The sequence below is a fragment of the Marisediminitalea oceani genome (assembly GCF_003731635.1).
Taxonomy (GTDB): domain Bacteria; phylum Pseudomonadota; class Gammaproteobacteria; order Enterobacterales; family Alteromonadaceae; genus Alteromonas; species Alteromonas oceani.
On sequence record NZ_RCUA01000071.1, the window covers coordinates 1 to 44,782 of the forward strand.

Sequence of the window (44,782 nt, forward strand, 5' to 3'; positions counted from 1 at the left end):
TCTTACTCAAAGTCTGAAGCACTGTCTCCCGATGAACCTTCTCTAAATCTGCACCGCTCATACCAGCCGTTAGTGATACGATTAAATCAACATCTATAGCCTCTTCGTAAACGTCGTACTGCAAGAACTTTTCGATAAACCAGCGCCGGGCATTTTTATCCAGGAAAGGAACATGGACATGAAGATCAAGCCTTCCTGAACGTAATAATGCTTCATCAAGTTTATCCAGCCGATTGGTAGCCGCGACAATAAAAACCGCGCCTTTATTTGGCTATTTGCATTCTAAGGTTGGAAATCAGCTTTTCTGCCAAGGCAATGAAAAGGCTCAGTTGGTTGGAAGCTAAAGTATGAGGGGCTGCATTGTACGTAAACCGGACCCTGGCGTCATTGCCTGCATTAGTGAACCAGTAGTTGAGCGACTTAGTGAAGATCCTGACTAAAGTAGCAATCCAGAATCTCTTACATGATGGCACCATGTGCCGGATATCCATGGGGCTTTAGACAGTCGTGTACGAATTAAGTATTTTCATTCATTAATCTGCATACTCATTATCATCTACCAGAAGATTTTTATTAACAAGTTAGGTTAAATTTTGCACAGTATGTTAGGGTGATCTATAGTTTAAGGACCAACGATAATACTCATGGAAGAAGCCAACATGTCTTATTTTTCCCCATCAGCCGTCAGGCGCCGCCGCCGTGCTACTTCTAATAATGTCATTCAACCTGTTTCAGGAATTCCGCGTGAAGTAGATGGTGCATTGGACAGCTTTATCGCCGCAGATCCGACTTTGGTCACCAACGACGGTAATGGAGAAGGTATTGATACCTTTTTAACTGAAGTGCCGGTTACAAAAGGTGAAGGGACGGCGATTCTCAAAGGTAATATGCAGGGCGAGCTGCAAATGGACAGCGAGTTACATCTTGAGTTTGAGGAGACGCAGATTATATCCTTTATGTTGAGCCCTGAGTCATCTGAAGATCTGACACTAACGGGTATTGAATTGGTGGCTAGGCCAGGACACAATTTTATGCAGGTGCAGCTTAGAGAGCGAACCGGATTGTTCAACGCTCAGTTTTCTTCGGCCGCTGCTGTGTTGTTAATCAGCCCTAAATTTTTAACTATACCCGATACCAGTTGGCAGGATATGGGCTCGTCGGGCGATTTTCCAACAACGCCAGATCTACTGAAGATTCGTCTATATGGCAGAGATGCTGACGGGTTTTCTTACAAAGGGAGCACAGCAATATTTAAAGGCTGACGTTCAGCCTTTTTGTATTACGTGATGGGATTTAGTTTATGCAAACAATCCCAGCACCTGATTGTTGAATATAGAACCAAACAGTCTATTTATCGTTAAAAAAATTGCACTATGAGGCTGGTGATGTACGTCTGCTATTTGTCTTTTGCGGACGTAAATAATGTGGTCATTTGATTTTCGCTCAAAGCAGAAGTTGTTATTTACTTGTGTTGATGGATTAGCGAAAACTAGTGGTTGAGCAACAGGCTGAAGAGCAGGGCATCCTGATTAAGAATGCGGCGTTTGCAGAGGGCTTCTTTTTTGGCGCCAATGGCGTTAGCCAGTTTAATACTGGGCTGATTATCCGGCAGAGTGAAGTACTCTATACGGTTAAGGCCCAGAGGCTGTCTGGCAATTTCTATCAGGCGTTCACACAGCTTTATCGCCAGGCCCCGGCCTCTGGCCTCAGGAACCAGCCATAAACCCAGATTGGCGTTGAGATGCACCGGATGGATATAGTTTAGCAGGCCCATTCCCAGGCATTGCTCGTTCCACATCAGCAGGTAGGTAATGCCATAGCCAATTTTACGTTGTTGCTCGAAGGTCTCGATGAGTGATTCGGCATGACGCAGGGTTGTGGGAGTTAAACCTGAGCCCATCCAGGGTTTAACGGAGGCGCAAGCAAGCTTGCCTGCTTCAGATAAGGCCAGTGCGTATTTGTGGTGAGCGCGAATGATTTTGACTGGCCCGGCATCAGTAAAAATGGGGGCCAGCCTGACTGGCAGGGTTGTCAGATCGATCAAAAGAGTTTCTTATCGATAACTCTGGCTAGCAGTACAACTACCAATACTACGAAGTAAGCGCCAAATATGATTTGCATCCATTCAGCCATACCCATAGAAAGGAATTGCCAGCTGTTTTCGAGACAGTCGCCACGGGCTGCAAATATGGCAGGTAGCCATTCATGTAGCGGTGCCCACTCGGGGAAATTAGGGAAGATTTCACAGGTGCCGAAGAATGGATCGTCCGACTCGATAATTTCAATGTGCTCAGAAGCTATCATAAAGCCTCTTACTGTACTGTATCCCCACAATCCATAACCAACCAGGCGGGTGAGCGGGTGATTGAACAGCAACACCAGCAGACCTGCCAGCACAATGCCCCACATTGCCGTACGTTGGTAAATACACATTATGCAGGGTTCAAGGCCCATGCCGTGTTGAAAATACAGCGCCGTGAACTCCAGTGCCAGCGAGGTGGCGAAGAGTACCAGCCAGGCAGACTTTTGTTCTGCCCAGCTACTTAGTCCATTCAACAAACCCATTCTTTATACTGCTCCTAGTGGCCGCTGTTATCGGCACCGGGAACACCGGTGTGGTGTTCTATCAGGTGCATGTCGTAAAGCCACTGGGTGGCATCTGACAAGCCCCAATAAGTAGCCAGTAAGCCTACAACTGCCAGTACAATGGTGTATGGCAGTGCCATAAGCACCATACGGCCGTAGGAGAGTCTCAGTAGCGGTGCAATGGCCGATGTCAGCAGGAACAGGAAGGCGGCCTGACCATTCGGAGTTGCTACACTAGGCAGGTTAGTACCAGTGTTGATAGCAACCGCCAGTAAGTCAAACTGGTCGCGGGTGATTTCGCCATTGGCCAGTGCGGTGCTTACCTCGGTAATGTATACCGAGCCTACAAACACGTTATCGCTCACCATAGAAAGCACACCATTGGCCAGGTAGAACATGACCAACTGAGTAGTACCTTCAAAACCCAGCACCCAGTGGATAACCGGGGCGAACAAACCCTGTTCGATAATGACCGCGACCACCCCGAAGAATACGCACAGCAGAGCGGTAAAGGGCAGCGCTTCTTCAAAGGCTTTACCCAGCGCGTGTTCTTCAATAACACCGCTCATAGAAGTTGCCAGCACGATAACTGAGAGACCGATTAAGCCAACCGCCGCCATGTGTGTTGCAAGACCAACAACCAGCCAGACGCCAATCAGGGCCTGTACACCAAGACGCGCTTTATCACGAACGGAGCGGGCCTGGTCCATCGATTTATCATAATCTACCAGAATTTGACGTACTGCATCTGGCAGCTTGGCGCCATAGCCAAATAATTTGGTTTTTTCCAGCATGACGGTAGTCAGGATACCCATCAGGAATACCGGAATAGTGATGGGGGACATACGAATGAAGAACTCTACAAAGTTCCAGCCGGCTTTATCTGCAATGATCAGGTTTTGTGGTTCGCCCACCATGGTCATTACACCACCCAGTGCGGTACCAACTGCCGAATGCATCATCAGGTTACGCAGGAAAGCACGGAAGTTGTCGAGGTCGTTTGAGCCTAAATCCGCCACGCTATCGTCGGAGGTATGGTCGTGGTCGTGATGAAATTCTTTGCCCGATGCGACTTTGTGGTAAATGGTGTAGAACCCAAGGCCAACGGCAATGATTACCGCGACAACGGTTAATGCGTCGAGGAAAGCAGATAGAAATGCCGAAGCAATAATAAACGCCAGCGACAGTACGGTTTTATTTCGCACCCGAATAACCAGCTTGGTAAACAGAAACAGCAGCAGGTCTTTCATAAAGTAGATACCGGCTACCATAAACACCAACAGCAACAGCACTTCGAGGTTGACCTCTATCTCATGCATCATGTGCTGGGGGGTTGTCATGCCTATGAAGAGTGCTTCAATCAGTAACAGCCCGCCGGGCTGGAGGGGATAACACTTTAACGCCATAGCAAGGGTAAAGATAAACTCGATAATCAGTAACCAGCCGGCCAGAAAGGGATCGAGCATGAAAATCAGAGGGTTAGCAATTAAACAGCCGATAATGGTCTTTTTATACCAGTCTGGCGCATGCCCCAGAAAATTCTTATAGATCGCCATGGTCATAGAGGTTTGCATGGAGTAATTTCCTTTTTTATCACAGGCTTAATTTGTTGTTCTCAGCTAATAATAGACGAGTTTTATAATTTTATGTCACTACAGGGGTGACAGTTTTAATGTGAATGTCTGTTTTTAGGACACTTTTCGTCTAAGCTTGCAAAGACTAACCGAAATCTATCCCGACAGGAAGTAGAAAGCGACGTATCTCAGACCATATGCGCACAGCTGTTTAAAAAATGCGCGAAGTGAAAATTATTGCTGCTTTTACGCATATTTCATCGTTGGACTGAGAAAAACTGTCACTTATCAACCAGTTTGTTATGCTGTTTTAACACGTAAAACTGTTACAATTGGTCGTATCTGTTTAAGTTAGGTGATACAAGCTGCCTAACGGCGATTTATTCATTGTGCTTATGAAAATTCATCTGGTACAATCAGTTTGAAAATAACAAGAACGTTCAGTGGCGAGCAAATATGATATACAAGGCACAAAGTCCGGCTGGTTTTGCCGAGGAATACATCGTAGAGTCGATTTGGAGTGGACGCTTTCCTCCAGGAACAATTCTTCCCGCTGAACGGGAATTATCCGAACTCATTGGTGTAACACGCACCACATTACGTGAAGTGTTACAGCGTCTGGCCCGGGATGGCTGGTTAACCATTCAGCATGGTAAGCCAACCAAAGTGAACAACTTCTGGGAAACCTGCGGCCTTAATATCCTCGAAACGCTGGCTCGTCTCGATCAGGACGGTATACCAGAACTCGTTGATAACCTGTTGGCAGCCCGCACCAATCTGAGCGCAGTATTTATTCGTGGTGCTATCCGCAAAAATCCTCAGGCGTCGGCAGAAATCATTGCCCGGTATAAAGACGTTGAGGAAGACGGTAAGGCTTTTGCACACTTTGATTATCAGCTGAACCACGATTTAGCCCTGGCGTCTGGTAATAATGTCTTTGTGCTGATGATGAACGGCTTCCGCGGTTTATATTCGCGCATTGGTGGGTTCTTCTTCTCAGACCCCCGCGCTCGTGAGGTAGCCAAAGAGTTCTACGCCAAATTACAGCAGGTGGCTGAGCAAGGCGACTACAAGTCGGTACCTGCAGTGGTGCGCGAGTATGGCTATGCTTCAGGCCAGGTGTGGAATGAAGTTCGCGAAACCATGCCTCAGGATTTAGTTGATTAAGCGCCGCACCCGCGGCTCTTTTCTTATCTGCGTTACAACAAAACCTCACACTAATGCGTTTTTAGTATGTGATTTCTAAATTCTCCTTTTACACTGATTAACAGATAGCAAAAGGAGACCAAATCATGGCAGCTAAAGACGATATCAAAAGCAAAATCAGCGAAGCTGAAGAATTCGCCCGTAAAATCTGGTTGGCAGGTTTAGGCGCCTACGGTAAAAGCGTTGATGAAGCACAGGGCCAGTACGAAAAACTGACCAAAGATGCTAACAAGATGTTTGACGATCTGGTGTCTAAGGGTGAAACCCTGGAGTCAGATGCCAAAGACAAATTTAAAGAAACCACCAGTGAAGTGGAAAGTCGCGTAGCCGACGTGCGCAAAAAGCTGGGTCTGGATACAGACGACACTGATCAAAAAATCGAAGAGCTTTCTGCAAAAGTGGATGCACTGACTGAAGCGGTCGCTAAACTGGCAGCGAATAAGTAACAACTGGTCGGGCAGCCATAGCTGCCCAATCAGCTAAGGAGTTATTATGTCAGATAAAAAACCGACATCTCCCATTATGGGCTGGTTTGAAGCCGGGTTAGGCTTGTTTACAGAGCAACTCAATGCGGCCAATCAGCAGGTTCAGCACAAGGTGGATGAGTCGCAAAAAACACTGGATGAGTTAGCCGCACGTGGCGCTGAAGTTGAAGCGCAGATCCGTAAAACGGTAGACCCATCGCAGTGGCTTGAGCTGTGGCGTCAATCGCCATTGCATCACTGGATGCCAACATTTACCACGCCAAAACAAAAGCGGGCGATGCAGATTGAAGCACTGTCAGCGAAAGTGGATTTACTGGTAGAGCAGGTGGCCCTGTTGGCGGCAAAACAGGCAGCAGCAAAAGCGGAAGAGAAACCGCAAACAGCTGCTAAGCCTAAAGCTACGCGAGCGAAAAAGACCACCACGACCAAACGGACTACGTCGACCCGTGCTGCTAAGCCGGCAACAGCCCGTAAAACGGCAAGTAAGGACGCTCCCGCAAAAGGCGAGTAATGCTGTATTCTTGCCAGAAGCAAGGCCGGTTAGCTAACCGGCCTTGCTTGTTAAATAGTATACAGCTAATCGCTAAATAGTCTTCGAAGTGCAAACAGGCGTTAACATACAACCTATAGTTTGCCGGGTTAATCTGCTGCTCGTTGTTTTTTCAGTTCCTCACTATATGCTTTGGACATCTGCATAATTTTAGGGTAAACGTCTTTCATCAACTGCTGCGTGACCTGCATGGAAGCGGCCATGACCTCTGGCATTTTCTTTACCACGGACTGACCGGTTTCAGATTGGTAAAATGCCAGCATATCCTGGAGTTCCTGCTCAGTATAATGGGCCAGGTAGAGGTCAATCATGGGTTCTTTTAATGTGTCCCAGTTCATTTCTTCTTGCAGCATCAGGTTGACCTTTTGCATATGCTTGTTAAAGCTGGCTCGCTCTGATTCTTCAATTTTGAATTGCTCAGCCATATTGGCAAACATGCCATCAAACTGAGCGTAAACCGCATCCAGTGCACTATCCGCCCCGGAGGCAATCAGTAACGCTTCCACGGTATCGCGTTGAGCCGTGTTGGCAACGGCAGGGCCACTTAAACTCAGGGCGGCGATAATGATCATTAATACTTTACGCATTATAAATTCCTTTTTCCTTAGTTAATTCCCAAATCAGTTTACCCCAATAGCAATTGCTGATCGATAGGGATAAATTTGCTGGCAGACTGCATAAGTGAAGCAGCGGTAAGCGCCGGTACGCCATACACTTCAACCTTTTTGCCACCTTGCCCGGTAAGCCGGTTACAGAGAATACTGAAATCGCCATCACCGGAAACGAGAATGAGCGTATCAGCTTCACTGGCGGCATCCATCATATCAATGGTGATCCCCACATCCCAATCACCTTTAGCAGAACCGTCTGCACGCTGGATAAAAGGCTTTAGTTTTACCTCAAAGCCAATGGCACGGAGGATATTCTGAAACTCACGCTGTTTGGTATCACCGCGTTCAACAGCATAGGCAACCGCTTTTACCACCTGGCGGTTAGCGGTAGCCTTGCGCCAAAAGGCGTTGTAGTCAAAGTTCTTGCGGTAGGTTTGACGGCTGGTGTAATACACATTCTGCACATCAACAAATATTGCCACGCGTTCCATAAACGAGCGCTGCCTTTTGATAAACAAGAAAGGGCAACATAGTAACAGATGCCTTACTGAAATATATCTTTACAGTTAACCAACACATTACCAGCGAATGCTGGTTGTGGTTATTAATCGCTCCCTTTAGGATGGCCTGTACAAATTATAAACAACTGGTTGAGAGGGACATTGGCCATGAAAAGCATTACCTACAGTACATTTCACGTTATCTTATTTTGCTCGTTAGCACTGATTAGTTTTAAGGAAGCTGGCGCTGCAGACAACGCTCATATCCACCAACAAATTCAGCAGAAAACGGCTGCCATTTATAGTGAGCTGGTAGCGGTCCGTAACGACTTACATCAGCATCCTGAGCTAAGTGGCGAAGAGCAACGTACAGCCAATAAAATCGCAGCTTCGCTGACTGCACTGGGGCTCAATGTTACTCGCGATATTGGCGGGCACAGCGTTATAGGCGTGCTCGATACCGGTAAACCGGGCAAGTCGCTTGCGTGGCGGGCCGACATCGACGCTATCCCAACAGTTGAGGGCGTTGGGCACAACTGTGGGCATGATGTCCACACAACGATAGCGCTGGGCATGGCAGAGGTATTGTACTCGCTGAAATCCCAGTTAACCGGCAAGCTCATATTTGTCTTTCAGCCAGCGGAAGAAACCTACACAGGGGCAAGAGCCATGCTTGATGAAGGGTTTTTAACCGCCGTTCAGCCTGATGAGTTTTACGCCGCCCACATCTCGCCCATGCCGGTAGGGTTGGTAGCGTCTAAGGCTGGTTATTTGTATGCTGATTATCGTCAGGTCAACCTGGTGTTTAATAAAGTGGTAAAGCCGGAAGCGACCATAGCACTGGCTAAACAAAGCATTGCCTCATTGCAAAGTGTGGCTAAGGAAAGCCCGTTCTGGAATACCGCAAATCTGATGGATCCCACTATAGGGCTTGGTCACCCCAATACCATTTACCAGAACTACGTTGTGGTAGAGAACCGCTTTGATGTTGAACACGCCGGTGATGCGCTTACCGTTAGCGGTTATGTCAGCGCCAGCAATGACGAGTTAATGCAGTTGATAAATAAACGCTTGCGGCAAAAAATAGCAAACAGTGGATTTGCCGCTTCTTTTGTGGAAGTGAATAACCAGGCGTCTTAGCTAACCTATTCGCTGCAGCGCGGCAACATTAAAAACGCCGCGCAGTTAACGGAACAAAGCCTGCAATCAATGGCGAAAGTATACGGTGGTGGAGTACTTAAATTATACGGCGTAATCCCAGATGGCCGGGGCGACGATTTTGCGTATTTTCAGCAACAGATTCCTGGCACCTATTTCCTGCTCGGCGGCTCAGACTTTAGTAAAGGTATCGTAGCTATGCCCCATGCGCCCAATTTTGCCGTCGACGAACGGGTGATAGAATACGGAGTTAACTATTTTTCTTCGTTGCTGGTTGAGCGTCTTGGGCTCTAGCTGGCCTGTTGTTGTTCATCGAGGGTTAGCTGGCGCAGATATAAAAATAACGGCAGTCCTAAGGACACCCCGACACAAAGCGTTGCGACAATGGCCAGCCAGCCCTTTTTTATGGCCAGCCGCTTACTTTCAACCACAATCAAAGTAATAAGCACCAGAGCAGAAATCACCACATCAAACACAAAGAACCGGCTGATAGGGTTAACCAGTAACTGGTCAAAAAAGAGCGGCAGGTCAGCTCCGTTTGCTATCAGCCAGGGCACAAATTGAGAAAGCGGCAGGGCGGCGCCCAGCACGCAGAAAATCAGATACACATGTTTGAGTGACAAACCTTCATCCTTAGGGGTGAGCAACTAACGGTTGGCTGATTACTCCATAATACCCTCAGGCGTATGATCGAACAATCGCGCTTCCCGGGCTTTTAGCGCCCTGAGTTTACTGCGCAGCGTTTCGCTTATCCGGGTGTTACGGTCAATCACATCCAGTTGCGACCAGGTGGCACGCTCGCCGCTGGAAATAAGCTCCTGAATACTGCTTAGCGTTGGATTAGCAGCCACCTGCATTAAATTGCGTAACTGCTTTTGCGGCAGGATATTAATATTGCCCACATACTGCTGATCAATTACCGAGCGCACCTTGTGCAACGCCAGCTTACTGCTGCGATTAGGCACCAGGTACTCCATGATGTCGAATGCATAAATACTATTGGCTTTGGCAAGCTGTCGCAGATGGCGAAATGTCATGCTGGAAAGTGTTTTCGCCTGAGTCCGTGAGGAAGATAAAAACGGCACCGCCAGTGGATTAGTCTGACTCACAATGCTGTGGTTTACGCCATAAAGTCGCGACAGACGCTCAAACGGCAGGTCAGCCATAATTGAACCATCAGCAAAGCGGCGATTGGGTATGTACGGCACAATTTCGCCGCTGGCGGTTTTGGCTTTCAGCTGCACCGAAGTGAACAGCAGCGGCACCGCACAGGAAGCGCGAATTGATTGCATGATTAACGCGTTTGGCGAGGTCTTGGCATTCAACAATCTTGAGTACTGATGTAAATCCGCCGGTGACACGGTTACCGTAATATGCCGGCCGGTTTTCTTATAGGCCTCTTCAAAGGTGGTCAGATCAAACAGCGAAATCAGCGTGTTTTCCAGCGCGCGGCTGTCGAGTATGCTTTTACGGCCCAGGCCGCCCCATAACCGCCAGTTCTGAAAATGTTCAAAAATAAACTCTGCACTGAGCGCTTCGAGTAATTCGTTATGGGTGCGGGTGCCCAGCATACCGGCAATAATGGAGCCCGCGCTGGCGCCAGAAATCACAGAAGGCAGCAGGTTTTGTTCATTCAGCGATTTCACTACGCCACAATGGAAAAAGCCCAGCCCGGCGCCGCCGGATAACATTAAACAGCTGCGGCCAAAGGCATGCGCCGTTTCCTCAAAAAACGACAGCTTGTCGTAAAAGTCGATATGGTCTTCATCGGCGTGATAAATCTGCTCTAAGGCACTGACAACCTGCGTTATAAACTCTTCAATCAGGTGTTTGGTACCAATCTTACAGTGGCCGAGTAATTCGGGGTTGGCAATGTTACCTAAATTGCCGTGGATCCCTTCGTGGAGAATGGACATCAGGCCGCTTATATCGTTCTGACTTTGGGCAAACTTAATACGCTGCACCCGTTTACGGATTAACCGGTAGTCATATAAACGGCAGGGATCTTTCGCCTTCCAGTCATCCGCCCCGGACAGCGCGTCATGGGCCTCGCAGGCTTCTTTGTATTCCTGGTAACTGCCAGCATGTTCAATGGCTTGTTCCAGTTCGCCTAATTTTGATTGAAATACGGTCATACATCCCCCGGCACTGATTTGGTTAATTTCCGGTATTTGCGCCTATACTGGCAGTGTAGAGTGCACAATTAGAATCGGCTAACTAATTTGTTGGACCACAGGAATGATGAAATTACGTCAGTGACGGTTAAGCGACGTGGATTTTGCTTTTAGTTGATCTAAGCCGATGTATAAACAAAGTTAATTTGACCAATACTGCACCACAAAGTAGCCTGAGCACTGACAATGATAACAATAGCCTTGTAGCACCAACATGGAATGGAATGTACAAACCTTAAGTTTGCTGTCGATCCCACTGATTAGCGCGTTAGTAGGATGGATCACCAACTATCTGGCGGTAAAAATGATGTTTTACCCGCTTAAGTTTGTAGGGATCCCGCCAATTTTTGGCTGGCAGGGCTTAATACCGGCCAAACGCCGGCAAATGGCCGAGATTGAGGTAGAACTGGTGCTCGGTAAGTTACTCAGTGTTGAAGAGTTGGCCAGTCGGCTCGATCCTGAGGAACTCACCAAAGCCATTGAACACCGCCTGCAGCAGGTGGTGCGTAAAATCGTTAACGAAGTGATGGAAGAGTCGGCACCGCAACTATGGGCCGCGTTACCGGTGCAGGGTAAAAATCTGGTGTACCGCCGAATAGAAGACGACATCCCTTATGTGGTCAGCAAAATGGTGGAGGATTTTCAGCACAACGTAAATGAAATCCTCGACATCAAAGAGCTGGTGGTAGAACAGCTGGTTAACTCCCCTGAGCTGATTAATGAGATATTCCTGCGTTCAGGCGAGCGGGAGTTCCCTTTTATCGTGCGTTCCGGCTTTTACTTTGGCTTCTTATTTGGTCTGCCTACCATGGCTTTATGGTATCTGTATCAGGCCTGGTGGATCCTGCCGTTGGGCGGTTTGCTGGTGGGCTATGCCACTAACTGGATCGCCATCAAAATTATTTTTGAACCCAAACGCCCGGTGCGCTTTATGGGCTGTACCATTCAGGGCATGTTTCTTAAACGCCAGAAAGAAGTGTCGCGGGTCTATGCCGATATTATCGAAACCAAACTGATTAACTCAAAAAATATTACCCACATGATTCTGCATGGCTCCGGTTCAGCACAGTTGCTGGAACTGATTGAGCTGCACGTAAACGACGCCATAGAACGTTATGTTGCCATCGCCCAGCCTTACTTTGCCCTGGGCGTCGGTTCTGAAAACTACTTCAAAATGAAATCTATGGCGGTTCGGCGGCTATTTGAAGACAGCGATAAATACCTGCTCTATGCCTTTGATTATGCCAATCAGGCCCTGCGGGTAGGAGACGATTTATGTGAGCGTTTGCAAGCCCTGCGCTCAGAAGAGTTTGAAGGGGTACTGCGCCCCGCCTATCAACAGGATGAGTGGAAACTGATTGTTACCGGGGCGTTACTTGGCATGGCCGCGGGTGTTGCACAACTTTACCTGCTGATGATGGGTTAGGGCAGAGCGTTATGGCCAGTAAAACCGCAGAACGTATCCTTGCCGCCGCACTCACCTTGTTTAACGAACAGGGCGAAAATGCTGTTACCTCGGTGGATATTGCCATGGAGCTGGACATTAGCCCCGGTAATCTGTACTACCACTTTAAAGGCAAAGAGCAAATTATTGATGGCCTGGTGCACTGGTACAGCGAAGCCATGCAAAACTTGTTGCGCCCGGCCACTCTGGAAAAAGTGCAGGCCGAAGATTTCTTTTATTTCATTGCTATTGTGCTGGATAAACAACAGTTGTTTCGCTTTATGTATCGCAGTCCGGCCGATCTGGCCGAGAAATACCCCAAAGTAAAACACTGGCATAAACAGCAAATCAGGCAACTGGAATCGAGTTTAACCAAGCTGTTACTGCGCTTCGCGGCGCAGGAAGCATTGCTTGCCAGTCCTGCTGAGCAGCGCCTGATGGTGGATTTAATTATAATGATCCTGACTCAGGCAAATCAGTACGACGATCTGCGTAATAATGATGATCCCCAGGCGCAAAAGTTTCATGCGCTCAGCCTGATGATGACAGCCCTGCTGCCGCGCTTTCGTTTGCAGGAAACAACCGTGGCTCAGCTACGTAAAGCCATTGAGCATCACTCCATGGCGAATCTCACGTTACCGGCCGCCAGGGGGGATACATGAGCCAGAAACTGTCTTTTCTGGACCGTTCGTTCTGGATCACCGAGTCTAAAGCGAATCCCAAGCATGTAGGTTGCCTGCAACTGCTTGAAATGCCAGAGGGCAGCGATCCCAAAGCTTATGTGAGCGCGCTACATGAGGAAATGCAGGGCTTTGCCCGGGCCTGTCCGCCGTTTAACTGCCGGGTCAGAGCCGTGGCTATCTGGCCGCTGGGGTTACAGCCGGTTAAGCACATGCAAATGGACTATCACGTACAACTTCATCAGGTAGAGGATGTGCACGACCGCGAGGCACTGGACGAGTTTATTGCCCGCATGCATGAAACCCGACTAGACCACGACAAGCCGCTCTGGCAGTACCATTTTTTATATTCTCCATCACAGCAGGTATTTGCTATTTATGCGCGGGTCCATCATCTGTATGGCGATGGCGCTACCCTGGTACGCTGGTTTCAGGCCGGTTATCTGGATGAGCCGCAAAATACCGGCTTTGTGCCGGTATGGGCTTTAAAGCGGCTCAGGCATCAAAAACGTGCGCAGTACAAGCGCATGAAACGTTTCTGGATAAACCTATGGGAAACGCTGCTTACCGGTAAGGATTTGCTGGTGATTTTCACCCGTTTATTGTTACGCCTGATTCGGATTAACCGTCATTACATGCCCGTGCCTTTTACCGGCACCCGTACCGTACTTACCGGTCAGGTTAAAGCAGGGCGGGCAGTGGCGACCTTTGATTTAGATTTTGCCCGCGTGCGGGCCCTGGCCCGGCGCACCAGAGCATCAGCTAACGAAGTGCTACTTACCGCTTTTGATATTGGCGTTCATCGCTTGTTGCAGGATCACGGTCATGTATTTACCCGTGCACTGTATACCAATATGCCTATCAATTTGAGAAAGCCCGGCGAAAAAACTACCGGCAATCGCATTGCCATTGTACCGGTGCAGTTAGCCCATGATGAGAGCGATCCTTACCTGCGCCTGCGGCAGATTATTTATCATCATCGCATTGTAAAGCAGGCTGCCCAGCGGGCCCGGCCTTCTGCTTTCAGCGGTTATACCATTGTTATCCAGGCCATCGCGCTGGTATTTGAGTGGCTGCATATTTCAGACTGGGTAAAACCCATTGCTAATGTGCTGGTGTCGAATATCCCCGGTCCTAAGCAACAAAAGTACTTTAAAGACAGTAAATTGCTCGCCTGTTATCCCATTTCTACGCAAACCCCGGGCGGCGGCGTTAACATCACCCTGATGACTTACAACGGTACGGCCAATATTGGCATGGTGTGTTGCAACCAGCAGATTAAATCGTTGCAGCCGCTGGCGGAGTACTGCCGCGAAGCTTTCGACATGCTGGAAGCCAGTATTGACGATCCGAGCCTGAGTATCGATGATATTGGTGAGCACAGTGACGAGGTGCCACTTTCCATTGTCAGCGATCACTAGTAGCATTGCTGCTCCTGTTTTACTGAGGTATTCCCATGTGGCGTTGTCCGCTTTGTCAGCAACCATTACAGCAATCGATGCGCACCTGGCGGTGTGAAAATCGTCATGCCTTTGATGAGGCCAAATCCGGCTATTTAAACTTACTGCCGGTGCAGAATAAAAAATCCAAACAGCCCGGTGATGACAAAACCATGGTCAATGCCCGCCGCCAGTTTCATGATGCCAAAGGCTATGAGCCGCTCATGGCAGCGCTGGTAGAAACTATTCAGAAGCATTATGCAGGGCAATCGGATGTGCGCTTATTTGATGCCGGTTGTGGCGAGGGCAGTTATCTTGGCTACATCGTACAGTCGCTACAGGACGCAGAGCGTAGAGTAAACGCATCTGGCTGTGATATTGCTAAACATGCTGTCGATCTGGCGGCTAAACGCTATAAAAACTGTCATTTTGCGGTAGCCAGCAGTGCCCATCTACCGCTTGATGATAATTCGCAGGATGTGGTGCTGCAGGTATTTGCCCCGGGCAGTAATACCGAATACCAAAGAGTAATTGCACCAGGCGGTCTGCTGATAGCAGTCGACCCGGCGGAGGATCATTTATGGTCTATCAAACAGGCCATTTACTATAATCCGCGTCAGCATAAGGTTGAATTTGCCGAACGTGCCGGATTTAGTCAGCTCAGTGAGCAGCGGGTGAGTTTTACGGTGGATTTATCCGATCCGCAAACCCGCCAGGGATTGCTCGAAATGACCCCTTATTACTGGCGTCTACCGCAGGATGAAGCCCAGGCCCGCTTCGCCGATTTACAGCAGGTGGAAGCGGACTTTGTTATTCACGTTTGGCAACGGGAACACAGTTAAACTGAAATTTTGTGTGCACTGTATATTGTGTAATCAGATGCCAGCCCACATAGTAAAGAGGTGCCACTAAGTTAAGGAAAACCCATGCATCTCGCCCAACTCAACATCGCCAGGCCAAAATTTCCCATGGATTCGGTAGGGATGGCTGACTTTGTAAATAACATCGACCCGATAAACACCGTTGCCGAAAATAGCCCGGGATTTATCTGGCGCTTAAAAGACGATACCGGTAACGCCACTAGCATCCATATTTTTAATGATCCTGACCTTATCGTGAATATGTCGGTGTGGCAGGACGTTGCCTCGTTAAAACAGTTTATGTTTAAAACCCACCATATCGATTTTCTGAAACGCAAAAAAGAATGGTTTGAACCCCTCGATAGCGCGTCCTATGTGATGTGGTGGATAGAACAAGGGCATATCCCAACGGTGGCTGAAGCCGAGGAACGCTTAGTTCATCTGCGTGAGCATGGAGAAAGTGACTATGCGTTCAGTTTTAAGCACAGCTTTAACAAGTAGAAAGGTTATCGACCAGGCCGTGAAGGTCAGGCCGATAACCATCGTTGATTTGCTCAGGTATCAGGAGTTAGCCTAGCGTTTGCCAAAGTCGCTGAGTAAGGCCTCGTCTACTATGCCATTATGCTTAAAAATAACGCCATCTTTCATGACCATGTCGACATCGCGCACTAAGTTCATATATTTAAGCACATTGCCACGCACGGCGATGATATCGGCTACTTTACCTGGTGTTACTGAGCCATAGCGGTCCTGCACGCCCATCATTACCGCCGGCCAGTAAGTAGCTGCCCGTAGTGTATCCATGGCGTCAAATCCCATGTCATGCACCCATACTGCCATCTCCTGCCAGGTAGACTGACAGTGAAACTTCATTGGGATCCCGGAATCGGTGCCAACCAGCATCATCACACCCGTTTGCTTTAACTGGTTAATTTTATTGCGAATGGTAGGGGTTCTGAGTGGTGTTAGCTGCATGTAATTAAGATGCCCGGGTTTGGCAATCGATTGTTTAATATCGGCAATGGTGTCGTCTTTTAAGCCACGCTTCCAGCAGGCATCGTCGAGTTCTTCCGGGTTAGCCACCAAATCGGGATAGGTAAAAAGTCCTTCCATGGTAGGGGTCCAGAACAATAACCCGTCGAAAATGCCGGTGGCGGTGCGCTCTACTAATGTATCCAGTACGTCCTGTGGGTACCCCGGTGCGGTGGTAAGCCCGGTATGTTCAAAATTATCAATGCCGATTTCTACGCCCACGCGAATTTCATCGGGCTTATGCGCATGAGCCACTACTTTCATGTTGAGTCGATGCGCTTCGTCAACAATAGCCTGGGCTACCGGGCGTGGCATATCGTCATGGTCGATGAGCTTAACGATTTCCATGCCGGCGTCGTGCAGACGATTGACCGCAGCCTTTGCCTCGCTCTCGGTAGTTACTTCCCAACGATAGTGCTTTTGCCAGTCCTGGACTTCTGCCTGTAAGAAAGGCCCCGAGGTATACAGAGTAGGACCAGGAATTTCGCCATTCGCGAGTTTTTGCTTAATGGCGACAGAATCTTCAAGGGGCGCCCCCAGGTCACGAACGCTGGTTATGCCGGCAAGCAGCAACTGCACCAGTGAGGCCGGCATAATTTCATCCACCTGGCGGTCGCGATACGCTTTTTGCCAGTGCGTATAATTGGCATGGCCGGTAAGCATTATATGAGCATGACTTTCCCATAAACCGGGCAGCACGTCGTGTCCTTCGGTGGAGACTACACGATAGCCCGCGGGCACGGGTAGGGAATCCACCGTGCCTACCTGTTCGATGATGCCGTCTTTTACCAGTATCACGCTATTGTGCAACGGGCGTTCGGCAGTGCCATCGATGAGTCTTCCACCCACCAGGGCGATATTTTCTGCCTGTGATGGCATGCCAGTGAGCAGCCCGGCTAATAAAGTTAGTGTCGTTAGTAACCGCATTGTTTTTCCTTATTCTGGTTATCCTGATTTACGTTATGCTCACCAATTGAACAAATCAATGTTTTCTTTAGGGATATTGTTACAGTGGCTGGGAGGCTTAACAGAGAAAATGCATCAGTCGTCAGTGCTGAACGACCGATGCATATGACTAACCAAAGTCTTCAGCCAGCTTTAGCGGCCTTTAAACTTTCGCGACTCTTTTTGCGAAAAGTTCACAAACCGGGTAAAGGCTTTATCCTTAGCTCTTTTCTGAGCGAGTGAGGCCGAGTTAAGCGCATCTTCGCGGAGCAATTTCTGATAGTTGGACAATCGCCTCGAGTCCAGAGAGCCTTGTTCCACAGCGGCCTGCACTGCGCAGCCTGGCTCCTGATCGTGCTGACAGTCGGCAAATCGGCAAGCTTCGGCTAAGCGCTGGATATCGGCAAACGCCGAGACAATCCCATCATGACAATCGGCTAACTGTAATTCCCGCATACCTGGTGTATCGAGAATGAGTCCGCCCTGAGGTAAGGGAAACAGTGAACGCCCGGTAGTGGTATGACGCCCTTTGGCATCATCCTCACGAATCCCTTGCGTAGACTGACGGGATTCACCCAGTAAGGTATTGGTAAGCGTTGATTTTCCTACCCCGGAAGAGCCAAGCATGACCGCCGTATTACCGGGTTGTAGCCAGTCGCTTAACGCATCCATGCTGCTATTCTCCAGTGCGTTAACCGTGATCACCTGCAACTGTTTATCGATACGGCGGACATTGTCGCGCCAGCTTTCGGGCTCATCAGTCAGGTCGGCTTTGGTTAACACTACCACCGGTTCTGCGTCGGCCGCTTGTGCGAGTGCCAGGTAGCGCTCGATGCGGCTGGGATTGAAGTCTTCGTTCATGGAACAAACGATAAATGCCGTATCCACATTGGCTGCAATTAACTGCCATTCATGACCGGTGCCGGCTGATTTGCGTTTAAAGCAGCTGTAACGCTCGAGCAAGCGCACAAACTGTTTATTTTCGTTCAGCAATATCCAGTCGCCAACGACCAGAGGTGGCATGGCAGGCGTGATTGGCAAGGTAAAGGTATGCGGATCCGTTGCTACGGTCAGCTGAGATTTATGTTGTTTAGTGACTCTGGCAGGGGTTATTTGATCCCACTCTTCAAGAGTAAGTTGTTGCTGGAAAAAAGGTCGCCAGCCCATGGCGGCGAGAAGTTGAAAATTAGTCATAACTAACCCTTAACTAACGTTAATGTTTTCATTAAGGGGGCAAAAGGCCCCGGCATTAGTACCGGGCAGTAAAAGGGCGGTTTAGTTAGCCCATAGCCCGGTCAGGGTGACGACAATCATCAATATTCTCCTAACCGTTATTCAACGTAACTGAGTATAGCCTAACAGGCACCTGTGTGCACTGGCTCAGGGCTGTCTTTCTAAGCTCAGGGCTGTTTCGATGCGCTCAGGGCTGCTCAGTAAAGAAAAAACGGAGCTGGTTTTCTTCTACGGCTACCCGTTTGCCATAGCGGGCAAATAAAAACTCCCGCCAGTGGTTATCATCCATGGTGTATTCCAATGCGCGCTCATCGAGCCTGGCGAGTAGTTCTTTGGCCAGTCTGGGTTTGTGGTAATCCAGAATTCGTTGGGTATTGCCGTGTAAATAGAGTTTCAGGTAATCGAGTGCCTGATCGGTAGAGCCCGCCGAAACCAGACTTAGTGCCGAGCGTAATGGCTGGCCAAGTAAAGAACCGAGCCCGGATAGCGGCAACGGCAGTAATTTATCAATAATAAACTGAGTGTCTTTTACCAGTGAGTACTGGTCGTTCAGTAAGTGAATAAAATCCACCCGCGTGTCGGTGAGATGCAAAGAGCGACTGGCCGGATAGTAATTGGGCAGGGCGCTGATGCCTGCAGCCGCATGAGCCTTATATATTCGCGATCCCATCACTTTGACATCAATGGCACAGAGTATCTGCACGGTGAGCCGATTAGTGGAGGTGGGCATAGTAAGCTGTGCTTCCAGACAGGTAAAGTGACCTTCGCCAATGGGCACGGCTAACGGTTCAGTAAACGGGAAATGCGGGGCAATGAGTTCGTTAAGCTCTTGTTCGGTAAATATATCGAACTGCAGGCGGCCGCTTTTAATCAGGCAATAGCCCACCAGGGCATTCACTCTGTCGCGCCAGCTTAATGGAGGTAACAAACATCAATCCTTGCATAGTAAAGTGGGGCAAGCCCGTTGTTGCGCTAAATCATAACAGTGCTGTTTACACAGGCTCAAGGCTTAAAATTTTTTGCGTCGCTGGCGACAATGGCGTAGCGTAGGCTCAACTGGTACAATCAGTTGGTAAAAACGATAGTAATTTGGCCGGCTTAACCATTCAACAGCGGGTGAACAATGCATATTCCTGTTCAACAATTCGACTACGTGATCATCGGTGGCGGTTCTGCCGGTGCGGTGCTGGCGGCGCGTTTAACCGAAAACCCGATGATTCGGGTATGTCTGGTTGAAGCAGGCAGTAGCGATCGTAACCCGTTTATTCATATCCCCTTTGGTTTATCACTACTGGCGCGTTTCGACAGCATTGGCTGGGGATATAACACCGAACCACAAACGGCACTGAACGACAGAGAGCTATTCTGGCCTAGGGGCAAAACGCTCGGCGGATCAAGCTCAATTAATGCTATGTGTTATATCCGTGGCCAGGCCGAGGATTATGACCGCTGGGCAGCGCAGGGGGCTGATGGATGGGATTTCGAGTCAGTTCTGCCATTTTTTAAGCGTGCAGAGAATTACTGTGGCGGTGCCGATGAATACCACGGTGTAGGCGGCCCGCTGGATGTAAATAACCTGCGTCATACCGCTGAAGTGTCCGATGCCTTCGTAAACGCCGCTAAATACGTTGATCTGCCCGTGCGTGAAGACTTCAATCGTCGTGACCGTGAGGGGCTGGGTTACTACCAGGTTACGCAGCGCAACGGCCAGCGCTGTTCTACCGCGAAAGCGTATCTCACTGATGCCCGTCAGCGCGGCAACCTTACCATTATTACCTCAGCCCTGGCTGAACGAGTGCTCATTAAACAACAGCGAGCCACCGGTGTGCAGGTGAGGTGTAAAGGGAGGGCCATGCGTTTAATGGCGTCCCGCGAGGTCATTCTTAGCGCTGGTGCAATCAATTCGCCCCATTTACTGATGCTATCGGGGATCGGGCCGGCCAGCGAACTGGAAGACAAAGGTATTTACGTGCAGCAGGATTTACCCGGCGTGGGCAAAAACCTGCAGGACCACCTTGATGCCATTGTTCAATATCGCAGTAAGCAGCCTCTTGGTTATCCAATTGCGGCTAGAATGCTGCCACGCTACATCAAAGCGGCGTGCCGCTATTTATTTAAACGGGATTATATTTTTTCGTCCAACGTGGCCGAGGGCGGCGGCTTTGTGCGCTCGTCACTGGCGCAGGCATCGCCGGATATTCAGTTCCACTTTTTACCGGCTATTTTGCAGGATCATGGCCGGCGTTTTGTGCATGGCTTTGGTTATGGCTTGCACGTTTGCGCATTATACCCGAAGAGCCGCGGCGAAATTACCCTGCAAAGTAATCACCCGGCCGATCACCCTTCAATTCAGCCCAATTACCTGAGCGAAGACGACGATCTTAAGGTGATGCTCGACGCAGTAAAATGGGCACAAAAAATACTCACCAGCGAAGCCTTTGCAAAATACGAGGGCTACCTGAGTATCGGCGAGCACCGCCTGGAGTCAGACGAAGATATTGCTGACTTTATTCGCGAACGAGCTGAAACTATCTATCATCCGGTGGGCACCTGTAAAATGGGCGCCGATGATGACCCCATGGCAGTGGTCGACAGCAAGTTGCGGGTACGCAATGTGGCAGGTTTAAGAGTGGTTGACGCGTCGGTTATGCCATCCCTGGTTGGCGGCAATACCAATGCGCCTACCATTATGATTGCCGAACGCGCAGCAGAATGGATCCGCAACGACCAGAATTAAAATCAAGGGGTCAAATCAAGGGGTCAGAGAACATGAAAATCAAGTAATCTGACCCCTTGATTTTGACCCCTTGATTTGATCCGCGACGAGCAGAATTAATTCACACTCGGCAGTAGCATGTTTACCGCGCAGTCACACATTTCATCAATATGGCTGGAGTCGGCGTACACGCCGTCGGTAACCAGTTTTGCCAGGCCGTGTAGGGTCGCCCAGATGACCTGCGTCTGGCGGAGTGCCGGCTTATCTGCCAGCAGCAAGCCCTGTTGCTGCCAGTGGGTAATCAGGCTCAGCATATATTGAAACGCCGGGTAGGCCACGTCTTTCAGTTCATCGTCAGCCAGATCGTTTTTCCAGATAGGGCGACCAAACATAAGATCGTACAGCTGCGGATGTTCCACAGCCCAGTGCACATACCCATACACAAACTGTTTCATTCTCACCGGCGCAGGGACGGATTCATCGCCGCCGGATTCAGAGGTCATAGCAATCCAACTGGCAAAGCCGTTGGCGGCTACCGCGTTAAGCAGCGCGTTTTTATCACGAAAATGATGGTACAGCGCTGAGCGGGATACCCCCACATCATCGGCCAGCTTGCGTAACGAAAGCCCCTCGATGCCCTGATTTTCAATACGGTTTGCTGCTGCATCTAACAACGCTGAGCGCAAGTCACCATGATGGTAGGTTTGTGTGCCGGATGACGGCATGGTACTTCCTAAAAATGTCACAATTGCTGACTAGCATAATCTTTATCTTGACAGTGTCAAATTATACGCCTATCTTGACACTGTTCAGTTTAATAAAAGGTTAATAAAAGGGGCACTCATGTCGCAGGCAACCGCTGCAAATCAACACCAGTCGTATCCGCACTTATTCGAGCCACTGGATTTAGGTTTCACTCAGCTTAAAAATCGTATTGTTATGGGCTCCATGCATACCGGTTTGGAAGAGATGCCTAACGGACACGTTCACATGGCCGAGTTCTATGCTACCCGGGCCAGGGGCGGTGTGGCGTTGATGGTTACCGGTGGTATCGGGCCTAACCAGGAAGGCGGCGTACACATTAAGACCAAGATGCTCGACAGCGACGAAGCGGTAGCGCATCACAAAATGGTTACCGATGCCGTGCATGCCCATGGCGGCAAAATTTGTATGCAAATTCTGCACACCGGTCGTTACGCTTATAACCCTAATCTGGTGGCGCCCTCTGCGTTACAGGCGCCTATTAATCAGTTTAAACCCCGTGAGCTAACCAGCGAAGAAATCGAAGGGCAGATTAACGACTTTGTCGAAACGGCAAAACGGGCCCATGCGGCAGGCTATGATGGCGTTGAAATCATGGGGTCTGAAGGTTACTTCCTCAATCAGTTTATTGCTGCCCGGACCAATCATCGTAGCGATGAATGGGGCGGTGACTACCAAAACCGCATCAAATTGCCGGTAGAAGTAGTACGTCGTGTTCGCGAGGCAGTGGGTGAAGAATTCATCATTATTTACCGCTTATCAATGCTGGATCTCGTTGAGGGCGGTTCAACTTACGATGAAGTGGTAACGCTGGGTAAAGCCATTGAAAAAGCGGGTGCCAGCATCATTAATACTGGTATCGGCTGGCACGAGGCGCGTATTCCTACTATTGCCACTAAGGTGCCACGGGCGGCCTTTACCTGGGTCACCGCTAAATTCCGCAAGGCACTGAGTGTTCCGGTGATCACCTCTAACCGGATCAATACGCCGGAAGTGGCCGAGTCCGTACTGGCTCGCGGCGATGCTGACATGGTCTCTATGGCCCGGCCATTCCTGGCCGATCCTGAATTTGTCAATAAAGCGCAAAGCCAGCGCAGCGATGAAATTAATACCTGTATTGGCTGTAATCAGGCCTGCCTTGATCATATTTTTGCCGGCAAACTCACCAGTTGCCTGGTCAATCCCTTTGCCTGTCATGAGCTGATGTACAAAATGACCCTGGCCGAATCGCCGAAAAAAGTGGCCGTTGTAGGGGCTGGCCCGGCCGGTTTGGCTGCGGCTACCACAGCAGCCAAACGCGGCCACAGCGTAGTACTGTTTGATGCTGCGGCAGAAATAGGCGGGCAGTTTAATATTGCCAAGCAAATCCCCGGTAAAGAGGAGTTTTACGAAACCCTTCGGTATTTTAAGCGCCAGCTGGAGCTGCTTAATGTCGAGGTGAAGCTAAATACGCCTGTCACCGCACAAACGTTAAACGAACAAGGCTTTGACGAAGTGTTACTGGCTACCGGAATTGTGCCACGTACACCTGCTATCGAAGGTATCGACCACAGTAAAGTGATGACCTACCTGGACGTACTACGGGATAAAAAACCGGTAGGCGCCAAAGTGGCGATTATTGGCGCCGGCGGCATTGGCTTTGATACCGCTGAATATTTAAGCCACGGTAAATCTGTACCGAGTCAGGATATCGCTGCCTTCATGCGCGAGTGGGGAATTGATATGACGTTCTCTGCCCGAGGTGGGGTGGAGGGCATGCAACCACAGCCTGAGCCGTCACCACGGCAAATTGTGTTGTTGCAACGCAAATCCAGTAAGGTGGGCGCGGGTCTGGGTAAAACCACCGGCTGGGCGCACCGCTTAGGATTGCAAATGAAGGGGGTAAAAATGATCCCGGGCGTGCAGTACCACAAAATCGATGATGATGGTTTGCATATTACGGTTGGTGAGGAGCAGCAGGTGCTCGACGTGGATAACGTGATCATTTGTGCTGGTCAGGAGCCTCAGCGGGCACTAGTAGAGGGGCTTTCTTTGCCTTATCACCTTATTGGTGGTGCCGATGAAGCACTCGAACTGGATGCTAAACGGGCTATTGAGCAGGGCACCAAAGTGGCCATGGCTATCTAAAAGGGCCAAATTATAGAAAATTAATGGGGTCAGAGAACATTATCAACGGTAATGTTCTCTGACCCCATTATTATTCCCTGATGGTTACTCTACGTCTATTCGCTTCCCTTTCATACGCATTAACGTGCCGTCTTTATCTATTATATGATGCTTAAGCGCGCCGGCAATATGCAGCACAATGCAGGCTATCAGCAGATAACCCACAATTTCGTGTACTTCTTCTGCCATTTCACCCAGCTCGGCGTTACGCGGGAGCACATCCTGTGGGTTAGCCGGATCGTGATTAGCCGGGATTAAATCAATACCGAATAGAGGGATATTATGTCCGCCCATGGACGACATAATCACACCGGAAACAGGCATAATCAGCGTGCCCAGAATCAGTACCCAATGCACCGCATGGGCCAGTTTGTGCTCCCAGGCTTTATAGTTGCCGGCCGCCAGTGGCCAGCCGTTTTTCATCCGCCAGTAAACCCGGCCCAGCGCCAACACCAGCACGATAACGCCAAAGGATTTATGCAGGCCATACAGGCTGTAGTCTTTGTTTTCGGTCATGTAAATGCCAACGGCCAGCAAGGCAATCATCAGCAGCGCCACTGACCAGTGCAGTGAAATGGTGATTTTACTAAATTGCTGTCGGGTGTCTTTCATCATCGTGAATTCTCTATAAAGCAGAAAAAGTGTAAGGATTATTTTGAGTTAAGCCAGAAGGTGCTAGAAAACCTTCATCAATTTATCAGTAAATGATAAATCGCAAAGCAGCGCAACAGAAAATAAAAATAACTGCTAACAGATAGCCTTAACTGCTATAACTGGCTATTAAATTCAGCAGCGCTATGCCACTCTGCGGCCATGTTAGTCAGCAACTTTTGCATCGGCGGGTAGTCTTTAAATGGTCTGAAGAAAGGATCGTACTGACTAATAAAAGGATAAGCCCGGAACCCCAGTTCGCATGCACGATGCAACCAGTGCACGGCGCGGCTTTTATTACCGCTGGCGGCATATCCGTAAGCGGTAAATCTGGCCAGCATCCCATTAACCTCAACCACTTTTTCCTGAGCAGCATTAAGCGAAAAGTTTACTGGCTGGCCAAGCAGGTAATCCCGCAATGCATAAGCAATTTGGACAATTAACGGATCGGCGCTGACCGTGTTGAAACCAGCACAAACAGAATCAGCACGGGCTGATTCGTCATTCAGTGCCAGCACCCAAACCATAAACAGGCGTGCCAGCGGGTTGTTGGGATCAAGAGATAGCATTTCCTGATAAGGGCCAATTGCCTGTGACAAATTACCACTCATTAGCTGGTAGTAGCCGGGCATACACCTGCTTAGTGGTGTTAATGGATCGATTATCTGTAAGGTTTGAATTGATGGTAAGGCGAGGGCCGGTAATCCGGATAGCAGGTAACAATTCGCCAGCAGGGCGAGACTGTCGGCATCATTTGGCTGATACTCTAGCGCCCGTTTTAACGCCGCAATGGCGGCGTTGATGTCTCCTTGTAAATAGCAAAACCATGCTTGTAAAGACAGTGTATAAAAAGCATCTGAATGGTGTTGGTTGAGAAAATGAAGAATGCCTTTTACTTTTTCCATCGGAGCTTCAGAGCAATCGATGCCTGACTCTCGCAACTGCAAATAAACCCGGCCTAAGCTGGCCTGAATAAGCGCGTTATCAGGCAGCATGTGGTTAGCGGCATTAAGTAACTCAAGTGCTTTATCAATGCCTTGTGGTTGCCATGTAAGTGAGGCGATTCGGGCCTGATGCAGATACTCCCAGGCAGTCTGACTGGCCAGGATAGTTCGATTGCAAGGCGCCAGCACAGCTTCCAAATTGGATAGTGGCAGGCTGGTCACCAGCTGTGACACTATTCGCTGCTGTAAATCCTGCCAGTTTGGATGCGATTCATTATAACGGGTAGTCCACACAACGCTCTGGTCGTGGGTGCTGACCAAACGAATGTTCAGGCGCGCGTTCTCACCCTCAAGCCGCAGACTCCCTTCTATCAGATAGTCCAGTGCCAATGCCTTTATCTGGTCGCTAAAACCTGCTTGCTGCGCTGCGAGCTGTCGCATGGAAGAGAAACTAATCATCATCAGGGCTGGCAGAGATGTCAGGTCGGCGACAATATCTTCACCCAGTGCATCAGCCAGATAGGCTTTATCCTGCGCCTCGGCAAGAAAGGTGAAGGGTATCAGCGCCAGGCGAATTGGCTGACTTGCGCTGCGTTGAGATGATTTGGGTTTGTCGGCCCGGGAAGCAAACCAGATATCCAGTTCCTGCTGATAGGCGAAGATACGCGCAGCCGACTGATGCTGATGGCGGTGTACCGGCAGGCCCTCCGCAGATTCCCAGCGACGCACGGTTCGCTCGCTGCAACCAAAGTAATTGGCGATGGCTTTCCAGGAGTGAAAGGTTTTTGCTTGTTGGTGCTTTGTCTTCATACCAGGGAACAGAACTCGTGTTTACCCCGCATTTTGGGCTAAGTAAGCCAATGGCGCCAGGATATGACCGCCCGTGACCGCTTGTGTCCGTTTCGTCGAGAAACGTCATTTCCTATAGTCGTTGGCAGGTCATCAAACTGCAAGGAAATATCATGAAAAAGTATAGATTAAGCGCATTGGCGCTGTTACTGGGAACATTAGCAATTGTTGGGTGCTCTTCGCTGGCTTATGCTGGTGAGCTTCTTGCTCCCGGCGAGCCCATTGCTAGTCCACTGAATGACAAGCGCTGGCAACGGGTGTCTGGTCAGGCGGTGCATTTTTTCCCTACGGTTATCCTGCACTCATCCCGGGAAACCGAAGCGGGTAAAACTGAGCGAAGCACCGACACCATCGATCTCACCGGCGATCTCAATGGTCGCATTGTCTATCACGTTACCTCACTGTTTGATTATGCCGCCGGCACGCTGGTAAATACCGGCCATCAGGTATTCTCCGGAACGGTATCAGGCGGGGAGCCTGTGTTGCTGCTGGATGATAACTTTATATTCACCGTGGATCTGAATAACGGCGACACGCTGGGAAAAGTGTTTCTTACCCGCACCCTCACAGGCACAAGAACACAGTGCCGGCTCACTGTTACCGGCACAGGCTTTGATGCCCAGGGCAATGGCCTGGCTGACTACAGTGGCTACTGCCGGCATTATGGGCGGGAGTAACACCTTATTGGCGCGGAGTTAACAACAGCTCTGCGTTGGTTTGATCAAGCTGAAAGTGAAACTGTTTTAGCACGTTCATGCCCAGTAATCCGTCGGCTTGCTGCATGGCGGCCTCGGGCATTACAAACACGCCTATGTTACTTAGTTTATAGGGGCCAAGGGTCATGTTATCTATCTGAACCAGCGGGGAGCGAATCGGACCGCCGGCGGTGCGCACATCGAACAGGCCAATGACTTTAATTTGATTAAAACGCCTCAGAGCCTTGTACAACTCAAAGCTGATAGCAGTGCTGCTCGTACCTGTATCCAAAAGCAGCGCCGCCGGGCGATTGAGGATCTGTGTTTCAGCAATGTACTGGTCGCCATAGCGGGTAAGGGCCAGTCGCGTAACCGGTTCCTGTTGAGTATCGATAGGGCCTTCGTTACTCTGTTCTGAAGTTGGCAACGGGCCGGGTAAAAAGCGCTGACGCAAACTGCGGGCACCGGCATTATTAGCACTCAAATTAGCCAGCACATCTTCCATCAGAGTAAATTTCTGTTGTCTGGCGTAGGCTTCAGCCAGTTTAAGGGTGAGAGTCTGATCGCTACTATTAAGCTGAAATAACGGCTCTAAGAATTGCGCCAGCATATCCCAGTCACCGGCGTTATACAGTGCACTGATGGTATTTTCGATTAACTCGGCGCTGCGGTTTGCCAACTCTTCCCGCTGCTTAAGATTAAACAGGCTGAGTTCCTGCAAAGCAAAAAGGTGGCTAACTCCCACGCTTAAAGGCTCGGTAGCCAGAATATAATCGGCTTCCAGCAACAGCAATTGGGCAGAATCCGGATTAGCGCGCAGTGCATCAATTAAAAAACGCTCCACCCGGGCGAAGTCGCCCTGGTCGAGCCATTGCTGAACAATGTCGATATCGGTTGCCGGCACGTCAGGCTTATCTGAAGTGCCTGACTCGGCTTGATAAGTTGATGCAGACTGCTGTGGCGTTGAAACTGGCGGCTTAGTCGCTTTGTCTGACGTTACCCTATTGCCTGTTTTTTTTGGTACGTCCTCAGCGGCTGTGGGGGCAGGTTCACCCCAAAGTAAATAAACGTTCAGGCTAACGGATATCAGCAGACAAACCGAGACAACCAGAGCGAAGCGCGTCACAGTTAATCGGCCTGACCGGCCAGGCAAGCTGGCAGATAAACATCAACAAAAGCTTTTGGCATTCGGGTAGGCGCACCGGTAGCGAGCTTTACGCAGGCAAATTGAGTGTGACCCCGATAAACCGTTTCGCCATCGCTTTCACGTACATACTGAAACTCCCGGGAGAGCGTGATTTTACCGTCGCATTGGGTGATCCAGGTGGCGCAGTGCAGCGTGTCGCCCAGTAAAGCCGGTTTTAAATAGTTTAATTCGTGGCGGAAGATCACCATGCCCCGGCCGGCCTGCTGATAATGTTCAAACCCCAGTCCCAGAGCCTTAGAGTGGGCCCAGGCGAGCTTTTCCTGCTGGCTTAAATAGGCCACGTTGTTCACATGATTGTAGTGGTCGATGTCCTGTGGCTCGATTTTCCACGTAGTAATAAAGGGCTCTGGATACTGCCAGTCGAAAAGGTCAGACATGGGGGAGCGGGTTCTCTTCTGTCAGGTTAACATCAGGGTCGAGCAACTGTTGGTTGAGCGCCGTTTCGGTAGCGATAACCGGCTCGATAAAGGTCTTTACATTACCGAGGTCTTTAAAGGCCTCAAAGCCCCGTTGCAAAAATTCGTGCATGCTTAGCAGCCCGGCCATTTTTGCCGGTCTTCGGGATAGCTTAATTAGCAGACCGATGCCCGGAATTTTTACCACATCGGCCAGTTGCTCACCTAATCCGGCCACAATCTGAATTTGTTGGGCGCGGTCATCACCACGGCCCACTTCACGGTAGGCTAAAGCATAGTTTTCTCTGTTGAGCTGCGCGTCACCGAGCGCCTGAGCCATCGCCATATCCAAATCGAATGACAGGGCATTAAGCCACAGTGCCTGCTCAATGGCATGCATGGCTTTATTCGGCAGGGCTTTAGCGAGTTTGGGAATAACCCGCATTAAATCGGCATCGCGCTGGCTGAAATCCTTGGGACCGTAAAGCTCTTCCACAAAAAAATCCATGGCTTTGGCGTAGCTTGGTTTTTGGGCCAGCTCTGCATGAGTGGCCAGCAGCCGTTGGCATTGCCATTGTTGCAGTGCCTGAATGGGCGCCAACAACTGCATTTGTTCTGCCAGAGAGCGCCGGGCATTCACCTGACGCAAATGAGCGATAATCTGTTCTACCACAAGGCGTCCTTCTTGCTACGCTGTCCGGTCGTATTTGAATATTGACTGTATAATACCTTAATCATGCTGACAAATCTGGCTCGTGCAGGCAGATTTTGCTATTCTTCGCGGCCATTAAATCACGACCATCACAAACCGAATTCTGTATGCAGCAGGCAATGGCAGCGGCCATAAAATATGATAATGACCCCGACGTAGAACCGTTAATGGCGTTGTTCGACCAGACGTTTCTTGGCCGGTTCAACACGCGCCTGATCAGAGGCGGCGATGAGCCGGTTTACCTGCCTGCTAACGAGCATACGCCTTATCATCAGATTGTCTTTGCCCATGGCTATTTCTCCAGTGCCCTGCATGAAATAGCGCACTGGTGCATTGCCGGTGAACAGCGCCGATTGCTGGAAGATTATGGCTACTGGTACTGCCCTGACGGCCGTGATGCCACGCAACAGCGGGAGTTTGAACAGGTCGAGGTGAAACCTCAGGCCATCGAATGGGCCATGACCATCGCCGCTAACCGGCGTTTTCAGGTCAGTACTGATAATTTAAATGGCGCTGAGCCAGATCGCGAGGGCTTTACCCGTCGCGTACGGGCGCAGTTGTTAACGTATTTGCACTCAGGCTTTCCGCCCCGGGCCACAATGTTTATTAATGCGCTGCGAGCAAAGTTTAACGGGCCTGAGTTAAATCAGGCCTGGCTCGATAAGGAGTACCCGTGATGAGTAAAGCCTTTCGATTAGGCGTGGTGATTAATCCTTTTGCCGGGATCGGTGGTGCCATGGCGCTTAAAGGCAGTGACGGCGAGGCAATTCGGCAGCAGGCGCTGGCGGCGGGAGCGACTAAACTGGCTAACGATAAAATGGCCAGAGCGCTCACAAAACTCACCGCCTTTAACAATCTCTCGGTACTCACGGCCAGCGGTGAAATGGGTGAACATTGCTGTGCGGCGCTGGACCTGGAGCATCAGGTTATTTATACCAGTCAGAGTACCGAAACTACGCCTGAAGACACCGAGAACGCGGTACGCGAACTGGTTAATCAGGGCGTTGACTTAATTCTTTTTGCGGGCGGCGATGGCACCGCGCGGAATGTGTGCAGCATTGTTGCAGACAAAGTGCCGGTGCTTGGCGTACCTGCCGGAGTAAAAATTCACTCGGGTGTTTATGCGGTAACGCCTTCGGCAGCCGGTGATGTGGTGGCCAAAATGTTAACCGGTGAATTGGTGAGCGTGCGTCAGGCCGAGGTGCGCGATATTGATGAGTCAGCATTCCGCCAGGGTAAGGTACGTGCGCAGCATTATGGCGAAATGCAGGTACCTGATGAGCTTACCTATGTGCAGTCGGTTAAAATGGGCGGCCGTGAAGACGAGTCCATGGTGATTAACGAGATTGCCGAATACGTAAGTGAAATCATTGCCGATGACGACGAGCATTTGTATGTCATGGGCTCAGGCTCGACCGTTGCTGAGGTGATGGCGCGACTTGGTCTGAAGAATACCTTGTTAGGCGTGGATGTGGTTAAAAAAGGTGAGGTGATTGCCGCCGATGTGACTGCCCCGCAGTTGCTGGAACTGGTTAGCCAGTCGCCGGCGCGCCTTGTGATCACTGCTATTGGCGGCCAGGGGCACGTATTTGGCCGCGGCAATCAGCAGCTGAGCCCGGATGTGTTAAGGGCTATTGGCCGTGACAATATCTGGATCGCTGCCACCAAACAAAAGCTTCAACAACTCGATGGCCGGCCACTCAGAAGTGACACTGGCGACGAGGAGCTCGATAGCGAACTGGCCGGGATTATTGCGGTCATCACCGGTTATGACGACCGGGTGTATTATCCACTGCAGTAGTCACTGCAATCAATTAACGAAAAAAAAGCGAGACACTATGCAACAACAGGTTAAAGCCAGCGATGAATTTGTCACGACAGTGGAAAAAATTGATAGTGCACTGGATGGCGTGGTAGATCACGGCAGTGACGACGAGCTGTTTATCGCCAGTTACCTGCAGGGACATTTTGCCGTGGAGGCCCGCAAGCTGGAGCTTGATGAGTCAGCCTCAGTAGAGAAGCTCAGTCAAACCATGCAGCAAAGTCTCGAGCAGGCTTTTGCCAATAACGAACTGGAACCCGCCGATCAGCAAGCGGTGGCGGCATTGTGGCAAAAATTGCTGAACGACTTTTAACGGGTGGCAGGTCTTTGCCGCTTTTTGGCTGTAAAACCGCATTTTTTCTGGAAGAGTGAGGTGGTGCGATAATTGCAGAATCTGAACTGTTAACTCAGGTTGGATCCGATTATGCGTCAATACTCTTTGCGAACCACTATTCTTACTACCTTGCTGGGAGCCAGTTTGCTTGGCGGCTGCAGCTCTGGAACGCCGGTTATGGAAATGACCAACGACCAGGTGCCGGTGCCTGCGCTTGGTAATGTGGAATATCACACCTATGTGTTGGCCAACGAACTGTTTGCCAACGTTCGCCCGGCCCGGCAAACCCGTTATGCGGTGACCGGTTTTGTGCCGGTGGACTCACTGACCTATGACGAGACCTTTCAGCATCCGTTGCAATTGCTCGGTCATCAGTTGGAAGAAGGGATCCTTACCGAAGCCACAAAACGTGGATTTACCGCTCAAGAGTTTAAGCTGACGAACGATATAATAGTAGGAGAAAAGTCCGACAGGGTACTGTCGCGCGATATCGACCAGCTATCTGCTATGGAGCGGGTCGATTTTTTCATTACCGGTACGCTGGTTTATCAGCAGGAAGGGGCAATGGTTAACGCGCGCATTATTAATGCCCGGACCCGCGATGTGGTAGCAGCTGCAACGCGCTTTTTCCCGGCAGAATTGTTTTGGCTGGATGAGCAGGTGACAACCCGTAATGGCCGGCTATATCGTACAGAGAATAAAGGGTAATCATTATGCAAAGGGCAGTAAGGGCAACACGACTTGGCATATTTCTGCTGGCGGCAGCCGCGGCAGGCTGTCAGAGTATGGATGAGGAAATGGTGCAAACCACTCAGCCTGAAAAAATGCCATCGCTTAATGTGGTAGACATCACTGCAGCAGATCGCTCAAATCATCAGCCCATGATGGCCGAAGATGTCGATAGCTTTGGTGCACTGGGCCAGCCACCGTTGTACTCCAGTGTTCAGGGGGCGTACAAAGGCCGTCCCTTAACCAAGCATGTGGGGGATTACGTCAAGGCCCTGACACAGGACCTGATTGCCAACATGGAGTACGTTACCAATAAAACGCCGGTGGGAGTAACCCATTTCGCGTTGCTGGACTCTGATCTGCAGCAAACCAACTTACTTGGTCAGCAAATGGCCGAATCCTTTGTGCATGAATTGCATAAATTCCGCATTCCGGTGATCGATTACAAAGCCACTGACTTTATTCGCATTACCGAAGAGGGCGACTTTGTGCTTACCCGCGATTATCTGGAGCTCGACGCCAGTTTACCTATGGAATATGTCCTCACCGGTACCATGGCAAAGCATCAGGGCGGCGTGATGGTGAATGCGCGCATTATTGGTATTCAGTCGCGTGCGGTAGTTGCCAGCGCACAAATGCTTATTCCGTTTTACGTAGCAGACGCGCTGATCCCCAGTGATGGCAGTGAGCGCGGCGGTATGCGTGATGGTGTTAAATTAAGCCGGGGGTAATCATGCGTCAGTTCTTGGCCTGTTTGGTATGCGCGACGGCGCTGAGTGGTTGCGCCGGCCAGCCTAAAAGTGGTTATTTCTGGTTTGGCAACGATGATGAAGCGCCGCCGCCAGCCGGGCAAGCGCAGGTGCGCCCGCCAGAAGACAGCGGCCTTGAGTACCGGCCGGATTCCCGCGACATCGAAATGTACCGGGTTCAGCAAAATGTGCGGGGCTACCGGGATCCACTGCAATCCGGCTTCACTCCGGGCATGACCCATAAAGCATTAAATGACTACGCAGCCAGCCTGGCTATGGCGCTAATGGACGGCTCTGTGCAGGTGAATACCGACGAGCTGATAGGTATTGCCAGTTTTGTACGTCTTAACCGCTCCTTGCGGGAAACCACCGTGCTGGGCAATCAGCTGTCTGAATACCTGATAGCTGAGTTGCAACAATACGGACTTGGCGTGGTGGATTTCAAACTGGCCAATAGCCTGGATGTCACCGACTATGGCGACTTGGCGCTAAGTCGCGAGGGACGGCGCATTGCTAAACGAATGGAAATGGACCATATCCTTACCGGTACACTGGTGGAGCAGCCGCGCGGCGTGAATGTGAATGCGCGGATCATATCTATCGACCAACAGCGGGTAGTGGCCAGCGCCAACGTGTTTATTCCTGCTTTTGTGGTAACGTCACTGGTGCCGATGGCACCCGTGCTGGATACCGAATAAACCTACGCCTCTGGCGGGCGCCGGAATATGCGTAACATAAACCGCTCTGGCGCCAGCGCCTGCAACAATGGTTCGCTCATTGGCAGCGGCTCATAACAAAGCTGGCTGGCCAGTATTTCTGCCATCAGCGGCGCTGTGGTTAATCCTCGCGAACCCAACCCCGTAAGCACCAACAGCGCCTGTTCATCAGTAGCCACTTCGTACTGGCTGTTATGCTTGCCCTTATACAATTCCCGATAGCGCTCGGTGGTTTTCTCTGGCGGGATAACCGCACCCACCACAGGTTGGTGATCGGCACTGCCCAGGCGAATAGACGCTCTGGCAGTGCCATCATGTTCAATCGACTGAGCCCAATCATAGCCTGTCAGCGCTTTGGCGTGGGTGGCCAGATTTTGCTCGCTTTCTTCCTTTCTGCTGGTGGTGCTGGTATCACCTTTTACATAGGTGGAGCCAAGCGCATGGCGGCCATTCCAACCGGGCGTTAAGTACCCTTTATGGCACAGTACAGTCTTCAAAGCGTTTAAAGGTGCTTGCTCGGGAACGGCCTCGACCTGGCCGCGTACCGGTCGTAGCGGTAAATGCGCCAGTTCGGCCATCTCGGCACACTCATGACCAGCGGCAATCACCACCCGGTCTGCACTGATTTGTTTGCCATCTTCCAGAAGCTCTAGGTTTCGGCCATCTTCGGATAACGCCACGCGCTGGTTATAAAACTCATTGAGTAAGCCGATTTGCCGAGCCGCTTCAAGCTGAGCGTCAACCACTTCGGCGGGGCACAGCCAGCCGCCTTGCGGTACAAAGAGCCCTTCGCCGTGAATATCAAGGCCGCTTAATTCACTGGCCTGTGCGGCGTTTACCGGCTGAATGAGCTGTTCTGGCCACAACTCTTTTTGCAGCAGGTTTTGCTGGCGCTTTTGCACTTCTTCACTGAATCCCAGCAGCAGAACACCGCAAGGTTGCCAGGTAAAGGTCAAGCCGTTTGCATTAAGAGTATCGTAATAGCGTCTGGCGTATAAAAAACCATGGGCCTGGATCAGGGCGGGGTTACTCTGGTCGGCCTGAAGTTGCGGATAAAAACCGCCTTGCCGATTGCCTGAGGCACCATCGGCGGGGGCAGGGGCCTGGCCAAATAGACTTACTTTGATACCACGCTTACACAGCGCAAGCGCCAGTGTGGAACCGGCGAGGCCGGCACCAATAATAGCGATATGTTGAGACGGGCTGGCAGGTGTGTCGGGATACCGGTAATGCCAGGGCGTGGTAACCCGGTTAGCGGGGGGAGTTGCCAGTATGCCGGTGAGCATATCGCGCTTGCGGCCGAACCCATTTCGTTTGGCTATCTCAAAGCCCGCTTCTTTTAAGCCGCGCTTAACCACCCCTGCGGCGGTAAAGGTAGCCAGGCTGGCACCTGTTTTACTTAAACGAGCCATCTGAGTGAACAGCGTGTCTGTCCACATATCCGGGTTCTTACTGGGCGCAAAGCCATCTAAGAACCAGGCATCTACCAGACCATTTTGCGGGCAGTGCCATTGCGGGAGTAATTCGTGCACATCACCCAGCCATAAATCGACACTGGTATGCCAGGCATCGAAATTCATGCGGTGACAGCCGCCAAGCGCGGGGGGATATTGTTCAATCAGGGCATGGACTTCTTCGCGGACCGACGGGAATACCGCCAGGGCATTCTGTAAGTCGGCCTCTGCCAGCGGGAATTTCTCGGTACTGAGAATAAATAACCGTTTAAGCGGATGAGCCGGATTGGCTGCTCTGAACTGTTTAAACTGCTGCATAGCAATGATGCAGTTAAGACCGGTACCAAAACCAGTTTCGGCAATGATAAAGTGCGCTGCCTGCCAGTTTAACCAGCGCTCAGCCAGATCGTTACCGTTGATGAACACATGCAGTGTTTCATCACAACCGCTGTCGTTAGAGAAATAGACATCATCAAAGCTGTCTGCCACGGGCGTTCCGGACTCGTTAAAATGGACGTTGGCAGATTGCAGGCGTTTACTCATGGCGTGGTGTTTCAGGTTAATCGTTAAAAGCGCGCTATAATAGCAGTATTAGTAAACGCATGATAGAAATCGAACCTGAAGCCGACATCGCGGTCGAAATACACTACAATGGTAAAATTCTTGGATTGAGGTGGAAATTTGCTACCAAATCACGTAGAACAGGGTCGCAAAAGAGCAGACCACTTAGTGTCATAAAATCATTACCATATGCGGCACTAACGCAAAAGGATAATTATGAGAAGAGCAGTTATTACAGGGCTGGGTATTGTATCCAGTATCGGCATAAATCAAGAACAAGTTACCGCCTCACTCAAAGCAGGCAAATCTGGTATTACCTTTTCCGAAGAGTTTGCAGAAATGGGCATGCGTAGCCAGGTATGGGGCAACGTTGATATTGACTTTAATGAGCATATCGACCGCAAAGTGATGCGCTTCATGGGTGACGCCGCCGCTTATGCTTATGTGGCCATGAAACAGGCTATCGAAGATAGCGGCCTTACCGAAGAACAGGTATCAAATATTCGTACCGGTATTGTGGCAGGTTCTGGTGGTGGTTCGTCCAAAAACCAGGTCGGCTCAGCAGACGTGATCCGCGAAAAAGGCGTGAAGCGTGTAGGCCCTTATATGGTGCCGCGTTGCATGGGCTCAACGGTTTCGGCCTGTCTGGCCACGCCATTTAAAATTTTAGGCGTTAACTATTCAATTTCATCGGCGTGTGCCACCAGTGCTCACTGTATTGGTCACGCGCTGGAACTTATCCAACTGGGTAAGCAGGACGTAGTATTTGCCGGTGGCGGTGAAGAACTGAGCTGGGCGTTGTCTGGTCAGTTCGATGCCATGGGTGCATTATCTAAGAAGTACAATGACGACCCGGCAACTGCATCACGCACATACGACGCAGACCGTGACGGTTTCGTGAGCTCTGGCGGCGGCGGTATGGTTGTGGTTGAAGAGCTTGAACATGCTCTGGCCCGTGGTGCCACTATCTATGCAGAAATAGTCGGTTATGGCGCGACTTCTGACGGTTATGACATGGTTGCACCGTCAGGTGAAGGCGCAGTGCGCTGTATGCAAATGGCACTGCAAGGTGTTGACGCGCCAATCGATTACCTCAATACCCACGGTACTTCCACACCTGTTGGTGATGTAAAAGAGCTGGCTGCCATTCAGGAAGTCTTTGGCCAATCCGGTGTACCGCTGGCCTCTACCAAATCGCTTACAGGTCACGCTTTGGGTGCTGCAGGGGTTAACGAAGCCATTTACAGCCTGTTAATGATGAAGCACGGCTTTATTGCGCCGTCGATCAACATTGATAACCTTGATGAAGCGGCGGCAGGCCTTGACGTGGTAACCTCTACCCGTGAAGCCACGCTGAACACGGTAATGTCTAACAGCTTCGGCTTTGGTGGTACCAATGCGTCGCTGGTAATGAAACGCTTCGAAAAATAAGCGCAGTTATTCAGCCGGGGCGACCGCTCCGGCTGTTATTCCCATTTGTTGTTAAACCGCACTGAATAGTTTTTCGGTTCCCCGCGAACTTACGATAAACTCCTATCCCATGAAAATACGTTACGAAAACTCGTTGCCGCTGGCAGCAGAATATTTTGGCAGTTTTGGTGAAGCGTCAGGTTATGACGTTGGCACGCTAACGCCTGAGCAACTGGTAGATTTTGACGTCCTGGCTGTACGTTCGACTACCCGGGTGACGCCTGAATTGCTTAATTGTGCTAACCGTTTAACACTGGTTGGTACGGCAACGGCGGGGATTAATCATCTGGATACCCGTTACCTGGATGCGCAGGGGATTTACTGGATGTCGGCGGCCGGGTGTAATGCACAGGCGGTGGCTGAATATGTGCTAAGTGTACTGTGTAATGCGCACCTCGAAGACATTACGAACCTTAAGCACGCCCGGGTAGGCATTGTGGGAGCTGGCCACGTAGGCAGCGCATTATCGCGCTTACTCGACACCCTGGGTATCGACTATGTGTTGTATGACCCACCGCTGGCAGAGCAGGGCGATGAACGGCCCTTTACAGACTGGCAGACTATCCTGAACTGCGACGTAATTACTTTGCATGTTCCCTTTGTGCAAGATGGTGCTTACCCCACCGATAAAATGATCGATGCAGAGGTGCTGGCCGGTTTGAGTGCCAAGCAATTGCTGATCAACGCATGTCGTGGCGAGGTCATAGACGAGGTGGCGTTAAAGCAGCGTTTAATGGCGGGCGATGGTCCTACGGTAGTGCTGGATGTGTTCGCTAATGAGCCGGATATTGATGCCGATTTGCTGCAGTATCTCTGGCTCGCGACACCGCACATTGCCGGGCATACTCTGGAGGGTAAATACTCTGGTACGCAGATGGTGTATGAGGCCATTTGTGATCTTGCCGGACAAACACCCGAGAAATCACTGGATGATTTTTTACCCGAGCGGCCAAATTTACACGTAGACCTTGAATTATGTAGCGATCAAGGCGACAATCTCGCCCCCGCCATAGCACTCGTGCTGTCGGTATACGATGTAAAAGAAGATAATAATAATTTTCGTCAGGGGCTGGCAGGACCAACGAGTTTTACTGCCATGCGTAAACAGTACAGAGTTCGACGCGAATTAGCCGGCCATAGGGTTGAATGTTCGCAGCAACCGGACTCAGCGATTGCAACGCAACTTGCAAAATTAGGCTTTAACCTAAAATAACGACAGAACAGAAAAAGTCAGTTTTTTAAAGGGCAGATACCTGCCAAGTTAGAGTATTAGGAGCTTAACCTACTATGTCACAAGCCTTTAACGTTGCCGTTCTTGGTGCCACCGGTCTGGTTGGTCAGACCATGATTGAAATTCTGGAACAACGGAAGTTTCCGGTTGCAAAACTGTATCCGTTAGCCAGTAAACGTTCTGCCGGCGGTACGATTACGTTTAAGGGCGAAGAAGTAGAAGTGCTGGATGCCGAAGAATTTGACTGGACCCAGGTGCAGTTTGGTTTCTTCTCTGCTGGTGGCAGTGTGTCGGCAGAATTTGCCCCGCGCGCCGCAGAAGCCGGGTGTATTGTTATCGATAATACTTCACATTACCGCTATGAGCCGGACATCCCGCTGGTAGTGCCGGAAGTAAACGCCCATGCACTGGCGGATTTCCGTAACCGTAACATCATTGCTAACCCGAACTGTTCTACCATTCAGATGCTGGTGGCGTTAAAGCCAATCCAGGACGCTGTTGGCATTGAGCGCATTAATGTATGTACTTATCAGTCTGTTTCTGGTGCGGGTAAATCTGCTATGGAAGAGCTGGCTAAGCAAACAGCCGATCTGCTGAGCTCGCGTGAAATCACGCCAGAAGCCTTCAGCCGCCAGATCGCTTTTAATGCGATCCCGCAAATCGATGTCTTTATGGACAACGATTACACCAAAGAAGAAATGAAAATGTCCTGGGAAACCAAGAAAATCATGGGTGACGACACCATTCTGGTTAACCCTACAGCGGTTCGTGTACCGGTGTTCTTTGGTCATGGTGAAGCCATCCACATTGAAACCCGTCAGCCAATCGATGCTGAAGAAGTCAAGCAACTGCTGGCCAATGCGCCGGGCGTAAAAGTTTACGAAACCCGCGAAGAGTTCCCTACTCAGGTGAGCAGCGCCAGTGGTAACGATGAAGTTCATGTTGGGCGTATTCGCAACGATATCACTCATCCGAATGGTATCAATATGTGGGTCGTGTCTGACAACATCCGTAAGGGTGCTGCGACTAACAGCGTACAGATAGCCGAAACACTGGTTCGCGATTATTTGTAAGCTAACACGCTGAGCGTTCTAAACTTCTGACCAATTTGGTCGATAACACAAAAGCGGGCTGGTTCCCGCTTTTGTTGGTTTTAGCGTTGGATGCTTTTAGACTTAGGTCTATAAATACGCCTTAAAGGTCATCAGGCTGCAACATTTTCTAGATCGACCCGGGCAACTGGTTTATATTTTACTAAGTGAAAAGAGCCATAAACTGGCTGATAAAGGCTTACAACGAAGCAAGGTGAAACAAACCTGGCAAGGTTAATCACCAAAGCCGTCCCCGCAGCAGTTACGGGGAAAAATTGCCAACATAACAACAAACAGGCCAGCCTTAGCGCGCTAATGTAAGGGCTGGCACCGCGAATGTGAACCGTGATGATAACATCCGGCACATGACGCTTGAGGGCAAAAAAGGAACGCTATGAAATTGCATTTAACCGGCTGCATACTACTGATGATGTTGATCAGCTTAGTCAGCGATCCGGTTGCCGCACAAAATACGCCTCTAAGAGGGCCAAAGGACGCTACTAACCAGTATTCTGGCGTGGTGTTCGGACCCATCGACGCGAATGATACCCTGTGGCGGGTAGCCAGCCGCTATCGGCAAAATCCTAACTTGTCTATTTATCAGGTGATGGTGGCAATTTATGAACTCAACCCCGATGCCTTTGAACAAAACAACCTGAATCTTATGGTGGATGGCGCAACTTTAAAATTGCCATCCGAACGCTATATTGCCCGTATCGATAAAGAAAAAGCCCGTCAGAAGGCCGAAGCTGATGATGCCGCCTTTGCCCGCATGGCAAATCAACCCGGCGACAGCCTGAATAACCTCAAACCACCGGTCCCCCTGGTTAATCAGGACGACCTGACACAAACCAAAACCCAACTGGAACAACAGCTCAGCCAGATTGATGCCTCACAGGCCCGCCAGTTTGAAGAACTGCGTGATCAATTTGCCGCCTCCATCGACAGTGTGCAGATGCTGTTGGATGATAACCGTAAGCTTTACGAGCGCATCGAGAAAATCAATGAAGACCTGAGTGCTTTGCGCGGTCGCGTTGATGATGAAGTTGAAGTGAAGGTGGATGAACAGCTTGCTTTGCAGCGCGAGTTGCGAGAGCTGATTTTAAGCGAAAAGGCCGCCAAAGAAGCCGAGCAGTCAAATTCGTTTATGGAAGCCCTCACCAGCCCTATGGCACTGATTGCAGGAACTGGCTTATTAACGTTTTCTGCCATTGCCGGACTGATTGTATGGTTAATGAAACGCAAATCAAAGCCCGAAGAAGAAATTACTCTGCCGCCTAAAGAAACTGCGCCTGAACCCGAGGAGGGTATTGCCGATCTGTCAACTGCTCTGGAGTCTGAGCTTGGTGGTGAAGAACTGTCGGATGAAGAGCTGTTCAACGATGACGATTTGCTCGATGATGTGTTGTCGACAGAACTGGAAGAGTCACTCAATGACGACGACAGCTTTGCCGACCTGAACGATGACATGCTGGTGCCGGATGAGTCGAAAGAAGAGTCCTTCGAAGAAGGGGACTCTGCACTGGATCAGGATGACCTGGATAGCCTGTTTGACGATGAATTCAGTAATCAGGAGTCAGATGACGCTATCGATTTGTCGGATGATGATGACTTACTCGATAACTTCGATGAGGATGAAGGCAATGACGATCTAGCCGACTTCTCGGAAGAAGCTGTAGAAGATGAACCAGAAGAACCTGAGCAAACCTCAGACGAAGAGCTGGCCGCGTTGCTTGAGGACCCGGAGCAGGTTTATCAGTCTGAAACCGTGCCGGAACCTGACACCGATACCGAAGATGACGGCGGTGACATAGCTGATGACGACGATATCGATGCTATTTTAGCGGCCCAGCAAGGCGCACCAGCAGCGGCAGAATCCAGCGAAACCGATGAGGAAGAAGCGCCGGAAATTTCCATTGATGAATTGCTGGAAGAAAATAAACTCAGCGAAGAAGACAAAGCCAACCTGCCAATAGATGATGGTCCGGTAGGCGATGAAATGCTTGAAAAACTGGATGATGAAATCACCCAGCAGTCACAGGCGCTCGACCGCCTGACTGACAGCATTATCAGTGAGATTGACCAAATCGAAATGATGGGCGATTTGGCCGGCGATCTGGATGATGAAGATGACGAAGAAGGTGATCTGCTGGACGACGCTATCGCATCTGAAAGCACAGATAGTGATGAGTCAAAACTGCAGAGCATCGATGAAATTACCGAAGATCTTGATGAAATAGACTTTGATAACATCGAAAATGCCGATGCCTTTGATGATCCGTTATCCGATGAGTTACTTGCAGAACTTGAAGCCGAGTTACCGGAAGAAGACGCTACAGATGAAACTACTGCCGAATCAGGCGAAGACGAATTCGATGAGGCGCAGTTTGAGCAGGAAGTCAGTGACGATTTAACCGACGAACTGCTAAAAGAGCTTGAAGGTGACCCGGAAGACGAACCGGAAGACGATGAAGAAACGGAAGATTCGTCGCTCGATGCTGAGACCGAAGACTTCGATGAGTCAGACCTTGAAGACGACCTGACTCGAGAGTTGCTCAGTGAACTTGAGCAAAACGAAGATAATGACGATGTGGTGGAAGTGGAAGCTGATGAGGCACCACTTACCCCAGATGAAGAGCAAACGTCTGACATCGATGAAGCTCTGGCCGAAGACAGTGATGATTTTGACGACCCGTTAACAGACGATCTGCTGGCTGAGTTGAGTGCCGAAGATGAAGAAAATGATGCTGGCGATGAGGATGAACAAACCCAGGCGCTGACCGAAGAACTCGATGAGCTGGATAATGCGGAACCAGCTTACAGCCCGGATGAAGACGTCACGGTGGAAGACACCACCGAAGAAATCTCAGATGAAATATCTGCAGAGCTTGAAGCGGAATTCCCCGACACTGAAGAGCCAGAGCCAGAGCCAGAGCCAGAGCCAGAGCCAGGTGAAGATACTGATAACAGTGACGACCTGAGTGATGACGCGTTAGATCAAGCCCTGGCCGAATTTGATCGGCAGATGATGGATGACATTCCATCGCTATCCGGTGAAACAGAATCAGCTGAACCAGAGCAGTCAGACGATATCGATGACGACATTCTCGACCAGGCACTGGAAGATTTTGAGAGTGAAATCGATAGCTTCGAACTGGAACAGGAGCAGGATGGCGTATTACCGGGAGAGAGTGACTCTCAGCAAGAGCGTTCCAGCCGTCCGGGTGATTTCGATGAGCTTGAGGATGTCCCGGGCCTTGATGAGTGGCTGAACGACAGCGATTCAGGTGAAGAAGCCGCTATTCTGGATGAGCTGGATAAAAGCGAATTTGACGAGCTGCTTGGTGCCATCGATAACGAAGACGAAGCTAAGCCAGAAGAAGAAATCGAAGAGCTGGCACTGGATAATCCGGACCTTGATTTAAATGCACTGTTCAGTGAACAGCCAGAAAGTACCGAAGAATCGTCAGAGGTGGAGCCGGTTTCAGAAGAGCCTGCAACCCCAGAGGAAGAATACGTTGACGTGGAAACCCTGATGGCGGAAGCCGACGATGTGCCGGAGGCTGAAGATGAGAGAGATCTGGACCTCGATGTCAGTTTGTCTGAATTCAGCGGCGTCAGCGACGACGATGACGTATTTGATATTGATAAAGACGCAGGTCAGAACGCTAACCTCGACCTGGCCCGGGTTTACATTGAAATGGATGATCCGGAAGCGGCTAAAGAATTGCTCGAAGAAGTGATGAATAAAGGCTCTGAAGCACAACAGGCAGAAGCCAGAAAACTTATTGAAACCTTGTAGTGCGGGCAATGTAATGGCTAAAGCAGTGATGAAATTATTTGTCTGCGGGATGTTACTGAGTTTTGCCTGCGGAGCTTTTGCCAGACAGATAGACACTTCACTACTGGTTGGCACCTGGGGCAATTCTGAAGATGGCGGCAAAACCTTCTGTGGGGCTACGATAAATACCTTGAAGATGGCACGTTGGTGTCGTGGGGCACGTATCCTGATACTGACTTCGGCTATAAAGTACGGGCCGGCTACGAGGTAAAGGTGAAATTCGGCACCTTTTCCTGTCTTACCATTACCGAATCCAGCCCCATCACCGACTTCGTTGGCGAGTTCTGGTGTGATGAAATCATCGAACTAACCGCTGAAACATTTACCTTTAAAAGTTCAGATGGTGAACTTACCACCCTCTACCGAATGCCCTGACGCCTGGCTGAAAATCAATTCTTCTGTCTCTGGCTTTTGTTTGTTGCAAAACGCTATCTGTATTGGCTAATATTGGTTGATTATTAAACAATATGCCTCAGCCACGGAATCGGCTGATAACGGTTAGCACAAAGGAATGTATCATGCGTTTTATCCCTGTATTACTCATTTCCACGACATTATGTTTTACTGTTTTTCCCACATCTACGCTCCACGCTAAGGCACCGCAGGCCCAGCCGCGACCATTGGTGTCCGGGGAACGGGTCAGAGTAAAGAAGATTACCCGCGATATCGCCAGTGCTATGCAGGAGTTGGATAAAAATGGGGTAAAGCCTTTTCAGGATCCCGCCTATGTTAAACGATGGCAACAGTCTTACGAGCGGCATAAAAATGCGCTGGCGAAGTACCCACAGGTAAATGATCCGGATGTGGTGGCGGCTAGCCAAAAACTGCAGGAGTTTGCCAACCTAATCCAATTTGGTATAAGCCAGAGTAATAAGCAGGTGCAGCAAACGGGAAATGCCCAGACCCGCCTGGCAAACATCGAGCAGGCGCTGCGTGAGAATCAGGCGCCTGGTTGGTTGCAGGCGCCCTTTAGTGAAGCCCGGGCGAGACAATGGATAAATACTGCCGGACTGGCCAAAGGCACGGCAGAAAAAGCGCTTTCAGCTTTAACTGATATCGCTCAAACGGCCTACTTACCGGTGAATTCAGGAACGGTACAAAGTGGGGCTAATTACGATAAGCAGGATGTTGGCCGATTAACGAATATGGCTAATACCAATCCGCATAGAAGTTTACCCTCTCAGAGTGAGTCAAAACGACTTAGATCACG

General features: G+C 50.1%; 43 protein-coding genes and 1 pseudogene. 26 read left to right on the forward strand and 18 right to left on the reverse strand.

What is annotated here, in order from left to right; genetic code table 11:
- A pseudogene (locus D9T21_RS23175) lies at positions 1–250 on the reverse strand (hypothetical protein); the annotation flags it as partial.
- A 394-nt stretch (positions 251–644) separates the two neighbouring features.
- Between D9T21_RS23175 and D9T21_RS18350 the strand changes: the two are divergent.
- Positions 645–1,262: a hypothetical protein gene (locus D9T21_RS18350; protein ID WP_123326674.1), complete on the forward strand. Its 618-nt coding sequence runs from the start codon at positions 645–647 to the stop codon at positions 1,260–1,262.
- A gap of 227 nt (positions 1,263–1,489) precedes the next feature.
- Here the strand turns inward: D9T21_RS18350 and D9T21_RS18355 are convergent, their stop codons facing one another.
- From D9T21_RS18355 to nhaB, 3 genes are read right to left on the reverse strand one after another with little or no spacing between them, the layout of a single operon-like run.
- Positions 1,490–2,044 (reverse strand): GNAT family N-acetyltransferase, encoded by a 555-nt coding sequence (locus D9T21_RS18355; RefSeq protein WP_123326675.1) that lies wholly within the window; start codon positions 2,042–2,044, stop codon positions 1,490–1,492.
- A complete protein-coding gene (dsbB, locus tag D9T21_RS18360) occupies positions 2,041–2,565 on the reverse strand; it encodes a disulfide bond formation protein DsbB (RefSeq protein ID WP_123326676.1) in 525 nt (174 codons plus the stop codon). Before dsbB ends, D9T21_RS18355 begins: the two co-directional genes overlap by 4 nt.
- Positions 2,566–2,579: 14 nt before the next feature.
- Positions 2,580–4,160: a sodium/proton antiporter NhaB gene (gene nhaB / locus D9T21_RS18365; protein ID WP_123326677.1), complete on the reverse strand. Its 1,581-nt coding sequence runs from the start codon at positions 4,158–4,160 to the stop codon at positions 2,580–2,582.
- A gap of 456 nt (positions 4,161–4,616) precedes the next feature.
- Here nhaB and fadR point away from each other — a divergent pair, with 456 nt between their 5' ends.
- The 3 genes from fadR (at position 4,617) to D9T21_RS18380 (ending at position 6,362) form a co-directional block, all read left to right on the forward strand.
- A complete protein-coding gene (gene fadR / locus D9T21_RS18370; RefSeq protein WP_123326678.1) occupies positions 4,617–5,327 on the forward strand; it encodes a fatty acid metabolism transcriptional regulator FadR in 711 nt (236 codons plus the stop codon).
- Positions 5,328–5,452: 125 nt separating this feature from the next.
- On the forward strand, positions 5,453–5,812 hold the full coding sequence (locus D9T21_RS18375; protein ID WP_123326679.1) for a phasin-related domain-containing protein: 360 nt from the start codon (positions 5,453–5,455) through the stop codon (positions 5,810–5,812).
- A gap of 46 nt (positions 5,813–5,858) precedes the next feature.
- On the forward strand, positions 5,859–6,362 hold the full coding sequence (locus D9T21_RS18380; protein WP_123326680.1) for a hypothetical protein: 504 nt from the start codon (positions 5,859–5,861) through the stop codon (positions 6,360–6,362).
- A gap of 128 nt (positions 6,363–6,490) precedes the next feature.
- Here the strand turns inward: D9T21_RS18380 and D9T21_RS18385 are convergent, their stop codons facing one another.
- Together D9T21_RS18385 and D9T21_RS18390 are read right to left on the reverse strand one after the other, a co-directional pair.
- Entirely contained in the window at positions 6,491–6,988 is a 498-nt protein-coding gene (locus D9T21_RS18385) for a DUF2059 domain-containing protein (protein WP_123326681.1), read from the reverse strand.
- Positions 6,989–7,026: 38 nt separating this feature from the next.
- On the reverse strand, positions 7,027–7,503 hold the full coding sequence (locus D9T21_RS18390; protein ID WP_123326682.1) for a LabA-like NYN domain-containing protein: 477 nt from the start codon (positions 7,501–7,503) through the stop codon (positions 7,027–7,029).
- A gap of 177 nt (positions 7,504–7,680) precedes the next feature.
- On the opposite strand from D9T21_RS18390, the gene D9T21_RS18395 reads away from it, so the two are divergent.
- Positions 7,681–8,652: a M20 metallopeptidase family protein gene (locus D9T21_RS18395; RefSeq protein ID WP_123326683.1), complete on the forward strand. Its 972-nt coding sequence runs from the start codon at positions 7,681–7,683 to the stop codon at positions 8,650–8,652.
- A 27-nt stretch (positions 8,653–8,679) separates the two neighbouring features.
- Positions 8,680–8,964 carry a M20/M25/M40 family metallo-hydrolase gene (locus D9T21_RS18400; protein WP_338134023.1) on the forward strand — a complete coding sequence of 95 codons (285 nt, stop codon included), beginning with the start codon at positions 8,680–8,682 and terminating at the stop codon, positions 8,962–8,964.
- On the opposite strand, the gene D9T21_RS18405 is transcribed toward D9T21_RS18400, so the two are convergent.
- Positions 8,961–9,293, reverse strand: coding sequence for a DUF2834 domain-containing protein (locus D9T21_RS18405; RefSeq protein ID WP_123326685.1), 333 nt, complete (start codon positions 9,291–9,293; stop codon positions 8,961–8,963). The two genes, D9T21_RS18400 and D9T21_RS18405, sit on opposite strands and share 4 nt — an antisense overlap.
- A 39-nt stretch (positions 9,294–9,332) precedes the next feature.
- Positions 9,333–10,805 carry a DUF3336 domain-containing protein gene (locus D9T21_RS18410; protein WP_123326686.1) on the reverse strand — a complete coding sequence of 491 codons (1,473 nt, stop codon included), beginning with the start codon at positions 10,803–10,805 and terminating at the stop codon, positions 9,333–9,335.
- Between the two features lie 253 nt (positions 10,806–11,058).
- Here D9T21_RS18410 and D9T21_RS18415 point away from each other — a divergent pair, with 253 nt between their 5' ends.
- The 5 genes from D9T21_RS18415 (at position 11,059) to D9T21_RS18435 (ending at position 15,768) form a co-directional block, all read left to right on the forward strand.
- On the forward strand, positions 11,059–12,270 hold the full coding sequence (locus D9T21_RS18415; protein ID WP_123326687.1) for a DUF445 domain-containing protein: 1,212 nt from the start codon (positions 11,059–11,061) through the stop codon (positions 12,268–12,270).
- 11 nt (positions 12,271–12,281) lie between these two features.
- Entirely contained in the window at positions 12,282–12,950 is a 669-nt protein-coding gene (locus tag D9T21_RS18420) for a TetR/AcrR family transcriptional regulator (RefSeq protein ID WP_123326688.1), read from the forward strand.
- The gene (locus D9T21_RS18425; RefSeq protein ID WP_123326689.1) at positions 12,947–14,389 is read left to right on the forward strand and encodes a wax ester/triacylglycerol synthase domain-containing protein; all 1,443 of its coding nucleotides are present in this window, start codon (positions 12,947–12,949) and stop codon (positions 14,387–14,389) included. Before D9T21_RS18420 ends, D9T21_RS18425 begins: the two co-directional genes overlap by 4 nt.
- A gap of 35 nt (positions 14,390–14,424) precedes the next feature.
- Positions 14,425–15,249, forward strand: a complete 825-nt coding sequence (locus tag D9T21_RS18430; protein WP_123326690.1) for a putative RNA methyltransferase — start codon at positions 14,425–14,427, stop codon at positions 15,247–15,249.
- An 84-nt stretch (positions 15,250–15,333) separates the two neighbouring features.
- Positions 15,334–15,768 (forward strand): DUF3291 domain-containing protein, encoded by a 435-nt coding sequence (locus D9T21_RS18435; RefSeq protein ID WP_123326691.1) that lies wholly within the window; start codon positions 15,334–15,336, stop codon positions 15,766–15,768.
- A gap of 72 nt (positions 15,769–15,840) precedes the next feature.
- Here the strand turns inward: D9T21_RS18435 and D9T21_RS18440 are convergent, their stop codons facing one another.
- The 3 genes from D9T21_RS18440 to D9T21_RS18450 all read right to left on the reverse strand — a co-directional run bounded on the left by D9T21_RS18440 (position 15,841) and on the right by D9T21_RS18450 (position 19,405).
- Positions 15,841–17,226: an amidohydrolase family protein gene (locus D9T21_RS18440; protein WP_123326692.1), complete on the reverse strand. Its 1,386-nt coding sequence runs from the start codon at positions 17,224–17,226 to the stop codon at positions 15,841–15,843.
- A gap of 171 nt (positions 17,227–17,397) precedes the next feature.
- Positions 17,398–18,438, reverse strand: coding sequence for a ribosome small subunit-dependent GTPase A (gene rsgA / locus D9T21_RS18445; protein ID WP_123326693.1), 1,041 nt, complete (start codon positions 18,436–18,438; stop codon positions 17,398–17,400).
- A 226-nt stretch (positions 18,439–18,664) separates the two neighbouring features.
- Positions 18,665–19,405 (reverse strand): DUF1439 domain-containing protein, encoded by a 741-nt coding sequence (locus D9T21_RS18450; RefSeq protein WP_123326694.1) that lies wholly within the window; start codon positions 19,403–19,405, stop codon positions 18,665–18,667.
- A 195-nt stretch (positions 19,406–19,600) separates the two neighbouring features.
- Here D9T21_RS18450 and D9T21_RS18455 point away from each other — a divergent pair, with 195 nt between their 5' ends.
- Positions 19,601–21,214, forward strand: coding sequence for a GMC family oxidoreductase (locus D9T21_RS18455; protein ID WP_123326695.1), 1,614 nt, complete (start codon positions 19,601–19,603; stop codon positions 21,212–21,214).
- Positions 21,215–21,309: 95 nt separating this feature from the next.
- On the opposite strand, the gene D9T21_RS18460 is transcribed toward D9T21_RS18455, so the two are convergent.
- Entirely contained in the window at positions 21,310–21,918 is a 609-nt protein-coding gene (locus D9T21_RS18460; protein WP_123326696.1) for a TetR/AcrR family transcriptional regulator, read from the reverse strand.
- A 118-nt stretch (positions 21,919–22,036) separates the two neighbouring features.
- On the opposite strand from D9T21_RS18460, the gene D9T21_RS18465 reads away from it, so the two are divergent.
- The gene (locus tag D9T21_RS18465) at positions 22,037–24,082 is read left to right on the forward strand and encodes an NADPH-dependent 2,4-dienoyl-CoA reductase (RefSeq protein WP_123326697.1); all 2,046 of its coding nucleotides are present in this window, start codon (positions 22,037–22,039) and stop codon (positions 24,080–24,082) included.
- Positions 24,083–24,166: 84 nt separating this feature from the next.
- Here D9T21_RS18465 and D9T21_RS18470 read toward each other — a convergent pair whose 3' ends face one another.
- The gene (locus D9T21_RS18470; RefSeq protein ID WP_123326698.1) at positions 24,167–24,736 is read right to left on the reverse strand and encodes a cytochrome b; all 570 of its coding nucleotides are present in this window, start codon (positions 24,734–24,736) and stop codon (positions 24,167–24,169) included.
- A 152-nt stretch (positions 24,737–24,888) separates the two neighbouring features.
- On the reverse strand, positions 24,889–26,526 hold the full coding sequence (locus tag D9T21_RS18475) for a tetratricopeptide repeat protein (protein WP_123326699.1): 1,638 nt from the start codon (positions 26,524–26,526) through the stop codon (positions 24,889–24,891).
- A 152-nt stretch (positions 26,527–26,678) separates the two neighbouring features.
- Between D9T21_RS18475 and D9T21_RS18480 the strand changes: the two genes are divergently transcribed.
- Complete coding sequence (locus tag D9T21_RS18480; protein ID WP_123326700.1) at positions 26,679–27,242, forward strand: hypothetical protein; 564 nt, start codon at positions 26,679–26,681, stop codon at positions 27,240–27,242.
- Positions 27,243–27,246: 4 nt separating this feature from the next.
- Here the strand turns inward: D9T21_RS18480 and D9T21_RS18485 are convergent, their stop codons facing one another.
- The 3 genes from D9T21_RS18485 to D9T21_RS18495 are packed head-to-tail and all read right to left on the reverse strand — an operon-like array spanning position 27,247 to position 29,535.
- Complete coding sequence (locus D9T21_RS18485) at positions 27,247–28,386, reverse strand: retropepsin-like aspartic protease (protein WP_123326701.1); 1,140 nt, start codon at positions 28,384–28,386, stop codon at positions 27,247–27,249.
- A gap of 2 nt (positions 28,387–28,388) precedes the next feature.
- Positions 28,389–28,844: an acyl-CoA thioesterase gene (locus tag D9T21_RS18490; protein WP_123326702.1), complete on the reverse strand. Its 456-nt coding sequence runs from the start codon at positions 28,842–28,844 to the stop codon at positions 28,389–28,391.
- Complete coding sequence (locus D9T21_RS18495) at positions 28,837–29,535, reverse strand: DUF8198 family protein (RefSeq protein ID WP_123326703.1); 699 nt, start codon at positions 29,533–29,535, stop codon at positions 28,837–28,839. The genes D9T21_RS18490 and D9T21_RS18495 overlap by 8 nt, the downstream gene beginning before the upstream one ends.
- A 146-nt stretch (positions 29,536–29,681) precedes the next feature.
- On the opposite strand from D9T21_RS18495, the gene D9T21_RS18500 reads away from it, so the two are divergent.
- The 6 genes from D9T21_RS18500 (at position 29,682) to D9T21_RS18525 (ending at position 33,906) form a co-directional block, all read left to right on the forward strand.
- A complete protein-coding gene (locus tag D9T21_RS18500) occupies positions 29,682–30,251 on the forward strand; it encodes an elongation factor P hydroxylase (RefSeq protein ID WP_123326741.1) in 570 nt (189 codons plus the stop codon).
- Positions 30,251–31,375, forward strand: coding sequence for an ATP-NAD kinase family protein (locus D9T21_RS18505; protein ID WP_123326704.1), 1,125 nt, complete (start codon positions 30,251–30,253; stop codon positions 31,373–31,375). Before D9T21_RS18500 ends, D9T21_RS18505 begins: the two co-directional genes overlap by 1 nt.
- Positions 31,376–31,412: 37 nt before the next feature.
- On the forward strand, positions 31,413–31,709 hold the full coding sequence (locus D9T21_RS18510; RefSeq protein ID WP_123326705.1) for a YfcL family protein: 297 nt from the start codon (positions 31,413–31,415) through the stop codon (positions 31,707–31,709).
- Positions 31,710–31,820: 111 nt separating this feature from the next.
- Entirely contained in the window at positions 31,821–32,438 is a 618-nt protein-coding gene (locus tag D9T21_RS18515; protein WP_164464755.1) for a FlgO family outer membrane protein, read from the forward strand.
- 5 nt (positions 32,439–32,443) lie between these two features.
- On the forward strand, positions 32,444–33,190 hold the full coding sequence (locus D9T21_RS18520) for a FlgO family outer membrane protein (protein ID WP_164464756.1): 747 nt from the start codon (positions 32,444–32,446) through the stop codon (positions 33,188–33,190).
- Between the two features lie 2 nt (positions 33,191–33,192).
- Complete coding sequence (locus D9T21_RS18525; protein WP_123326706.1) at positions 33,193–33,906, forward strand: FlgO family outer membrane protein; 714 nt, start codon at positions 33,193–33,195, stop codon at positions 33,904–33,906.
- A 2-nt stretch (positions 33,907–33,908) separates the two neighbouring features.
- On the opposite strand, the gene mnmC is transcribed toward D9T21_RS18525, so the two are convergent.
- On the reverse strand, positions 33,909–35,921 hold the full coding sequence (gene mnmC, locus D9T21_RS18530) for a bifunctional tRNA (5-methylaminomethyl-2-thiouridine)(34)-methyltransferase MnmC2/FAD-dependent 5-carboxymethylaminomethyl-2-thiouridine(34) oxidoreductase MnmC1 (RefSeq protein WP_123326707.1): 2,013 nt from the start codon (positions 35,919–35,921) through the stop codon (positions 33,909–33,911).
- Positions 35,922–36,155: 234 nt separating this feature from the next.
- Here mnmC and fabB point away from each other — a divergent pair, with 234 nt between their 5' ends.
- The 6 genes from fabB to D9T21_RS18560 all read left to right on the forward strand — a co-directional run.
- Positions 36,156–37,370 (forward strand): beta-ketoacyl-ACP synthase I, encoded by a 1,215-nt coding sequence (fabB, locus tag D9T21_RS18535; protein ID WP_123326708.1) that lies wholly within the window; start codon positions 36,156–36,158, stop codon positions 37,368–37,370.
- A 109-nt stretch (positions 37,371–37,479) separates the two neighbouring features.
- A complete protein-coding gene (locus tag D9T21_RS18540; RefSeq protein ID WP_123326709.1) occupies positions 37,480–38,622 on the forward strand; it encodes a 4-phosphoerythronate dehydrogenase in 1,143 nt (380 codons plus the stop codon).
- A 74-nt stretch (positions 38,623–38,696) separates the two neighbouring features.
- Positions 38,697–39,713, forward strand: coding sequence for an aspartate-semialdehyde dehydrogenase (locus tag D9T21_RS18545; RefSeq protein ID WP_105933935.1), 1,017 nt, complete (start codon positions 38,697–38,699; stop codon positions 39,711–39,713).
- A gap of 412 nt (positions 39,714–40,125) precedes the next feature.
- Entirely contained in the window at positions 40,126–43,533 is a 3,408-nt protein-coding gene (locus D9T21_RS18550; RefSeq protein ID WP_123326710.1) for a FimV/HubP family polar landmark protein, read from the forward strand.
- A 186-nt stretch (positions 43,534–43,719) separates the two neighbouring features.
- Positions 43,720–43,947 carry a hypothetical protein gene (locus tag D9T21_RS18555; RefSeq protein ID WP_123326711.1) on the forward strand — a complete coding sequence of 76 codons (228 nt, stop codon included), beginning with the start codon at positions 43,720–43,722 and terminating at the stop codon, positions 43,945–43,947.
- A gap of 143 nt (positions 43,948–44,090) precedes the next feature.
- Positions 44,091–44,782 (forward strand): hypothetical protein (locus D9T21_RS18560; RefSeq protein ID WP_164464757.1); only part of this gene is annotated, 692 nt, incomplete at its 3' end.

Bases quoted from the DNA above. Each gene is read 5' to 3' on its own strand.
- D9T21_RS18350 (WP_123326674.1), top strand. From the start codon at position 645: ATGGAAGAAGCCAACATGTCTTATTTTTCCCCATCAGCCGTCAGGCGC.
- dsbB (WP_123326676.1), bottom strand. From the start codon at position 2,565: ATGGGTTTGTTGAATGGACTAAGTAGCTGGGCAGAACAAAAGTCTGCC.
- nhaB (WP_123326677.1), bottom strand. From the start codon at position 4,160: ATGCAAACCTCTATGACCATGGCGATCTATAAGAATTTTCTGGGGCAT.
- fadR (WP_123326678.1), top strand. From the start codon at position 4,617: ATGATATACAAGGCACAAAGTCCGGCTGGTTTTGCCGAGGAATACATC.
- D9T21_RS18375 (WP_123326679.1), top strand. From the start codon at position 5,453: ATGGCAGCTAAAGACGATATCAAAAGCAAAATCAGCGAAGCTGAAGAA.
- D9T21_RS18380 (WP_123326680.1), top strand. From the start codon at position 5,859: ATGTCAGATAAAAAACCGACATCTCCCATTATGGGCTGGTTTGAAGCC.
- D9T21_RS18385 (WP_123326681.1), bottom strand. From the start codon at position 6,988: ATGCGTAAAGTATTAATGATCATTATCGCCGCCCTGAGTTTAAGTGGC.
- D9T21_RS18390 (WP_123326682.1), bottom strand. From the start codon at position 7,503: ATGGAACGCGTGGCAATATTTGTTGATGTGCAGAATGTGTATTACACC.
- D9T21_RS18395 (WP_123326683.1), top strand. From the start codon at position 7,681: ATGAAAAGCATTACCTACAGTACATTTCACGTTATCTTATTTTGCTCG.
- D9T21_RS18410 (WP_123326686.1), bottom strand. From the start codon at position 10,805: ATGACCGTATTTCAATCAAAATTAGGCGAACTGGAACAAGCCATTGAA.
- D9T21_RS18415 (WP_123326687.1), top strand. From the start codon at position 11,059: ATGGAATGGAATGTACAAACCTTAAGTTTGCTGTCGATCCCACTGATT.
- D9T21_RS18420 (WP_123326688.1), top strand. From the start codon at position 12,282: ATGGCCAGTAAAACCGCAGAACGTATCCTTGCCGCCGCACTCACCTTG.
- D9T21_RS18425 (WP_123326689.1), top strand. From the start codon at position 12,947: ATGAGCCAGAAACTGTCTTTTCTGGACCGTTCGTTCTGGATCACCGAG.
- D9T21_RS18430 (WP_123326690.1), top strand. From the start codon at position 14,425: ATGTGGCGTTGTCCGCTTTGTCAGCAACCATTACAGCAATCGATGCGC.
- D9T21_RS18435 (WP_123326691.1), top strand. From the start codon at position 15,334: ATGCATCTCGCCCAACTCAACATCGCCAGGCCAAAATTTCCCATGGAT.
- D9T21_RS18440 (WP_123326692.1), bottom strand. From the start codon at position 17,226: ATGCGGTTACTAACGACACTAACTTTATTAGCCGGGCTGCTCACTGGC.
- rsgA (WP_123326693.1), bottom strand. From the start codon at position 18,438: ATGACTAATTTTCAACTTCTCGCCGCCATGGGCTGGCGACCTTTTTTC.
- D9T21_RS18455 (WP_123326695.1), top strand. From the start codon at position 19,601: ATGCATATTCCTGTTCAACAATTCGACTACGTGATCATCGGTGGCGGT.
- D9T21_RS18460 (WP_123326696.1), bottom strand. From the start codon at position 21,918: ATGCCGTCATCCGGCACACAAACCTACCATCATGGTGACTTGCGCTCA.
- D9T21_RS18465 (WP_123326697.1), top strand. From the start codon at position 22,037: ATGTCGCAGGCAACCGCTGCAAATCAACACCAGTCGTATCCGCACTTA.
- D9T21_RS18470 (WP_123326698.1), bottom strand. From the start codon at position 24,736: ATGATGAAAGACACCCGACAGCAATTTAGTAAAATCACCATTTCACTG.
- D9T21_RS18475 (WP_123326699.1), bottom strand. From the start codon at position 26,526: ATGAAGACAAAGCACCAACAAGCAAAAACCTTTCACTCCTGGAAAGCC.
- D9T21_RS18480 (WP_123326700.1), top strand. From the start codon at position 26,679: ATGAAAAAGTATAGATTAAGCGCATTGGCGCTGTTACTGGGAACATTA.
- D9T21_RS18490 (WP_123326702.1), bottom strand. From the start codon at position 28,844: ATGTCTGACCTTTTCGACTGGCAGTATCCAGAGCCCTTTATTACTACG.
- D9T21_RS18500 (WP_123326741.1), top strand. From the start codon at position 29,682: ATGCAGCAGGCAATGGCAGCGGCCATAAAATATGATAATGACCCCGAC.
- D9T21_RS18505 (WP_123326704.1), top strand. From the start codon at position 30,251: ATGAGTAAAGCCTTTCGATTAGGCGTGGTGATTAATCCTTTTGCCGGG.
- D9T21_RS18510 (WP_123326705.1), top strand. From the start codon at position 31,413: ATGCAACAACAGGTTAAAGCCAGCGATGAATTTGTCACGACAGTGGAA.
- D9T21_RS18515 (WP_164464755.1), top strand. From the start codon at position 31,821: ATGCGTCAATACTCTTTGCGAACCACTATTCTTACTACCTTGCTGGGA.
- D9T21_RS18520 (WP_164464756.1), top strand. From the start codon at position 32,444: ATGCAAAGGGCAGTAAGGGCAACACGACTTGGCATATTTCTGCTGGCG.
- D9T21_RS18525 (WP_123326706.1), top strand. From the start codon at position 33,193: ATGCGTCAGTTCTTGGCCTGTTTGGTATGCGCGACGGCGCTGAGTGGT.
- mnmC (WP_123326707.1), bottom strand. From the start codon at position 35,921: ATGAGTAAACGCCTGCAATCTGCCAACGTCCATTTTAACGAGTCCGGA.
- fabB (WP_123326708.1), top strand. From the start codon at position 36,156: ATGAGAAGAGCAGTTATTACAGGGCTGGGTATTGTATCCAGTATCGGC.
- D9T21_RS18540 (WP_123326709.1), top strand. From the start codon at position 37,480: ATGAAAATACGTTACGAAAACTCGTTGCCGCTGGCAGCAGAATATTTT.
- D9T21_RS18545 (WP_105933935.1), top strand. From the start codon at position 38,697: ATGTCACAAGCCTTTAACGTTGCCGTTCTTGGTGCCACCGGTCTGGTT.
- D9T21_RS18550 (WP_123326710.1), top strand. From the start codon at position 40,126: ATGAAATTGCATTTAACCGGCTGCATACTACTGATGATGTTGATCAGC.